Source organism: Chryseobacterium sp. DZ-32, from assembly GCF_059587025.1.
Window position 1 is genome coordinate 230685 of sequence record NZ_JCAIOM010000007.1, and the last position, 40912, is coordinate 271596.

Below are 40912 nucleotides of genomic sequence, written 5' to 3' on the forward strand. Positions count from 1 at the left end.
CCAAAGTTGTATTCTGAGTAATTTCTATCACTCTTTTGGCAATTTCATGAAATTTCGGAGCAGTCTTGACCATTTTTGGGGTAATACTGGTCAGCTTCTGTACAAAAGGAGTAATATCACCTTCGGGGTTTACAAGGGATATAAACTGATCTGTAATTTTCTGACCGTCATATCTGTAGATGGCGATATCTATAATGCATTCATTTCTATAACTTGCACCATTACTTTCTATATCTATAATTGAATACATGAATGTGTGTTAACTGCTGTTTTTCTAGTTTACTATTTAGACCTGCTTTTATTCCCCAATAAAATAAGGCTCTGTTTTTTACTGTTATGTAAAGATAACCTGCTAAAATAACAAAAAATATATCAAAACACAGCAGGTTAGCTTTCAAAATTATCTTCTTCTGCCTCCCAGCCCGAACATTCCGAGAATAGCTTTTGCTCCTTCCCTCATTAAAGTAGAGGTAAAGGTACGGCCAGCCTTACTCTGTAAAACCTGTTCGAACATTCCGGGTTCTTCTTTTACGGGTTTTGCCTTCTGTGCAGGTGCGGGGTTTTGTGCTGCCTGTTCCATTCTGGTGGTCAGCATTTCGTAGGCAGACTCTCTGTCTAATGCCTGCTCATATTTTGCTACCATTGCTGATCTGGAAGTAAGATCGGAGACTTCCGCCTCACTCAGAACATCCATTCTCGATTCGGGAGAAATCAGGTAAGTATGCACTAATGGTGTCGGTATTCCTTTTTCATCAAGTGCTGTAACAAATGCTTCTCCGATTCCCAAATTCTGGATCAGGCTGGAAGCATTGTAATATTCTGTGGTAGGATAGTTTTCAACGGCCTTGGTAATTTCTTTTTTATCTTTTGCGGTAAATCCTCTTAAGGCATGCTGTATTTTTAATCCTAATTGGGAAAGAACATTTTCTGGAACATCCCCGGGAATCTGGGTAATAAAATAAATTCCTACTCCTTTGGAACGGATTAATTTCACCATTGTTTCGATCTGTGAAAGAAGAGCTTTGGAAGCTTCATCAAAAATCAGATGGGCTTCATCAATGAATAGTACCAGCTTTGGTTTCCCACTGTCTCCTTCTTCCGGAAACGTCATATAAATTTCAGCAAAAAGCGAAAGCATAAACGTTGAGAAAAGCTGCGGTTTATTCTGAATATCTGCGACTCTTAAAATATTAACCACTCCTTTTCCATCCCTTGTTTCCAGTAAATCATGAACGTCAAAGCTTAATTCACCGAAAAATCCTGCTGCGCCCTGCTGCTCCAAAGCTACAATAGATCTTAAAATAGCTCCCAAAGATGCTGATGCAATGGATCCATAATTGGCTGCAAGCTCAGCTTTTCCCTGTGCATTATCGGTCACATACTGCAATACTTTCTTCAAGTCATTAAGATCAATCAAAGGAAGACCTTTATCATCACAATATTTGAAGACAATAGACATGATACTTTGCTGGGTATCATTCAATTCAAGGATTTTGCTTAATAAAACAGGCCCAAATTCTGTAACAGTAGCCCTCAGTTTCACTCCTTTTCCTCCTGAAATGCTCATCAATTCTACCGGAAAGCCTTGGGGATTATATGGAAGCTGTGTCTTCGCATATCTTTCCTCAATGATGGGATTCATTTGTCCTGCTTCTGCAATCCCGGAAAAGTCTCCTTTAATATCCAGAACCAAAGACGGAATTCCTGCGTGAGAAAGCTGTTCTGCAAACACCTGTAACGTTTTTGTCTTACCGGTTCCGGTAGCTCCTGCAATAAGACCGTGGCGATTAATCGTTTTCAGAGGAATGGTTACGTTTACTTCCGTAACAACTTCTCCATCCAACATCCCTTTTCCTAATATTATATGCTCTCCTTTTGGAGTGTATCTCGTGTTTAATTCTTCAATAAATTGTGTTTTGTCTGCCATTTGATCGCTTTTTTAACTTATAAATATAGAATTTTTTAGAAAAATTTGAGTAAATAAAATAATATAATGATTAAATTATATTCTAAGTTCCCTAAATTTATTTTTTAATTTAGCCTTGAGAACAACATATATACCACACATGATGTCATTAAAAAAAATTCTACTCGTTATTTTTGCTTTTTCCTCCACCTTGTTTCTTGCTCAGAAAAGAAATGGCCCTGTTAATTTACAGATTAAAGGCGATTACACCCACTTGCCGACATCAGCCGTTTTCCCAGTTTTATGGTCTGGCTTTCAAAGAGAAGAAATAGTATCTTATGATCTACAGAATAAGCACATTGTGGTAAGCTATGTACAACAACACCGTAAAAAAAGTAAAACGGTCCTGACCTTATATATTTATCCTAAAAAATTAGTTGACAACCAGCTTTTGAGAGATGAATTTTCCATATATGAAACGGTTCTGAATCAGAATTCCAATAAAAGTGTAGACTTAAAACCTATGTTTGGAAATATATCCAATGATAAGGTAAAAGTAAACTATATCTATTCAATTTTTGATCATTCAATGGGTGAACGTGATTTTTTCAAAGGTGTAAAATATACTGATAAGAAGTCACTCCTTTCTATTTATGAATGTGGAGGATGGGGCTTTAAAATCCGAGGATCAAGCGATGAAATGACCCGTGATCAACTGTCTGAACTCAAAAACAAAGCTGAGACCTATTTTGGTGTATTGGATATCGCTGCTAAAAAAACTCTTCCTATTAGCCATACTCCGGATATCATCTTATCTCCTGTTATCAAAAGAGATTCCATGATGACTAATGCTGTGCTTGCTTCGGTGTATGCAAAAACAAAATGGCTGGGAGAAAATGCAGATAAAAAAGAACTTCTGACAGGCTTCAATGATATGAATATCGAGTCTGAAGTATATGCCATAGACAAAATGATAGAATTCTATAAAACTCATGAAACAAAGTGGCCGATGCACGAAGACACTAAAAAATATTTTGGTGAGATAATTAGATTAGCAGACAACGGAAAAATTAAAGATTACCTCTATGACAAGTACAAAAGACTGATCCGTTATGATGAAGGAGAAGCTAATAAAGAGGAATATCTCCAATTCAAAACAGAGAAGAACATTACAGAAAACACCAATGAAATTCTGTACAAAATATATTATCAGATAGAGTAAAATGAATGCTTTAAAGACATTGTTCCAGAAGCAGGACATGATATAAAACAGCATTTGCCAATTGACATTATGTAAGGCATCCTTTTTGCTAAAAAAACGACACATACTAAACATATGTTTAACAAAGTATTGAAAGAAACTATCAATGGAATTTAACATTTCATTTAGAATTGATCTAATACTTCGTATCTTTAACTCATTAAAAAAAAGACCCAATGAAAATTGAACAAATATATACGGGCTGTCTGGCTCAGGGTGCCTATTATATTGTATCAGAGAATGAAGCTGTCATTATTGATCCTTTAAGAGAAGTAAAACCCTATCTGGATCGCCTGGAAAAAGATAATGTCACTTTAAAATATATTTTTGAAACTCATTTCCATGCTGATTTCGTATCCGGACATTTGGATTTAAGCAAGAAAACAGGTGCTCCGATTGTATACGGACCTACTGCTGTTCCGGAATTTGACGCTATTATTGCTGAAGATAATCAGATTTTTGAGATAGGAAAAGTGAAAATAAAGGTACTGCACACACCGGGACACACCATGGAAAGTAGTACTTACCTTTTAATAGACGAAAATGGTGTTGAAACGGCAATTTTCACAGGTGATACATTGTTTCTGGGAGATGTAGGAAGACCGGATCTTGCCCAAAAGGCGACTAATCTTACCCAGGAGGATCTTGCGGGAATTCTATATGACAGTCTTCAGAGCAAAATCATGCCATTGGATGACAGCATCACTGTTTATCCGGCTCACGGCGCTGGTTCTGCCTGTGGAAAGAATATGCAGAAGGAAACTGTTGATATTCTGGGGAACCAGAAAAAAACCAATTATGCTCTTAACCAACCGGACAAAGAGTCTTTCATCAGAGAAGTTCTGGATGGTTTAACAGCTCCACCGAAATACTTCGGAATGAATGTCGCTTTAAATAAAGGTGGCTATGAAAGTCTTGATGTTGTAATGAACAAAGGACTACAGCCTGTTGAAGCGGAGGACTTTGAAGCTTTGGCGGAAGAAACAGGAGCATTAATTTTAGATACAAGAGGAGCTGCGGACTTCCATAAAGGATTTGTCCCCAACTCTATCAATATAGGACTGAAAGGAGATTTCGCCCCATGGGTAGGAACTCTTATTGTAGATGTAAAACACCCTTTATTATTAATTACGGATGAAGGGACTGAAGAGGAAGTGATCACCAGACTAAGCAGAGTAGGCTTTGATAATGTGATCGGATACCTTAACGGAAGTTTTGAAGCATGGAAAAATGCAGGCAAGGAAACGGATGAAATCAAAAGAATTACTCCGTCTGAATTTGCAGAGCAGTTTACAGAAGATGCTACCATAATTGATGTAAGAAAACTGACTGAGTATTCTGCAGAGCATATTGCCAATGCATACAACAAACCGTTGGATACCATCAGCGACTGGGCACGTACTATTGATGATTCTGAACATTTCTTTCTTCACTGTGCCGGCGGATACAGAAGCATGATTGCAGCAAGTATACTTAACTCACACGGAATCAGGAATTTTACCGAAATAGAAGGCGGTTTTAACGGAATTAAAAAAACGGAAAGACTGCCAACTACCGATTTCGTATGCCAATCTAAGACCCTGTAAGATCATGAAAATTCAGTTTTCCGGATTAATTTTAGTGTTAGCTTTTATGCTAAGTAGCTGTAAGACATCACCTACAACAGCAATTCCTACTGCAAGCATTAAAGAAGTAGTCAACAGTCCTGAGGTAACACTGGTAGATGTTAGGATTCCGGAGCAGTATGCTGCAGGAACAGCAAAAAATGCAATCAATATTCCGTTGGCAGAGATTCAAAACAACATAGAAACTTTAAAAGGAAAAAAAGTTGTTGTATTTTGCAATAAAGGAATTCAGGCAGATCAGGCAATGGAAATTCTGAAGAAAAATGGTGTGGAGGCTTATAATGGTACAACCTGGAAAAATGTAAAAGCAATTCAGGACGAAACAAACAAAAAAGCAAACTAATACAACCCAATATGTCACAAAAATTTCAGGAAATTATAGATTCCGAAAGACCTGTTCTGATAGATTTTTTCGCAACATGGTGCCAGCCTTGTAAAGTACAGTCTTCGGTATTAAATACGGTAAAGGAAAACATTGGCGAAGGGGCCAGAATTATAAAAGTAGATGTAGATCAATATCCCGCATTGGCTGCTCAATACGGAGTGCGCGGGGTTCCTACACTGGCCATTTTCAAAAAAGGAGAAATGCTATGGAAGGAAAGTGGTGTTCATGATGTGAATACCCTCACCCAACTTTTACAACAATACGCTTAAAACTGTGATTTTTCACAGTTTTTTGCTTTTTATAATTTCCGCAGATCGCACAGATCTCCACAGATAATTACGCTTGTTTTTCTTTATATAGAAATTAAAAATCTGTGAAGATCTGCGAGACCTGTGGGGAAAATCTAAAACTCAATAGAAAAAGAATCACGGTCATTCAAAAACTGGAAATGTTTTCTAAAGTCCTTCAATTCCTCCAGGTATAGTTCTGCAGATACGAAATTTCCCTGTTTCTGAGAAATTTCTTTTCCATCACCAAAGAAGCAGTGAGAACTTTCCTGATATAACAGATCATTTCCATCAGTTCCTATTCTGTTGAGACCAAATACAAAAGATAAATTTTCAATAGCTCTGGCTTTCAACAGATGCTCCCAGGCTCCTACTCTCTTCTCGGGCCAGTTGGCAACATATAAAATGGCATCATAATCATCATTATTTCGGGCAAAAACAGGAAATCGAAGATCATAACATACCTGAAGCAGGAAACGTATTCCTTTGTATTCAACGATTACTCTTTCTTTTCCCGGTGTGTAGACCTTATCTTCTCCGGAAAAAGAGAACAAATGCCTCTTATCATAAAAAGAGATTTCGCCATCCGGCTTCACAAAATACATCCTGTTGTAGAAGTTTCCATTTTGTTCTACCGGAGCACTTCCGCAGAATGCTGCATTTTTCTCTTTTGAGATCTTTTTCAAAAATTCCAGCGATTCATTATTCCTGTCTGATACTTCGGAAGCATCCATACAGAAACCTGTTGAAAACATTTCAGGAAGAAGAAACAGATCTGCCTCCACATTCAGCAGTTCACTTTCTATCCGTGCAAAATTATCAGTTTTATTTTTCCAGATGATATCTAAATTTAGCCCTGCAACTTTCATCTTTTATTCTTTTAAATTATTTCAAATATGAAGTATAAAAATACAGCTTTTATCTTTACAAAAGGAGAATTAAATGGTTGAAAAAGTAGTTTTCCACACAAAAATCGGGCACTATTTCTTAATAATGTATTAAAGTCAACCATTTTTATACTATTGCCGTTCTTTCGGTTTCATTTTTGATAGAAATATTTTTTATTATTATCCTTAAAATTAAAAATTTATGAAGAAATTGTTTTTTATGGTGGCGATCTTCTTTTTTGGTACTATGGCTAATGCTCAGGCCTGGACAGGAAAGGGAGATCAGAAAATACAACTGGGGCTGAGCGCCTGGGGATATGGAACCGGAATTACGGGAACTTACGACTATGGACTCAACAAACTTATTTCAGTGGGTGCCGGGATCAATGGGTATTTTGACAATTACAAAGACAACGATAAGGATAATCGTGTTTTTGTTTTCGGAAGACTGAACTTTCATTTGCAGGAAGCCCTGAATCTTCCTTCAAAATGGGACATTTATCCTGGTGTAGACCTTGGAGTGCTTGGAAGAGACTTTGGAGTAGGCGCTCACATCGGAGCCCGTTATTTCTTCACAGAGAAAATTGGGGTTTTTGCAGAAGTAGGCAACAATGGCAGTCTTGGCGTTTCTTTCAATTTATAATCAAATCGTCTTTAAATATGACAAAGCTTCTCGTTTCGGGGAGCTTTTTTATTTGGCATAGTTTTGATAATTGTTACCTTTGCAAATTAAAATCTAAAATTTATTAATGGAAATAGCAATCAAACTTTTTCAGTTCATTCTGAGCATCTCTATACTTGTGCTTCTTCATGAGCTTGGGCATTTTTTACCGGCAATATGGTTCAAGACCAGAGCAGAGAAGTTTTTCCTGTTTTTTGATCCTTACTTCTCCATATTCTCCATGAAGAAAATCAACGGAAAATGGCAGTATAAATTTTTATCAAAAAACTTACCGGATTCTGAAGTAATAGAAGTGAACGGAAAGAAGGAAGAAGTTCCTATCGATATATCAAAACTTCCGGACAACGACTGGAGAAAACATCCTGAACAAACAAAATACGGAATCGGCTGGCTTCCTTTTGGAGGATACGTGAAGATTGCAGGAATGGTGGACGAAAGTATGGATACTGCCCAGATGAAAAAACCGGCAGAACCTTGGGAGTTCAGATCAAAACCGGCCTGGCAGAGACTTATCATTATGCTGGGAGGAGTTACCGTTAACTTTTTTCTTGCGTGGTTAATCTACAGCTGTTTATCATTCTTCAACGGAGAAACTTATACAGATATTACAAAATTTAAAAATGGGATTGAAGCTACTTCTGCAGGAAAGAAAATGGGTTTCCAGAATGGTGACAAAATCATTAGTGTAGACGGAAAACCGGCAGAAAGACTTGAAAATACTTCCATCAATATTCTTTTGGGAGATAATGTTACTGTAAACAGAAACGGACAGGAAGTTACTTTCCCTGTCAATGCAGACGGTGTTGCAGATGTTCTTAAGCAGAAAGAAGCAAAACTATACATCTCTCCAAGGGTATCTATGGTTATTGATTCATTGGCAACTCCTTCTTCCCAGTCATCCGGACTGGCAAAAGGTGATAAAATTGTAGGAATCAACGGAAAGAAAGCGGCATTCTTTGATGAAGTAAGCACTCTTTTAAGTGAAAATAAAGGAAAAACAGTTTCTGTTGATGTTGAAAGAAATGGAGCTGTACAGACAATACCGGCAGTTTCTGTGGACAAAAACGGAAAACTGGGTATCGCCATTGATACCAAAAGCATAGCAAAAGATATTGTAACAAATAAAAAGTATTCTTTCGGAGAAGCTATTCCAAGAGGATTTACAAGAACTATCGAAGCATTGACTACTCAGGTAAAGCAGTTCAAAATCATGTTCAATTCTAAAGTTCAGGGGTATAAAAACGTTGGAGGGCCTATTGCTATTGTAAAGAATATGCCTGTAGATAAGGATGCGGATGGAAGCGTTAAAATCAACTGGGTTGCTTTCTGGAGCTTTACAGCGATGTTCTCTGTATGGTTGGCATTCCTGAACCTTATTCCTATTCCGGGACTTGATGGTGGGCACGTTTTATTTACTTTATATGAAATTATTGTAGGAAAACCGGTTCCTCAGAAAGTTTTGGAAAACGCACAGATGATCGGAGTTATCTTCCTGTTAGGATTGATGTTACTGATCTTTGGAAGCGACATCTTCAAAGTATTTATGGGTAAATTATAATTTTTTTAAAATTTTTCTTAAAAATATTTGTAGGGTATAAATATTCGTCCTATATTTGCACCACTTAAAACAAAGGACATTCCTCCTTAGCTCAGTTGGTTAGAGCATCTGACTGTTAATCAGAGGGTCGCTGGTTCGAGCCCAGCAGGAGGAGCAAAAAGACTTACAGAAATGTGAGTCTTTTTTTGTGCCTTAATCTGACGAATTGTACAACTGCACTATACAATAACCATGTGCAACTTACTTTCTGTTTCAACGAATATTATTCAGTTTTCCAGGTGTTTCATGTAACTATTTCCGTAATAATTCGACTATTATTGGAAGAGTTATTCAAACTGAGAAAATTTTCTTCAGATGAATATTTCTCTGCAAAAACAAAGAATAATAAAATCAATATATCGTATTGCATAAATACCCCATTCTACCATGAAGAAAACTATTATTTCGTTATTAACAGCATTTTCTATTGCAGGGATTTCGGCACAGGAAAAGTCTTATTTTTTATCAGGTCCCTCATTAAGTCCGGATGGAAAAACAGCTTACTTTGCATATGACGGCGATATCTGGAAAGCAGATTCCAATGGAGGAAATGCTTCAAGAATTACCGCTCTGGATGGAGAAGAGATCAATCCCCGCCTTTCTCCGGATGGAAAATGGCTTGCATTCAGTTCTAATCAATATGGAAATTATGATGTGTATGTAATGCCCGCAGGCGGAGGAACTATCAAGCAGTTAACCTTCCATACCGGAAGGGATGAAATGGAAAGCTGGGCGTGGGACAGCAAAACGATTTATTTTACTTCCAACAGAAATAATAATTTCGGCAGCTTTAAAACTACAATTGAGGGAAAAACCCCACAAAAGCTTTTCAACAATTATTTTAACAACACCAATGGTCTTGTCGAAACTCCTTCAGGAGAATATCTTTTCACAAGTTCTTCAGAAAGTGCCCATCAGGTACAGCGTAAGCGTTATAAAGGAGAAAATAATCCTGATATTCTTGGATACAACCCCAAAAACAATTCTTTCAAACAGTACACCAACTATGAAGGGAAAGATTTTAACCCAAGTGTAGATAAAAATGGTATTATCTATTTTATTTCTGATGAGAATAATGGAGAATACAATCTTTATAAAATCGAAAATGGTAAAAAGACTGCCTTAACAAAATTTGAAACTTCCATTAAAAAACCGTTTGTTTCAGCAGATGGCTCCAAAGTTATTTTTGAAAAGGATTACCAGCTTTATACTTATGATGTAGCCTCAAAAAACACAACTCCTCTCAACATCAGCCTGAATACCAACAAAACCCTGGAAAAGGCTCAGAATTTCAATGTGGAAAATAATATTTCCTATTATGACGTATCTCCGGACGGTAAAAAAATGGCATTCATAAGCCGTGGAATCATATTCGTTTCTGATATTGAAGGAAAATTTGCCCAGCAGGTCTCTGATGGAAAAGAACGCGCCATGGAAGTGAAATGGCTGAAAGATAACCGTACTCTTCTTTACAACCAGACTTACAACGGATACCAGAACTGGTTCACTATTCCGGCAGACGGAAAAGGCCAGCCAAAGCAATTAACAGAAGATTCAAGGAATAACCGCAGCATTACGCTGAATAGCGACCTTTCAAAAGCAGTGTATTTAAGCGGAAGAGATGAAGTACGATTATTGGATTTAAAAAGTTTTACATCTACAACTATTGTAAAAGATGAGATCTGGGCATTCCAAAACTCAAGACCTTCTTTCTCCCCTAATAACGAATATGTGTTATTCTCGGCAAAAAGAAACTTCGAGCTCGATATTTTCATCTATAACATCAAAAAAGGGCAGACTTTAAACCTTACCAATACTGGCGTTTCTGAAGAAGATCCCGTGTGGTCTCCGAACGGAAAATATATTTATTTCGCCAGCGACAGGACCAATCCGTCTTATCCTTTAGGCATGCAGAAATCCAACATTTACCGTATGGCTTTAGATTGGTTTGACGAGCCTTTTAAGTCTGAAAAATTCGACAATCTCTTCACTGAAGAAAAGAAGGAAGAAAAATCTTCAGATAAAGAAAAAGACAAGAAGGATAAGAAAGACCAAGACAAGGATAAAAAGGAAGAAAAAGAGCCGGTAATCAAAGAACTAAAGGTTAATCCTGATGATACCCTGGACAGAATTGAACTGGTTACCGACCGATATGGATACCAGGATGATCCAGCTGTTTTCGCTGATGATAAAAAAGAAATTCTTCTTTTCAATTCTAATCAGGACAATGGAAAAAGACAGCTGTTCAAAAAGGTATTCACAGATTTTGAGCCTGCCAAATCTGAAAAAGTTTTCGATAAAGCAGCTTATTATGTAACCAAAAATGATAAAAACCTGTTTGCTCTGATAGAAGGTAATATTTACAAAACAACTGTAGCGGCATTAAAGCCTGAAAAGATAAACATCCAATACAGTTTTGATAAAGATCTGGCATCAGAATTTACCCAGATGTACGCTGAAGCATGGACAGGTGTGGAGGAAAACTTCTACGATGAAAAGTTCCATGGTATCGACTGGAAAGCTAAAAAGGAACAATATGCCAAGTATCTTCCGTACGTACATAACAGGAATGACCTCAGAATATTATTGAATGATCTTTTAGGAGAGCTTAATTCTTCACACACCGGATTTTCTTCTACAGGAAAGGAAGAAACCATGTTCCTGAACTATTTTACGAACGAAACAGGAATTATCTTTAAAAAAGACCAGCCCTACACGGTAGAGAGCATTCTGAGAAAATCTCCGGCCTACCGTTCCGGTGTTGACATCAAACCTGGAGATCAACTGACTTCTGTAAACGGGAAAAAGATTGATCTTAACGAAAATATCGAAACGTATTTCACTAGCCCTAAAAAACAGGATGAGCTGGTTCTTACCTTTAATCGTGATGGTAAAACGGTAACTACCAAAGTACATCCGATTTCTAATGGAGAATTAAAAGGATTGCTTTACGACGATTGGATCTACAATAATCATCAGCGTGTAGATAAGCTTAGCAACAACCGTATTGCCTACTCCTGCATGAAAAACATGTCTACTGATGAGCTGGATCATTTTCTTCTGGACATGGTAGAACAGGAAAACAGAAAAGATGCTGTCATTCTTGACTTACGTTACAATACCGGTGGAAATGTGCATGATAAAGTATTGAATTTCCTTTCTCAAAGACCTTATTTACAATGGAAATACCGTGAAGGAAAAATAACAACCCAACCCAACTTTGCTCCTTCCGGAAAACCTATCGTCCTTTTGATTAATGAAGCTTCATTGAGTGATGCCGAAATGACTGCAGCCGGGTTCAAAGCACTGAAACTGGGGAAAATCATCGGTCAGGATACTTACAGATGGATTATTTTCACTTCAGCCAAAGGATTGGTAGACGGATCTTCTTACAGACTTCCTGCATGGGGAACCTACACATTGGACGGACAAAATCTTGAGAAAACAGGTGTAAAACCAGACATTTATGTTAAAAACACCTTTATGGATCGTCTTCAGAACAATGATCCTCAGCTGGAAAGAGCTGTTCAGGAAATACTAAAAGATTTAAAGAAGTAAAAATTTCAGAACAATAAAAAATAAAAAAGACTTACATTGCTGTAGGTCTTTTTTATTTCTTTTAAAAAAAACAGGTCTAAAAATTCCATTGCTTACAGCTTAGAATTTATACCATTCCGAATAACGTCTGCCCATCGCAAAAAATATTTAAAATTTAATTTATTGAAAAATAAATCAATAGCTTCTTTCGATGAATATTCAAGAATAAAAACTTGCTTGGTATGGATATTCATACTATATTTGCACCACTTAAAACAAAGGAAATTCCTCCTTAGCTCAGTTGGTTAGAGCATCTGACTGTTAATCAGAGGGTCGCTGGTTCGAGCCCAGCAGGAGGAGCAAAAAAGACTTACATTTCTGTAAGTCTTTTTTCATTTTATAAGTTCCACAAAAAAACACCGAAATGATCTTAAAAATTTTCACTTTCACGTTGTTTTAACGCTCTGATTATTATATTTTAAGCATAAAAAATTCCCGGTTAATTTTTAATCAATACATATATTATTTTCGCTACTTTTGTCGTTTTATAGGATAGAATAAAAATTTTTTATTTTTTTACCTGTTTTTTAATTAAACTGCATGCTTTTTGTTTATGCTAAATGCCTGAAGAAACAAATGATGTTAAACAATAACTCCCAAAAACACTATTTTTTATTTTTTTTCCTGATTCTCGCCGGTTCCGTATGTGCTCAAAACAAGGTCAGCGGTAAGGTGGTTGACGAAAAGAACAATAAAGAACTGAATAACGTTGATATTTTTATCAACAATGATAAAACACCTGCCTTAACGACAACTTCGGGCAATTTCATTGTTAAGTCAGACAGCATCATCCATCAGTTAAGATTTTCCAGAAAAAATTATACCACAGAAACCCTTGATATCACTCCTGAAAATGCTGACAATATTTTCGTACAGCTATCACAGGCTAAAGTAAGCGATATCCAGGAGATTGTTCTTCAAAGCGGTAAAACAAAATACAAAAACAAGAAAGAAAATCCGGCTTATGCAATTATGCAGAAAGTGTGGGCACAAAAAAGAAATAACGGACTGGAAAAATTCGATACTTATTCATATAAAGAATACGAAAAAACACAGTTTGACCTGAATAATCTTGACAGTGCGTTCATGAAGAAAAAGATTTTCAATAAACTTGATTTCATTTTCAGTTATGCAGATTCTACTGCGAGTGGAAGACTTGGTCTTCCTATCTTCCTGAATGAAGCCGTTTATGAAAATTATGGCAAAAACAGGCCGGACAAAGACAGTAAAAGAACACTGGTTGCTCAAAAGACCTCAGGTTTCCAAGACAATCAGGTCATAACGGTTTCTGCTAAAAACTTATACCGTGATATCAATATCTACGACAATACCCTGAATTATTTCGATATCGGATTCCAGAGTCCTGTTGGAAGTGACGGTTTCAGCACCTATGATTATAGTCTTATGGACACCATTACGATTCGTGGGGAAAAAGCCTTCCAGATAAGATACCAGCCAAAGAGAAAAGATGTCCTTGCATTTCAGGGAAACCTTTATATTGATACCGATACTTATGCCGTTTTAGGAGCAACATTAAAGTCAACACAGAAGATTAACGTCAACTTTGTCAACAGTGTGTATACTCAGGTAGAATATGACAATCCTGATGATGCTACGTTTCTTCCCAAAAAACTGGTGACAGAATTTGAAATGAGCCCTTTCTCAAAGAAGAAAGGCGCCAAAAGTATCATCGCCAAAAGATCGGTAGATTACTCCGATTATCAGTTCAACAAACCTCTTGATCCTAAGGTATTCAAACGTACCGAAGAAGAGTACGAAGATAAATTTACCAATAAAGATGATGCTTACTGGACAAAAGTCAGACCTGACACCTTATCCAAAGCAGAACAGGGCGTTTACAACATGCTTGACCAGCTTCAGCAGACCCCGAAATTCAACCGGATGGTAAAACTGTTTGAAACTCTTGGCTCACGTTATTATAATGCCTTTAAAGGAATAGATATTGGTCCTATTTTCTCAATTTATGGAAGAAATGAAGTAGAAGGGGACAGAATAAGATTAGGAGCAAGAACTTATTTCGGATTGAATGATACCTGGAGAGCACAATTTTATACAGCTTATGGCTTCAAGGATCAGCAGTTTAAATATGGAGTAGAGGCAAGATATATGTTCAATAAGCTTAACCGTTTTATGATTGGTGCAGGAACCAGCAGAGACATTGTTCAGCTTGGGGGACAGCTTACATCTGGTGATGGAGTTACGCCGCAATCTTCATCTACCAGTACCTTTTTTGCAAGAGGAGAAAACATTTCCTTAAGTTCTGTAAATAAGACAAGTATTTTTGCAGCTATTGAGCCATGGAAAAACTTTCAGATAAGAATAGATGGAGTGATGCAGAGTATTAAATCTGCTATCCCTGAGAAATTCAATCTGATGTATTATAAAGACGGCCAGCTAAGGAAAACTGTTAATGATTCCCATGTTACTATCAGTTTAATTGCCAAACCTGGTGCAAAATTCTCACAAACCGGTATTGACCGTTATCAGGCGAGAAACCTGGCACCAACCATCGTTTTAAGATACACGCGAGGTATTGAAGGTTTGTTTAATGCTGACTTCAATTATGACAAGCTTCAATTCATGCTATACAAGCCGTTTTTGATTGGAAGTATGGGAAAACTAGTGGTTAATTTCGAAGCTGGAAAGAACTTCAGTACAGTTCCATTGGCATTACAGAATATTATTCCTGCCAACCTTTCCTATGGTCTGGTACCAAATACTTTCTCCCAGCTTAATTATTATGAGTTTGTGACGGATGCCTATACTACACTTCAGCTTGAGCATCATTTTAACGGTAAAATACTTTCTTATATTCCATTGATTAAAAAGCTGAAATTGAGAGAAGTTGCATTTATCAGAGGAGCCTACGGAACATTAAGCAATGCTTCCAAAGCAATCAATGTAGAAGGTTTTAAATATTCTGCACCAAGCGAACATATCTATTATGAATATGGATTCGGAATAGAAAATATAGGAATCGGAAACCTGAGAATCTTCAGAGTAGATTTTAACTGGAGAGGAAATTATCTTGACAAACCGGATATCTCAAAGTTTGGCGTTAAAGCAGGATTCCAGGTAGGATTCTAAAGTAAATATACCATATAACAGATTCGGCGGCTTCAATGAAGCCGCCGAATTTTTTTTAAAGCTTATATAATAAGGACTGCCTTGATGATTAAAAGCACTCGCAACCTTCTACATCAAGCAGGCAACGCATTTGCTGCTCCTTTGTCAATCCGCACCATACACTACATGATGTAATTGGTTTTGCCGGACACCACACTTCTCCGCCGTTAATATTTCTCAGACTGGCTTTGGTTAGTTTTCTTAAATTTTTCATGATTGTTTAGTTTTATTTACTGCCTACTCTATTTGCTTTTCGGCTTCCGCAACTATTTTAAAGCATGTCAGTTATCAAATATAAACATATTTCACCAAAAAAAGAATTTTATAAAAACAGTACATAAAAAAACCTCAGTTTTTACTGAGGTTTTAATTTTTATAAAACGCTTAAATTATGCGTTTGGTTCTACAGATACGAAAGATCTGTTGTTTGCTTTCTTTCTGAAAACTACTTTACCATCTACTAATGCAAACAAAGTGTGATCTTTACCGATTCCCACGTTATCACCTGGGTGGTGCTGAGTACCTCTTTGTCTAACAATAATATTTCCGGCAATAGCTTCTTGTCCTCCGAAAATCTTCACACCTAATCTTTTAGAGTGAGACTCTCTACCGTTCTTGGAACTACCGACTCCTTTCTTGTGTGCCATTTTATTACTGGATTATTTATTAAGTGCTTTAAATTGATCGATGTTCTTAATGATAGCAGCATCAACTTCTTCATGAGTAAGAACATTCTTTTCTAATTCAACTTTAACTGCTTTACCTAAAGTAATTAAAGTTTCTCTGTTCTCTTTAGACTGAGACAAGTTGTTTTTCTTTAAGTGATAGTTCAACTCGTGATCTTCACCAAAGTTAACAGTTGCGTTGTCAGAAAGAACTTCACCTTTCACAGTTTCTTTTTTAGCAGCAGCTTTTTTAGCACCACCTTCAAAACCTGTAATACCAGTGATTACGATTTGAGTTAAAGATTGTCTGTGACCGTTTTTCACTTTGTAACCTTTTCTTCTTTTCTTTTTGAAAACGATTACTTTATCAGCTTTAACGTGGTCAAGGATCTCTGCTTCTACAGTGATTCCGTTTACAGCTGGGGCGCCTACAGTGATTGCACCGTTTACAGTAAGAAGAACTTTATCGAAAGAAACTTTTCCTCCTTTATCTCCTTTTAAACGGTTTACAAACAACTTCTGGTCTTGCTCAACTTTGTATTGAAGCCCTGCTATTTCTACAATTGCAAACATTGTTTATAAATTTTTAGTTATTTCGAGGTGCAAATATACATATAAATTTCTAAATAGCTTACAATCAAAGCAATGTTTTTTTAAATAAAATCTTATTCACTTTATTTTGATTAATTTTTTTTATTAATGTACTCACAATTAAGAGATAATTTCATAAATTCGTTTTACCAAATTGATATTATATATGAAAAGAAACTTTAATCTCTGCTTACTAGCAGGTGCCATTGCTGTAACTTCATTGACAGCATGTAGTGATGACCAAATGGACAACAATGTTCAACCTCAACAAGAAGCACTGAGTGCAAAAGTTGATCAGCCGGGAACTACTGAAAAAGGATGCTCCTATGTAGACAACAACTGGAGCACCAATTCAGTCTTACTGACCGGGCTTCAAAACTCCACAGACACCAATTTTATGAACGGCCAGATGACCAGAATTGCAAGCATGTGGGGAAGAAGCACCCCTACTCTGCGTTTTGTAAATGATCCGTCCAATTTCAATTCAACCTACAATGCTATTTCCTACTCAACAGGAAAGATCTATTATGGGTACGCTATTTATTATGATGCAAAATCAAAAGGCGGCGATATTGTAAACGCAATGATTCTTGCTCATGAATATGGACATCAGCTGCAGTATATCTTCAATCTTCCTTCTGTATCGGAGTCAACGTACAGACCGAACGAGCTTGAGGCAGATGGTTTTGCAGGATATTATCTGAGAAGACCTAACGGGTACAATAAAACCAGCTTCCCGGAAATTGCGGCAGCCTATGAGTTTGCTCAAAGTATCGGTGACTATCAGACAACAAATGTAAACCACCATGGAACACCAGCACAGAGAAGATCAGCAGTTCGTTTAGGATTCCTTCTGGGCCAGTACGATCTTAATGCCTCCAATTTCGATTACAACTTCTTTTATTATTATCAGGGAGTTTTAAATGGTACTTATAAGATGGCTAAAAACACAGTAAATCCTGAAATTGATGCCTACATGAGTCAATATATAGATGAGCTGAGAAAAATTCAGACAGGAGAAATTTCTGCTGAAGAATTTAAACATCTTCAATAAACGAGAACATTCATTTTTAGCATATTTAAGAAAGGAGGCGGGCAGTATGTTCCGCCCCTTTTTTGTTTAAAAAATCTTTTATGTCTTAAACAATCAATTTGTTTGTATTTTTGAAAAAATTACAAAGAACTTCCAACCCATCTATAATGAACAGAGATCTCTATATTGATTTCGCCAAAGGACTGGCAACACTTTCCATCATATTTATCCATACCGCTTTCTGGTCCGGACAATTTTATATTCCCGCTGAAGTAAGAGTTTTCTCGCTTGTTTTTGACGTAGCTCTTTTTTATGCTTTAAGCGGAATCACTTCGGGAGCGAATATTGAAAAAACATTATATCGTCTTCTGAAACTCCAGATCACCTATATGATTTTTGTGACTTTCCTGTTCTTTTTAGATTACTTCTTTAAAGTGTTTGGCCTGAGTTTCTTTTCCATGGAATGGCTGCAGAACTTTTATTCAACATTTGGATCCAAATACTCCGCAACCAGTGTTTCAGCATACCCTCAATGGGAAAATCTCGGAAACTGGTATCTTAATCAGTACACCAATGCCGACACGTTTCCGGTAGTAATGGGAAGCTTCTGGTATTTAAAAGTCTATTATGTACTTACCGTTTTCGGTGTACTTATTTTAAGGTTCTTCCCGAAACATATCAATTGGTTCATCGGACTTTGTATTGCTCTAACCTTGCTATTCAATATCTTCCCGGAATATTACCCAACAGGACAAGTGGGATATGTTGCTTTCTACCTTGCTGTTTTTTTAACAGGACACAAAATGCGTGGAAAAAAGATCTCCACCAAAGCAATTCCTGTACTATATGCACTTACAGGAATGGCTCTTATATGGATGTTCTGGTACTATGGAGGAGATATTTTCTACAAAATCAATAAAAATAAATTCCCGCCGAAAATCCCTTATATCATCTGGGCATTATTCTCTCTGGTAACCTTATTTGTTCTTTACAACCGGCTGAAGATCACAAAAGAAAACTTTATTACCTATATCGGGAAGAATGCTATTTTCTTCTATTTTGCACAGGGAATAAGCTCTTCGCTCGTTTATTTCCTGGTAGTTCCACTAAAAGAAAATATGCCATGGTGGCTTTTAATACTCATTATTTATGGGATTAATATTATTTTAGCCTTCATTATTTCAGCAGGATTGAAAAAAGTAGATGAAACAGGCTGGAGACTTTTAGAATACTTCAGGAAAAACACAGCCATTAATAAATCATAATAATTATATCTTTTAAAGGTCAAAATTTTTAATGAAAGTTTTGGAGAGATCAATTTTTAGTCCAAGAGTAAAAACACTTTTTTCTCTTTCTCCCAATGATGTTTTACCCATAGAAATTCTTTGTTCTGAATAAATCTGGACAAAATTAAAGGGGTGATAAGAAACACCAACAATACAATCATTCCTTTTAAAACCCGGATCCAGATGATACTGCCCGGAAATTATTTCTGTATTTTTTATATCCGGGACATATAAATTATATCCCGCAAGAATAGAAAACTTATCAAGTTTATATTTTCCAAAAAACTCCAATCCTTTAGCATTGAATACCATAATTGATTGAGCTACCTCCATTCCAGGGTTCTGATAAAAACTCTGTGAAAAATCTCCGTTTTTATGCAGAACAAAAAGAACACTCCAATCCAAAATTTTCCCGGTGTACTTTGCTCCTAAAGAAAAATAAGTGGGTTGGCCGGTAATACCTATTGCCCCGCCATTCTGTATTAGACGGTCACTCAGAAAAGCCCTGATATAAGCTGCTCCGGCAAAAAAACCATCTGTAATTTTATATTGAACAGAGCCACCAAATCCATCAATAAAATGATCATTATTTCCCCCTCTGGCCTGGATCTGCCCTCCGATATACAGATTTCCAAAGCGGTTACGGTAAATAAGGGCCTGATCCGCACGTCCTGTTCCGGTTTCTCCACCATCAGTACCTCCGACAAATGTAGCAGATGCTCTTGCCCCAAAAACATTAAACCGGTCAGTGTAAGAAGTGATGTCCCGATAAACACCCCATTGCTTCCCAATGGTAAGGATTCCATATTTCCCCAGGTCAATTCCCAAATAACCAAGCCTATTACCGAAAACCTGTCTAGATTGTGAGGATTCTATCGAAACAAATCCACTGGAAAGGCTTCCATCCACATTAAATGAGGTACTTCCACGAAACATATTTAACTGCACTTCTCCGCCTGCAATAAAACCCAATGTTCCTTTTTTGATATTCAGCTCCATTCCGATTCTTGATGCATTTTCCTGAAGTTCCATTTTATGGTCATACACTGCCATATGACCGCGAAGACTCGCATAGGGTCTTAGAGATATTTCAACTGAATCTTTTACATTTTGACCATAGACAGGTAGTCCTTTCACCGTAAAAAGTAATGAAAATAGCATGGGCAAATAGTATTGTCTAATCATTGTGATTGAGTCATTAGTTTTTTTATTACCGTAAAATAACAGGATATCATTAATTCATATTTGCAATGCTACAAAAAAGACAGTTCTGATTGTACAAAATTCAATAGAAAATAAAATCTGTCACATCAGAAGCATTAAATATGTCCAATTTGTTTAAATTTACAAAAAATTTACAACATGTTTAAGTTGAAACTACCTACCGACCCAAGGTGGGCAAATATTGCAGAAGGAAACATTGGAGAAATTTTAACGGATCATGCCTGGTGTGAGCAAAAAGCAGCAACCAATGCAATAGGCCTGATCACGATGCTTCCGGAATATCCTGAGATTGTAACAGAACTTCTTGCCATTGCACAAGAAGAACTGGATCATTTCAATCAGGTACATGAAATCATCAAAAAAAGAGGCTTTACTTTTGGAAGAGCAAGAAAAGATGATTACGTGAATGAGCTGGCAAAATTTATCATTCAGGGAAGCAGAGAAGACCTCATCGTAGACAAAATGCTGTTTGCCGCAATGATTGAAGCCAGAAGCTGCGAGAGATTCAAAGTTCTTACCGAAAATATCAAAGACGAAGAGCTTAAAGTTTTTTACAAAGAACTGATGATTTCCGAAGCCAATCATTACACTACTTTTATCGGCTTTGCAAGACAACTGGGAAATCCTGAAAAAGTAAACAAACGTTGGGAAGAATGGCTGGAATATGAGGCCAGCATTATTAAATCCTACGGAAATAAAGAAACGATTCACGGTTAAAATAAAATAGTAAAGAATACACCTTGAAGAAGCCAAGCTTTGAAAATATTGCCAATCTGTTCCTGAAGAATTTTTTTCAGGGGTTGGTTATCATTGGGCCTATCGGGCTTACTATTTTTGTGATCTGGTATATTGTAAGTGCGATTGACAACCTTGTGCCTTCTCTTGCGAAGCAGATTCCGGGGCTTGTATTTGTATCTATCATCCTGTTTACGGCTATTCTGGGGTATTTAGGAAATAAATTCGTAGTCGGAAGATTCTTTTTCGACACGATGGACAGCTTGCTGGAGAAAACTCCGGGAGTAAAACACATCTATACTCCTACGAAAGACGTCATGTCTTCATTTGTAGGCGACAAGAAAAAATTCAACGATCCCGTATGGGTAAAAACCAATGAAAATCCGGAAATCTGGAGAATTGGCTTTTTAACTCAAAAAGAAATGTCGGACGTTGATAAGCATAATTACGTTGCGGTATATCTTCCCCACTCGTATGCCATCTCGGGCTGGGTAATTGTTACTGAAGAAAAAAACATCAAACCTGTAGTAGGAATGACAGCAGCTTCTGCCATGAAATTTGCTGTGAGCGGCGGTGTAGCCGGATTCCATTCTGATGAAAATATATTTAAGGCTCCGGAATAATCCCTTTTCCGACTTATCTATACATTGATGAATTTTGAAAAATTATTTTCAAGCACATTTTCTTTACAAACAATTTAAAACATAATTTAACTCATGAATTTACCGTACGCGGAACCTTTCCGCATTAAAATGGTGGAAGAAATCTATCAATCCACCAGAGAAGAAAGAGAGCAATGGCTTAAAGAAGCTAATTATAACCTTTTCAACCTAAGATCTTCACATGTTTATATTGACCTGCTTACCGATTCAGGAACGGGGGCTATGTCTGATAAACAATGGGCTGCTTTAATGACCGGAGATGAAAGCTATGCCGGATCACGTTCTTTTGAACAATTACAAAAAACTGTTGAAAGAATAACAGGATTCAAATATTTATTACCAACCCACCAGGGAAGAGCTGCTGAAAACGTCCTTTTCTCAGTATTGGTAAAAGAAGGTGATGTAGTTCCTGGGAACTCGCATTTTGATACGACAAAAGGTCATATCGAATTCAGAAAGGCACATGCAATTGACTGTACGATAGACGAAGCTTTTGATATTAATGATCTTCATCCTTTCAAAGGAAATATTAACCTTGAAAAACTGGAAGAAGTTTATAAAAGCCATCCTAAAGAAAACATCCCTTTCTGTTTAATTACCATTACCTGTAATTCTTCAGGAGGACAGCCTGTTTCTTTGGAAAACATGAAGGCAGTAAAAGCCCTTTCCGACCAATATGGAATTCCTGTATTTTTTGATTCAGCGAGATTTGCTGAAAATGCTTACTTCATCAAACAAAGAGAAGCAGGACAGGAAAACAGAAGCATTAAAGATATCTGTAAGGAAATTTTCTCTTACGGAGACGGAATGACTATGAGTTCTAAAAAAGATGGTTTAGTAAACATCGGAGGATTTATAGCTTTGAGTAACGAAGAAGTTTTCAGAAAAGCATCCAATTTCACCATCATTTACGAAGGTTTTATTACTTATGGAGGAATGGCGGGAAGAGATATGGCAGCATTAGCTGTAGGTCTGGATGAAGCTACTGAGTTTGCTTATCTTGAAAGCAGAATCTCTCAGGTTGAATATCTGGGTAATAAATTAATTGAATACGGAATTCCTGTTCAAAAGCCTATCGGAGGACATGCTGTATTCATCGATTCTTTAAACTTTCTTCCAAATGTATCCCGTGAAGAATATCCGGCTCAGACATTAGGGCTGGAAATTTATAAGGAGGCAGGGATCAGAACTGTAGAAATCGGAACATTATTGGCAGACAGAGATCCTGCTACTAGAGAAAACCGTTATCCGAAGTTAGAGCTGGTACGACTGGCTATTCCAAGAAGAACCTACACCAACAACCACATGGATTATATTGCTGCTGCTATCAGAAACGTATATGAAAGACGTGATGAAATAGCAAAAGGATACAAGATTACGTGGGAACCGGAAATCTTAAGACACTTTACTGTTCAGCTTGAAAAAGCTTAATCATAAAACCGGAATTTCTTCCGGTTTTTTTATGCACCAAAACTAAGCGTTTTTAAGCAAAAAACAATCTTAATTTCACATTACCACTTAAATAAATTAAGGCTATTTAAATATTGAAAAAAAAATCTTTTTTATAAATAAATATAAACCAAACATATACTTTTATTATCCGGCTTATCTTACTCTTTTTATCTTATTTTTCAGGAAATCAAAATTAAATTAAGCCGTTTTTTAAAATAGTGAATGTTTTTAATTTAATTTTGTATTGATCTAAAGGATTAAAAAAATACTTAAAAAACCAACCTGAAAAATACTTTATTCCGAAAAATGAAGAAAATTGCTGTCGTGGGCGCCGGTATTTCCGGCTTAAGCATGGCGAATTACTTAGAAAAATACAATATTGATTATCATATTTACGAAAGGAGAAAAAAGAAAGATCTGGCAGGTCACGGCTTTCTCATTCCGAAAGAAGGAATGGATTATCTTTATCAGATCATTGATCCTGATCTTCTTCTCCAACATGGAAATTTTCTGAAAAAATACATCCAATATTCACACACCGGAAAAATTCTCGCAGAAAAAGAACTGAACAATGTTTTCGCCATTTCAAGGCATGCATTAATCAGTTTACTGACACAAAACCTTACTCCAGGCAAGATAACTTATGAAGAAACTATTATTCCTGATGAGCTGCAGAATGGAAAACTGAAACTTTCTGACGGAACTGAGATTGACGCTGATATTGCAGTGATCTCTGATGGCTCCAGAAGCCGGATCAGAAGAAATCTTTTTCAAGATGAAATCATGAGAATAGTAAGAGAAAGTGAAGTCGTCAATATCATTCAGAATAAAGAAATTGCGGATGTTATTGATAATGACTTTATGAAGTTTCACCACGAGGAAGGTGGACTGACTTTCGGTATTCTCAAGCTTTCTGAAGATACCATCCTTTGGTATTCACAGTTTGATAATCAAAAATATATGATCAGTGAATGTTCCGCAGAAAACTTAAAGAAATATATGCTTGACATTTTCGAAAACTGGCATCCTTTAGTCCCGGAAATTATACAGAAATCACATTATAAAAATGTACATTTATGGAATGTATATGAACTGGAAGAGTTAAACCCTTTTTACAAAGATAATTTCGTATTCATCGGGGATGCAGCGCACCCACTTATTCCATTTACCAGCCAGGGAGTTACCTCAGCTCTGAAAGATGCCTTTGTATTAACGAAATACTTAGTTGAAGAAGAAAACATGCAGAAAGTCTTCCATAAATATGAGGCAGGCAGAAAGCCCGAAATAGAGATTCACATTCATAATGGAAGAACATTGCTTAAGCAGTTTTTACTCCCGCTCCATCAACAGACTGAAAATATTTTACCTATATCCTATAAATAAATATGTTTACCAATAACGATATCAACTTTGAAGCCCTGAAAAGAAAAGCCTACAACGGAAGATGGGCTACCCTGGAAGACGGGATCATTCCTCTTACGGCAGCCGATCCCGATTTCAGAACAGCTCCTGAAATAGAACAGGGAATTATTGAATACCTGAAAGACGGATATCTAAGCTATGGGCCATTTTCCGGACTTCCTGAGTTTAAGAAAAGCGTTGCAGATCATTTTAATACAGAAAAGCATGGTAATTTCTCCCCAGAAAATGTTTTGGCAGTGAATAGTGCTGCTCAGGGAATGTTTCTCATCGCATCCTATGTTCTTAACCCCGGAGACGAAGCCATTATTCTGGATCCTGTTGATTTCCTTTTCAAAAAATCAGTGGAAACAGCAGGCGGAAAAGTAATGCTTTGCCCAGTAGATACAACAACAGGAGAAATTGATTTTGAAAGCCTGGTTTCTTTAATTAATTCCAAAACCAAACTTATCAGCCTATGCAATCCGCACAATCCGCTTGGAAAAGTGTATTCTAAAGAAGTTTTAATACAAGTGGCGGAAATTGCATCGGCTCATGATCTTTGGGTAATGAGTGATGAAATCTGGAGTGATATTATTTATGATGATAAAGACTTCCATACCTATTCTTCCGTTTCAGAGAAGGCAAAGAGAAAGAGCTTTACCGTTTACGGATTTTCAAAATCATTCGGAATAGCAGGATTAAGAATAGGTGCTATCTTATGTAATGACCAAGATATTCTTGAAGACTTCACAGAAAAATCCAATTTCAATTCCACAATAGAAGGTGTTTCTACTTTATCGCAGATTGCAGCAAGCGTAGCTCTGGAGAAAGCGAAACCCTGGTATAAAGAGTTTCTGACGCACTTGCAAAGCAACAGAGATCTTGCGTTCAGACTATTAAGCCGTTCAAAAATTGTAACCCCTAATCTGCCCGAGGCTACGTTTGTATTGTTTCCAAAGATTGAAAACGGAATGTCAAGTGATGAGTTCGCCCAGCATGTTCTGCAGCAGGGAAAAGTAGCCATTGTTCCGGGATCAGAAAGGTGGTTCGGCAAAGGAGCCGAAGGACATATAAGAATTTGCTTTTCTACATCCACGGAAATTTTGGAAGAAGGAATTAACAGAATCATTACCAGCTTTTAACGTTAAAATTTTTAATTAAATTTTGATAATTAATTATTATTTTTCCGAATTTATCACAAATCAATGTTAAATTAAGATATCCATACTAAATATTTAATTTCAGTATGGATTTAAAAATAAATATTAATAATTTTGATCGGATCATCACTCAAAATTATTATTATGAAGATAAAATACATCAGTATCATTTTACTTGGAGTGTCTACCCTCTCTTATGCCCAGCAGATAAAAGACACGTTGAAAGAATCCAAGATCGACGAAGTAGCCATTACAGGAAGCCGTAACAAAAAGAGAACGGTGGTTAATACTCCTGTTCCTATTGACATCATCGACATTAAGCAGGTAAGCCAGTCTACAGGACAGATAGAAGTCAATCAGCTTTTGCAGTTTTCTGCGCCCTCTTTCAACTCCAACAAGCAATCAGGATCTGATGGTGCTGATGCTGTAGATCCGGCGACTTTAAGAGGTCTTGGTCCCGATCAGACCTTACTTTTATTGAATGGAAAAAGATATCACCAGTCTTCACTGATCAACCTTTTCGGAACCAAAGGAAGAGGAAATACCGGATATGATATGAATACTATCCCGATTGGTGCTATAAAAAGAGTGGAAGTTCTTCGTGACGGAGCTTCCGCCCAATACGGCTCTGATGCTATTGCAGGAGTTATCAACGTTATTTTGAATGACAGAGACAAAGGTTTTGAAGGAAATGCTTTTTATGGAATGAACCTTTTTAAAAGCCCCGGAAACAATGATGTTGTTTCTGATCACAAAGTAGACGGAACGACCTTTGATTTCAGTGGAAATTTAGGGACCAAAATAGGCTCAAAAGGCGGTTTTGGAAACTTTACAGTAGAGTTTGTTAATAAAGATTACGCCATACGAAACGCAAATCCGGATATTTACACAGCTCCAAGACAGCGTTTCGGAGATGCCAAGGCTCAAAATATTTACTTTTTCGGAAATATTGAACTTCCTTTGTCTGATGGTCTGAAATTCTATTCCCGCCAAGGTTTTTCACATAGAAATACTAAGGCTTATGCATGGACCAGAACCCCTGATGCAGACGGTAATATCCCTGAAGTTTACCCTACAGGATTTAATCCGATTGAAAACACCAGCATTACGGATTTCACATTTGACAATGGAATAAGGTTCAAAGTTGCTGACTGGGATGTAGATTTTTATAATGCTTTTGGCAACAACAGATTCACTTATCAGATCGATAATACAATTAATGCCACTTTAGGAGTCAAATCTCCAACAAGCTTTAATGCAGGAGGACATTCTCTGCTGCAAAATACAACCGGGTTTAATGCCGTGAAACAATTTAAGGTACTGGAAGGACTGAATATTGCTTTCGGATCTGAATTCAGATATGAAAAATTTGATATCATCAAAGGAGAAGAGGCCTCCTATACCATGTATGATAAAAACGGAAATCCTGTTACACCAGACACCCCTGAGAGTTTACTGGTTACCAACCCTTTAAATGATAATAGCGTAAGACCAGGCGGTTCGCAGGGATTCCCGGGGTATTCTACAGATATCGGTAAAAGCAGAAATAACTTTGCTGCCTACATAGATACTGAACTGGATGTGACTAAAAACTGGATGATAAGCGTTGCCGGGAGGTTTGAAAATTATAATGATTTCGGAAGTACACTGAATGGTAAGTTTGCTACACGATATGCATTTACTCCTCAGTTTGCTTTCCGCGGATCTGTTTCTACGGGGTTCAGGGCTCCTTCTTTGGCTCAAAAATACTACAGCCAGCAGTTTACTAACTTTCAGGAAGGTGAATTGGTGACTATTCAGCTGGCGTCTAATGACAGCAAACTGGCAAGCAGTCTCGGAATTCCTCAATTGAAACAGGAAACATCGGTGAACGGGAGTGCAGGATTCACTTTTAACACAGGAAAATTCACGGCGACAGTGGATGGATATTATATTGAGGTAAAAAACAGAATTGTTCTTACCGGATATTTTACACAGGCAGACCTGCCGGCAGAGGTTCAGGCAGAAAATCCGTTTATTGATCAGGTACAGTTCTTTTCTAACGCAATTGATACGCGCACGAAAGGAGTTGATCTTATCTTAAGCTATAATGAAAATATAGGATCCGGAAAGCTGACGGCTACTTTAGCAGGGAACTATAATGACATGGAAATCACCAAAGTAAACACTTCGGAAAAGCTGGCAGGAAAAGAAGACATTTACCTGAGCGAAAGAGAAAAGGCTTTTATTCTTGCTTCTGCTCCGAAAACAAAAGTGAATTTAAACCTCAATTATAAGATCAGTAAATTCAATGCAAACCTTCAGCTGGTAAGATTTGATAAGGTCACGCTCATTGGTTATGACGGTACAGAACAGGTTTATAATCCAAAAGTAACAACAGACCTTTCTTTTGGTTATGAATTTAGTAAGAATCTCAATGTAACCCTGGGCAGTAAAAATCTGTTCAACAGATATCCTACCCTGCAAACCACTCAGGTAAGTGATGGAAACACAGAAGGTGGAGGTATTTTTGATCCTGTTCAGATGGGATTTTCCGGAAGACAGGTTTTTGCCAGACTAAATTTTAAGTTTTAAGAGAATAAAAAGAAACTGTATCAAAATGTCATTCTGAACACAGACTGAAGGTCTGCGAACGTAGTTCAACAATGTAGTGAAGAATCTTATGTTATTGATTTATAAATGAGATTCTTCCTTCGTCAGAATGACAAAGGTGAAATTATTAACCTTTGATACAGTTTTTTTCCTATTTTTTTGAAATTTTATAAAGTTTACCGCTATCTGTTACGGCATACAGATTTCCATCCATTCCATTTAATACATCCCGGAAACGCTCTTTCTGATCTGCAAGAAGACGTTCTTCTCCTACTACTTTATTGTCTTTCATGACAATTCTGTCAATATGCTCACCGCTTAAACATCCGATAAACAGATTTCCTTTCCATTCGTCTATATTTCCTGTATAAAAAGTTATTCCACTTGGTGAGATCACAGGATCCCAATAATAGACCGGCTGTTCTGTTCCTTCTTTTTGAGTGATACCCTGTCCTACTTTATCTCCGGAATATTCAATTCCATAGGTTACATCTCCCCAACCGTAATTTTTTCCGGGTTGGATCAGATTGATTTCATCACCACCTCTTGGCCCCATTTCAACATCCCAGAGATTGCCATTGGGATCGATAGCCATTCCTTGCGGGTTTCGGACTCCATAAGCATAGATTTCCGGTTTATATCCTGATTTTCCGATAAAAGGATTTCCCGGAGCCGGTTGCCCATCCTTTGTAATTTTTAAAATTTTCCCAAGATAATTATCTGTTTTCTGGGCATATACACGGGTAACTTTATCTGATCTTTCTCCTGTGCTGACAAATAAATTTCCATCTTTATCAAAAGCAAGACGGCTTCCATAATGTTTATCTCCATCATAAGAAGGTTCTGCACGGAAAATAACTTTTACCTCTGAAATACTTTTAAGATCTGCCGAAAGCTTGCCTTTCGCAACAGATGTTAAGTTTCCTTTTCCAAATGGTTCCGAGAAGCTGAAAAAAATAATACTATTGGTTTTAAAATCAGGATCAAGAGCGACATCCAGCATTCCGCCCTGCCCTTTTGAATCTACTTTTGGAAAGCCTTCTATTTTGGAGACCTGCTTTCCATCTGGTGAAACAATATTCATGTACCCATTCTTATCGGTGACTAAGAATTTTCCGTCAGGTAAATTGATAATGCCCCAGGGCCTTCCCAAATCTTTATTTAGTATTTCAATATTATAGGCTGTTGTCGACTTTACAGCCTTAATTCTTGTCTGTCCTTTAAATGCCGGCCTGTAATCAGAATTAGGGTTTTCTGTTTCTACACTTCCGTCATTTCCTGTCTTTTGAGCATTCGCATGATTCTCTTTGCACGAAGATAAAAAAAGAAAAAGGCTTACTACAGGAATGTAAAATGAATTGATTTTCATATTATTATGATTAGGTGTAATACAACGAATGGAAAAATAATGCCAATAACCATTTAGGAGAAAATGAAATTCTGAACCGGGAACTTTTAAAAACAGTCACTGAAATCAGTAATGAAACAGTATGGATACCTGCAGTGAAAGATGGAAAAGCCATTGCTTCAGTATTGAAAGTTTCCGCAACGATGACTTTTAACCGACCCTAACAATAAAGCGCAACTTTTAGCGCTTTTAATTTTTTAATTTTTCAATTTTTCTTAATCAGACAATTTCAAAAAATCAAAAATTAAGGTTTGATAAGTTAAAATTTTATTATCAAAATATTCACCTTCAAAACATTATACAGCCTAATAATTTCTTTCGTATTTTTGTTGTATACATTCTTTTCTATGGATTTTAAGCTTCACTCAGAATATAAACCTACCGGAGACCAGCCTCAGGCAATTGAAAAACTTACTGAAGGAATAGAGATCGGTGAAAAATATCAAACGCTTCTGGGGGTAACAGGTTCCGGAAAAACCTTTACTGTTGCGAATGTTATACAAAAAGTACAACGTCCAACTCTGGTACTGGCACACAATAAAACGCTTGCTGCACAGCTCTTCATGGAGTTTAAAGAATTTTTTCCCGAAAACGCAGTGGAATACTTTGTCAGCTACTATGATTACTACCAGCCCGAGGCCTATATTGCTACCACAGGAACTTATATTGAAAAAGACCTGAGCATCAATGAAGAGGTAGAAAAACTACGTCTTTCTGCAACTGCCAGCCTTCTTTCGGGAAGGAGAGACGTTTTGATTGTAGCTTCTGTTTCATGTATTTATGGTATCGGAAACCCTACGGAATTTCATAAATCTTTGATTTCTATCGCCATTGGTGAGAAAGTGACAAGAACTGCACTTCTCCATTCGCTAGTTAATGCACTGTATGCCAGAACACTGAATGAATTCCAGAGAGGAACATTTCGTGTAAAAGGAGACGTAATCGATGTTTTCCCTGCCTACACTGATAATGCAATCAGAATTCAGTTTTTTGGAGATGAAATTGAAAAGATTCAAAGTTTCGATCCTGTAACAGGAAATGTAGAAGATAATTTTGATCAGATACAGATTTATCCTGCCAATCTTTTCGTAACATCGAAGGAAACCTTAAATGGCGCCATTAAAGAGATTCAGGATGACATGGTAAAACAGGTTGATTTCTTTAGCTCTGTCGGGAAGCCTTTAGAAGCAAAACGCCTTCAGGAAAGAACAGAACTGGATCTTGAAATGATTAAAGAACTGGGCTATTGCTCAGGAATTGAGAACTATTCAAGGTATCTTGACGGCCGTCTTCCGGGAACGAGACCCTTCTGCCTGATTGATTATTTTCCTAAAGATTTTTTAATGGTTATTGATGAAAGCCATGTTACTGTTCCACAGGTTCATGCCATGTACGGAGGAGACCGAAGCAGAAAAGAAGCATTGGTGGAATACGGTTTCAGACTTCCCGCTGCAATGGACAACAGACCTTTAAAGTTTGAAGAATTTGAAGCCATTCAGAATCAGGTTATTTATGTTTCTGCTACACCTGCAGATTATGAACTGGAAAAAACGGGAGGCACTTATATAGAACAGATTATCCGTCCTACAGGGCTTTTAGATCCGATTATCGAAGTAAGACCTTCACTGAACCAGATTGATGATCTGATGGAAGAAATCCAGAAAAGAGCCGATGCGGATGAAAGAGTACTGGTGACTACTTTAACCAAGAAAATGGCGGAAGAACTTACCAAGTACTTCACCAAATTCGGAATCAGAACGAGATATATTCACTCAGATGTAGAGACCCTGGAGCGTATTCAGATTATGCAGGATCTTCGTTTAGGGCTTTTTGATGTATTGATTGGGGTTAACTTATTAAGAGAAGGTCTGGATTTACCTGAAGTTTCTCTGGTTGCCATTCTGGATGCTGATAAAGAAGGAATGCTGAGAAGCAGAAGATCAATGATCCAGACCGTAGGGCGTGCCGCAAGAAACGTGAACGGAAAAGCAATCATGTATGCAGACAAAATCACAAAATCTATGCAGGCTACCCTGGATGAAACCGAATACCGCCGTGCCAAGCAAATGCAGTACAATGAAGAGCACGGTCTGAAGCCAAAAGCATTAAATAAAAAGATATCCGAAAATCTCGTAGGAAGAAGCAAAGACTTCCCTGATGAAAAATATACACAAAAAGAAATCCTTCAGAAAGTTGCCGAAACAAAGGCAACCTACGCTACCGAAGATATCGAGAAAATGATTGCCCAGAAACAAAAAGAAATGGAAGCGGCAGCAAAAAATCTCGACTTTATTAAAGCTGCCAAGCTGAGAGATGAAATTTCAGCATTGAAAGCGTAAAAGGATTAATGATAAAATAATTTCGGCGGCATCTTCGATGCCGCCGAAACTATATAAAAATGGTCTATTTAATTTTTACAACCCATTTCTTACTGCTGCTCTGATAGGAGTCAAAAGATCCATCAGCCCGTTTAACTTGATCTCGTAGACCGTTGAAAGCTGCATTCCCAATTTTCCCTTTGGCATTCCGTTTCTGTTGAACCATTCCAGGTAGCTTACCGGAAGATCAACCAGCACTGTTCCTTCGTATTTCCCGAAGGGCATTTTCATGACACAGATTTCTTTTAGTATTTCGGGATTGATTCCTTCCACGTTTTTATATAATTAAATTAATTTTTCTTTAATATCATCCTGACCGGGCAGTTCAAGATCCGGAGGAGTATCTTCATCCGAAAATTCGTTCCTGTATACCTGCACCAGAAGAAGTGTCAATGAGATCAGGATAGGTCCGAAAATCAGTCCCATAAACCCAAACAGATTCATTCCCATGATGATTCCGAATACGGTATTCAATGGGTGAATATTTTCCAGTTTCTTTAAAAGGGTAAAACGTAGAAGATTATCAGTAAGCCCCACCACCACAAGGCAGTAGATCGCCAAACCAATTCCTTGTCCGGTATTACCTTCCGCAATCATAAAAATACATACCGGAACGTAGATAATAGCCGTTCCTACTACAGGAATTACTGAAGCGGCAGCCGTCAAGGCAAAAAGAAGTATAGCTCCCGGTGCTCCGAAAATCAGGTATCCGATAAGCGCAACAATCCCTTGTCCTACAGCTACGACAGGAATACCTATCGCATTGGCCATGATTAATTTTCTCATTTTATCGCCGATCAAAGAGATATTTGCTCTCTTCAGCGGAGCGGAAGAAGTCAGAATCTTTTCAAAGAGTCTTGGTCTTTCCAACATAAAATAGAGAATAAAATACATGGACATCACAACTGTAAGCGTATTGAATGTCCCACTGACTGCAGAAGTAGAAAATTTTCCTACATTATCTTTCAGTTTTGCCATATTTTCTTTGCTTAGAATATCAAACCCTGTTTTTGAGAAAATATAAGCATGTATTTTATCCAGGAAAACATTGAACTTGGCCATATAAGCCTGTGCATTTCCCAGTTTATCAATAATCAGATCGGCAATAAAATAGATCGGAAGAATAAGAACAATAAGACTTGCAAACATCAATGCAAAAGCAGCCAGTGACGGTTTCCATTTCTTTTCTTCCTGCAGATAAAAATTATACTTTCTGCAGACTACATAAATGGTAATCGCTCCCAGAACCGAGGGAATAAACAATGCCAGATTAAAGCAGATTAATCCGGTCAATACCAGAATGATGGCCAGTAACGACATCTGCTTTATCGCAACACTGCTTATTTGTTTGTCCTTATTCATCATGTATTTTATATTTTATTTACTGTATATAATCTGTCTTGGTTTTCCTAAGAAAGCGCAATAGGTAGAGTACATTACAATCATAATAAACGGAGCTGTCAGGATAATCCCTATTCCACAAAGAATAATTCCTGCAACAGAAATCAGACCTCCTAAAAACCCGGTTAATAAGAAAGTTCCATAATTTTCTTTAGCAATATTGAACGACTTTGATAAAGCCTCTGTAGCTGAAGCATTTTCAAATAACAGAATCGGATATCCTATTAAAAGGAAAGGATATACAAAAATGATAGGCAGAACGCATAATGCCAAAGCAATGGAAGAAATTATCCACGCAAGAAGACTATAAATCAGGATGTTTACAAAATTCTGGCGGTATCCGATAAAAAGATCAGAAAATTCAATCGGACTTTTGGTATTGTATTTATTGACCATATAGATCAATCCTACATACAAGGGAGATAATAAAAGTCCAAAAAGGCTGGACGCTCCCATATATAAAGGAAGCCCCGGAGCACTCCAGTAATTAAAATCTCCTCCTGATTTCATTTCTTCCACCATAGAAGCAGAGTCAAACCCTGTAAGCATTTGAATAACAGAACCTCCGATAAGGTAGATGATCATAGCTACAATTCCGTAACCGAAAACGCCTTTGTACATTTCAAAAGCATGAGAAATAATTGATCCCGTTTCTCTGTTGGGTACAGAGCCCTGCTGATCAAATTCGTTAAATTCAGACATAGTTTAAATATTTAATGATTTTACCAAATTTACTTTTTTTTAGTAAAAAATCCCATTAAACACGAATGAATTTTAACTTTTCTCTGAAAAAACGGTTTTATACAATGAGTAAATCATTGCATTCCAAAAAGGAAAAGTAAATAATCCTCCAATAAAAAATAGGGCAAAGCCTAAGTACTTAAATAGAAAGGCAACGATTACACATACCGTTATTTCCAGAAAATACATTCTGAGCGCTTTAAAATTCAGGGAAATGGATTCAAAGATTCTTTTATTGGTAAAAAACATCAATGGAGCAACAAATACAGTTGCTATCACCCAAACGATTCCAAGAATAATAGTCTGGGCAGCATTGATATAAATGAAAAACCAGAAAATATAATATCCTATGTACTTAAAAAAGTTAAGTCCATTATATCCCACCAGTAAATCTCCCAGTTCCAGCTTTTCTTTAAGATCAATTTTTCTGTAAATCTGATAAAACCCGATATTGAGAGGATAAAGAAAGATCATAGTCCCCACAATCATCAGAGAAAAATTCTGAAATTCCGGAGTAGAAACCATTTTAGTATATTGTGCGGCATATGCCTGCATACCATCCTTCAGATACTTGCTAGTTTCCATGTACTGGCTCAAAATATTATATTTGAGATCTGCGGCGAAAAATACCGTGAGGAAAATTCCAAAGTAAAAAATGGAAAACATCAACTGAAAAACGAGTGTTTTATTCCAATAAAAAAATGCCTGCTTCAATATAAAATCTATTCCCGGTTTCTGAGGATATTTGTTCTGCATCGTAAAAAATTTATGCAAAAGTAAACATCAATAAGTACTTTTGCAGAATGTTTTCAGTGAATCATCAAAAATTTATGGAAATGGACGAGCTTTCTCTTCAGAAGGTTCCCTATTTTTTCATCATCGACTTTCTCTCGGAGAATGTTGAAATCTATCAGGAAAATAAAATTGAAAAAGAGGGTTTAATTGTTGATTTTCAAGAATTTTCAACCTCAAAAGCAACCCATACGCTGGATAAAAAAGTAGTTTGGAAATCCTTTCCTGAAGAATTGGAGAGCTTTCAGGCCGGTTTTGATAAAGTTCAGAAAAATATTCGTTTGGGAAACTCTTACTTAGTAAATTACACTAGAAAAACACGTATTGAGACTAATTTAACCCTGGAAGAAATTTTTTATCATTCAAATGCGAAATACAAAGTTTTTTATAAAGATTTTTTTGTATTTTTTTCTCCGGAAACTTTTGTAAAGATCATTGATGGAAAAATTTTCACCTATCCCATGAAAGGAACCATTGATGCATCTATTGAAAATGCAGCAGAAATTCTTAAGAATGATAAAAAGGAGAAGGCAGAACATTACACGGTTGTAGATCTCCTTCGGAACGATCTAAGCATGGTAGCTGACGATGTACAGGTAGATCAGTTCCAACAGATTGATTTTATCAAAACCCGGCAGAAGGATCTGTATGCAATGAGTTCCGAAATTTCAGGGATGATAAAACCTGAATATGAGGGAAAAATAGGAAGTATTATGAAGAAACTGCTTCCTGCAGGCTCTATTTTAGGAGCTCCCAAACCTAAAACACTGGAAATTATTCTGGATGCGGAAGGGTATGACAGAGGATATTACACGGGAATCTGTGGCTGGTTTGACGGCCAAAATGTAGACAGCTGTGTAATGATACGCTTTATTGAAAAAGAAGGAGATCAATTGTATTTCAAAAGCGGAGGCGGTATAACGCACATGAGCAAATTAGAAGACGAATATCAGGAAATGAAAAATAAAATCTATGTCCCAATTCATTGAAAGCATTAAAGTAGAAGATCAGGAGGTGTTTCTATTGGATCTACATCAGAAACGTGTCAATCAAACATTTTCCCATTTCGGGAAGGAAGACTCAATTGATCTGGCCAAGATCTATAAAAATCTGCAGCATGATGAAGATGGACTTTTCAAGCTGAGAATTGCTTATGACCTTGATAAAAAGATCAGAACACAGATGATTCCTTATGCGATTCCTGAAATACATGACTTTCAACTGGTAGAAAACAACAGCTTTGATTATTCATTCAAATTTGAAGACCGCAAAGAGCTCGATAAAATGAAGATGAAAGCAAAAGCAGAAGAAATTATCATCATCAAAAATAATCATATCACGGATACTTCCTTTTCCAACCTTTTATTTCTAAAGGGAAAAGACTGGTTCACTCCTTCTACTTACCTGTTGAACGGTGTGCAGAGACAACATCTTTTAAAGCATAAAAAGATCAAAGAAACGGAGATCACTTTACAGAATATAAAGCAATTCACCCATTTCCAGATCATTAATGCGTTGAATGATTTTGATGATATGTTTATCTATCCTATCGACAGAATTATCAATCTGCCGGGGAATGAAGAATATCTTGATCTTTAAATTTATTTCATAAACTCAAAATACGATTTCAGTACATCTGCGCTATTCTTCCCGTGAGTATTTACTTCCAGGATTTTTGGCTGCGCATCAGGTTTGAAGAAATTCTCAAGAACCCTATCCAGCGTAAGTTCATCCTCTACTCTGATATAGGAGAATCCAAAATGTTTCGCCAGAGATTCTGCATTTTTACGGTGTTTTGTAGCAATAAATTCGTCCAGAGTATTCGGATTGGCATTTCCAGGTCCGGGAATGATTTTAAAGATATTGCCTTCACCATTATTGAAGATCATAATTCTTACAAACGGTGGAATATATTGGTTCCAAAGACCATTGATATCATAGAAAAAACTCAGGTCTCCTGTAATCAATAAAGTTGGGTTTTCATTTTTAATGGCAAATCCCATTGCCGTAGAAGTGGATCCGTCAATACCACTTGTTCCTCTGTTACAGTACATTTTTCTCTTCCCAAAATCAAACAGCTGCGCATATCTGATCCCCGAGGAGTTACTGAAATGAATATTATAATTCTCAGGAATTGTTTGTGACGCTTTATTGAAGAAATAAAAATCTGAGAAATCAATTGTATTTAAAAACTGTTCGTGTTTAGCATCTTTTTTATCCCTTAAGACGTCCCAAAGGTTATAATAAGGCCTTGGTTCCAGATTGATAAATTTCAGCAGTTTTGAGAAGAAAACCTCAGGTTTTACCTCGATCTTTTCTGTGAGTGAGAAATAAGTATCAGGCTGCCACACTTCATCCAGATGCCAATGTTGTTTAGGACGGGCACTTCTGAGGAATTGTTTTACTTTTTTGGAAACCACATTCTGCCCAACTGTAATCAACAGGTCAGGAGCATATGTTTTGTAATCCTCTTCTGTAAAATTGAAAATATAACGGTCTATATGTTTGAAGAATTTTTCATGATGCAGGTTTGAATTGGCTTCACTCAGTACCACAACAGAATGGTTTTTCACCAACTGAGTCAGCTGGTTTTCCAGTTCCGGACTGTAGTCTCTTGTTCCCACCAACAGCATAATTCTTTGTGAAGTATGCCATTCTGCAATCAGATTGGACGGAATTTCATACTCTTTATGCTTAATTGTCTTTTCTACCGTAGGAAAAGTAGGAAGCTCTGAAACCAGCTCATACAAAGGTTCTTCCAGAGGAATATTAATATGTACCGGACCTTGCTTCTCAAAGCAAAGTTCGATAGCTTTTTTAATGATATCGAAATTAATATCTTCTGCATTCTCCTTACTGTCTTCCAAAAGCTGGAAATCACCATAGGAATGCTGATGAAAAACATCCTTCTGCCTGATCGTTTGCCCATCGAATATATCAACAAAATCTGTCGGCCTGTCTGCAGTAAGTACCAAAAGGGGCACATTCTGATAAAATGCTTCCGTAACCGCAGGATAATAATTAACTACCGCAGATCCGCTGGTACACGTAACAGCTACTGGTTTTTTCTCACTTTTCGCCATTCCCATTGCAACAAAAGCAGCACTTCTTTCGTCTACAATGCTGTAACAGTTGAAACTATCTACCTCTGAAAAATGGATGGCCAAAGGAGCATTTCTCGACCCCGGAGAAATTACGATATCTGCAATTCCGTACTGCTGAAGAAGATGTGCAAGTATTTGGATACTTCTCTTAGAAGAATATTTTTTCATACAGCAAATTTAACTTATAAATAATGATTTTAAAATCATTTAATTTAAAAAAAATGTAATTTTGCTGTTCGTAAATTTCTAAAAATGGATAAAATACCTAGTGTAGACCTGCGTGATTTCCTTTCGGGCAACCCGGAACGCAAACAGAAATTTGTAAATGAAATCGGAAAAGCTTATGAAGAAATTGGTTTTGTAGCCTTAAAAGGCCACTTTCTTGATGACAACCTAGTGGATGATTTGTATGGAGAGGTAAAAAACTTTTTTGAACAGCCAGTGGAAACGAAACAAAAGTATGAGATTCCAGGAATTGGTGGCCAGAGAGGTTATGTAGGATTCGGTAAAGAAACTGCAAAAGGTTTCAAAAAAGGAGACTTAAAAGAATTTTGGCACTTTGGACAGTATCTGTCTGATGATTCAAAATACAGAACTGAGTATCCGGACAACGTAATCGTTGAAGAACTTCCAAGATTCAACGAAGTTGGTAAAGAAGCATTCCAGATGCTTGAGAAAACAGGACAGTATGTGTTAAGAGCTTTAGCATTACACCTTGGTTTAGATGAATTTTATTTTGATGACAAGATCGCAGAAGGAAATTCTATTTTAAGACCGATTCACTATCCGCCAATCACTGAAGAACCGGATGATGCGGTAAGAGCGGCTGCTCACGGAGACATCAACCTTATCACTCTTTTAATGGGAGCACAAGGAAAAGGTCTTCAGGTTCAAAATCACAACGGAGAATGGATTGATGCCATTGCCGAACCAGATGAACTGATGATCAATGTTGGTGACATGCTTTCAAGACATACCAACAACAAATTGAAATCTACCATCCACAGAGTGGTAAACCCACCAAGAGAAATGTGGAGCACTTCAAGATATTCAATTCCTTTCTTTATGCATCCAATCAGTGCCATGTCTTTAAATGCACTTGAGAACTGTGTAGATGAAAACAATCCTAAATTATACGAAGATACTACCGCCGGAGAATTCCTGCATGAAAGATTGATCGAACTGGGATTGATTAAAAAATAAAAGAAACGGCTGTCTCTATAGAGGCAGCCGTTATTATTTACATATTCATTTTACTTATTTTTATCCCGTTATACAATAAAATTCGGGGCAAGGAGTGGGTTGTGTAAAAGTTCCCCATGGACAGATACAGGTATAAGTATCGCCGCCACCTCCAGGATTTTGTCCTCCTCCGGGACCCTCAACATAAGGGACACATTTTCCATTTGAACAGATTTCTCCGGCAGAACATCCTCCTTCTCCCGGTCCGCCTCCTTCAAAACAATATGCCGGGAAATTTTCTCCCGCAACAATACATTTTCTGTCTTCTCTTGAAAGTTTTTTAAAATTTTTCATAGTTATTGGTTTTTGGTATTCCTACTCTATAAGCTTTTCGGGTAACGCTAGCTTAAAATTACTATTTATTATATTAATAATTAGTCAATTAAAAACTAAAAAAGTCTTAAACCGTAAAAGAATATAGAAAGCTATATTAAATTTAATTTTTAAATATACCACACATTGTATAATTAAAAATATTTTAATTATTTTTACTTTAACAACAAATTTTTAATTAAAACTATATGAAAAACCTAAAAAAACTACAAAAGAACCAATTAAAGAACATTTCAGGTGGAGCTAATCTTCCGGAAACAGATTTCTGTATGTATTACTGCAACGGAACCATTGTTTGTGCAACCTGCAGCGATGACTTCAAATGCCCGGACACGAACAGTGATATGTAAGATAAAAAATCAAAATGTCATCAATAAGAACCGTTTCTGCAGAGAAGCGGTTTTTTATTTCTTTTGGATTAAAATAAAGCAGATTTCAGCCACGCAGACCTATTTATAATGATAAGCCCAGATTTTGTTTGCGATAAGCAATTTATGAGCTTAAAAAGAGGAAAATGATTTCTATCCTACAAATAGCAGACTAAACAGATAAAACTTTTCTTGTAAATAGCGTCTTTCTATTTCATTTGTGCTGCTTCTTTCCACTGTGCCATTTCGTAGGAATCCAGACTCTTTTTATAGAGTTTAAAGCTTCAAAAGGTAGAGAGTTCCAACGGCGTCTTTCTCCTTCATTTGTGTCACTTCTTTCTACTGTGTCATTCCGCAGGAATCCAAGCTCTTTTATTAGAGTTTAAAACATTAAAAAGTAAAGAAGGAAGTAATACTTAAGTTATAAGCTAATGCTTTGATGAGACTCCTACGGAGTGTCAAATAGTTAGAATAAACGATAGTAAGTGAAAGCAAAGAATGAACAGCCGTAACAATGAATAATTTTAGGCTGAACCGGGGGAATGATCTTTCAATAGTGTCATAAACATCCCTTCTCAATTGTGCTATGGTTCAACTGGCGTCTTTCTTTTTATTTGGCCTGCTTCTTTCCTACTGTGTCATTCCGCAGGAATCCAGCCTCCTTTATTAGAGTCTTAAAAGGATTTAAAAGGTAAAACTAATACTTGAGTTATGTGCTAATACTTTGATGAGACTCCTACGGAGTGACAATTGGAGTGTATGCTGTCAGCATAAGTAATAAATGATAGGTGATAGTTGATCAATCATAGTTGATTGATGTATCGTTTATCAATTATTACTTATTGCTTATAAGCTTAACTTGGGTATAAAACAAAAAAATCCTTTATCACAATGATAAAGGATTTTTTAAAAATAAAATAAAAACTGGCGGCGGCCTACTCTCCCGCGTTAGCAGTACCATCGGCGCTGG

35 protein-coding genes and 2 tRNA genes (1 of these 37 running past the window's edge) are annotated in these 40912 nt (G+C 36.9%); 23 read left to right on the forward strand and 14 right to left on the reverse strand.

The annotated features are described in order from the left end of the window. On the reverse strand, window positions 1-250 hold the 5' portion of the coding sequence (locus AC59HC_RS10190) for a 3'-5' exonuclease (protein WP_496558532.1). The gene continues 974 nt to the left of window position 1, outside the view; the window shows 250 of its 1224 coding nt (coding positions 1-250); it begins with the start codon at window positions 248-250; the stop codon falls past the left edge of the window. Window positions 251-400: 150 nt separating this feature from the next. Next, window positions 401-1927 (reverse strand): helicase HerA-like domain-containing protein, encoded by a 1527-nt coding sequence (locus AC59HC_RS10195; RefSeq protein ID WP_496558533.1) that lies wholly within the window; start codon window positions 1925-1927, stop codon window positions 401-403. Between the two features lie 139 nt (window positions 1928-2066). Between AC59HC_RS10195 and AC59HC_RS10200 the strand changes: the two genes are divergently transcribed. The 4 genes from AC59HC_RS10200 (at window position 2067) to AC59HC_RS10215 (ending at window position 5446) form a co-directional block, all read left to right on the forward strand. Further along, window positions 2067-3128: a hypothetical protein gene (locus AC59HC_RS10200; protein WP_202840110.1), complete on the forward strand. Its 1062-nt coding sequence runs from the start codon at window positions 2067-2069 to the stop codon at window positions 3126-3128. Between the two features lie 215 nt (window positions 3129-3343). Continuing rightward, window positions 3344-4753 (forward strand): MBL fold metallo-hydrolase, encoded by a 1410-nt coding sequence (locus AC59HC_RS10205; protein WP_411414545.1) that lies wholly within the window; start codon window positions 3344-3346, stop codon window positions 4751-4753. 4 nt (window positions 4754-4757) lie between these two features. After that, window positions 4758-5135 (forward strand): rhodanese-like domain-containing protein, encoded by a 378-nt coding sequence (locus AC59HC_RS10210; protein WP_411414544.1) that lies wholly within the window; start codon window positions 4758-4760, stop codon window positions 5133-5135. Between the two features lie 11 nt (window positions 5136-5146). Then, window positions 5147-5446: a thioredoxin family protein gene (locus tag AC59HC_RS10215; RefSeq protein ID WP_076595323.1), complete on the forward strand. Its 300-nt coding sequence runs from the start codon at window positions 5147-5149 to the stop codon at window positions 5444-5446. Window positions 5447-5580: 134 nt separating this feature from the next. On the opposite strand, the gene AC59HC_RS10220 is transcribed toward AC59HC_RS10215, so the two are convergent. Further along, window positions 5581-6333, reverse strand: a complete 753-nt coding sequence (locus AC59HC_RS10220) for a nitrilase-related carbon-nitrogen hydrolase (RefSeq protein WP_496558534.1) — start codon at window positions 6331-6333, stop codon at window positions 5581-5583. A 220-nt stretch (window positions 6334-6553) separates the two neighbouring features. Here AC59HC_RS10220 and AC59HC_RS10225 point away from each other — a divergent pair, with 220 nt between their 5' ends. The 6 genes from AC59HC_RS10225 (at window position 6554) to AC59HC_RS10250 (ending at window position 15335) form a co-directional block, all read left to right on the forward strand. Further along, window positions 6554-6994, forward strand: coding sequence for a DUF6646 family protein (locus tag AC59HC_RS10225; RefSeq protein WP_496558535.1), 441 nt, complete (start codon window positions 6554-6556; stop codon window positions 6992-6994). 106 nt (window positions 6995-7100) lie between these two features. Beyond that, window positions 7101-8591 (forward strand): RIP metalloprotease RseP, encoded by a 1491-nt coding sequence (rseP, locus tag AC59HC_RS10230; RefSeq protein ID WP_227944022.1) that lies wholly within the window; start codon window positions 7101-7103, stop codon window positions 8589-8591. Between the two features lie 80 nt (window positions 8592-8671). Next, window positions 8672-8745: transfer RNA gene (locus AC59HC_RS10235), tRNA-Asn, on the forward strand. Between the two features lie 272 nt (window positions 8746-9017). Then, entirely contained in the window at window positions 9018-12188 is a 3171-nt protein-coding gene (locus AC59HC_RS10240) for a S41 family peptidase (RefSeq protein ID WP_496558536.1), read from the forward strand. A gap of 265 nt (window positions 12189-12453) precedes the next feature. Continuing rightward, window positions 12454-12527, forward strand: a tRNA-Asn gene (locus tag AC59HC_RS10245). 276 nt (window positions 12528-12803) lie between these two features. Continuing rightward, a complete protein-coding gene (locus AC59HC_RS10250; protein WP_496558537.1) occupies window positions 12804-15335 on the forward strand; it encodes a DUF5686 family protein in 2532 nt (843 codons plus the stop codon). Window positions 15336-15423: 88 nt separating this feature from the next. Here the strand turns inward: AC59HC_RS10250 and AC59HC_RS10255 are convergent, their stop codons facing one another. The 3 genes from AC59HC_RS10255 to rplU form a co-directional block, all read right to left on the reverse strand. After that, a complete protein-coding gene (locus tag AC59HC_RS10255) occupies window positions 15424-15588 on the reverse strand; it encodes a bacteriocin-like protein (protein ID WP_171006347.1) in 165 nt (54 codons plus the stop codon). Window positions 15589-15763: 175 nt separating this feature from the next. Continuing rightward, window positions 15764-16021 carry a 50S ribosomal protein L27 gene (gene rpmA / locus AC59HC_RS10260; protein WP_002984034.1) on the reverse strand — a complete coding sequence of 86 codons (258 nt, stop codon included), beginning with the start codon at window positions 16019-16021 and terminating at the stop codon, window positions 15764-15766. Window positions 16022-16033: 12 nt separating this feature from the next. Beyond that, window positions 16034-16612, reverse strand: a complete 579-nt coding sequence (rplU, locus tag AC59HC_RS10265; RefSeq protein WP_110011737.1) for a 50S ribosomal protein L21 — start codon at window positions 16610-16612, stop codon at window positions 16034-16036. 184 nt (window positions 16613-16796) lie between these two features. Here rplU and AC59HC_RS10270 point away from each other — a divergent pair, with 184 nt between their 5' ends. Then, the gene (locus tag AC59HC_RS10270; protein ID WP_137905702.1) at window positions 16797-17684 is read left to right on the forward strand and encodes a neutral zinc metallopeptidase; all 888 of its coding nucleotides are present in this window, start codon (window positions 16797-16799) and stop codon (window positions 17682-17684) included. A gap of 146 nt (window positions 17685-17830) precedes the next feature. Next, entirely contained in the window at window positions 17831-18928 is a 1098-nt protein-coding gene (locus AC59HC_RS10275; RefSeq protein WP_496558546.1) for an acyltransferase family protein, read from the forward strand. Between the two features lie 12 nt (window positions 18929-18940). On the opposite strand, the gene AC59HC_RS10280 is transcribed toward AC59HC_RS10275, so the two are convergent. Further along, window positions 18941-20110, reverse strand: a complete 1170-nt coding sequence (locus AC59HC_RS10280; RefSeq protein WP_496558538.1) for a porin — start codon at window positions 20108-20110, stop codon at window positions 18941-18943. Window positions 20111-20311: 201 nt separating this feature from the next. On the opposite strand from AC59HC_RS10280, the gene AC59HC_RS10285 reads away from it, so the two are divergent. The 6 genes from AC59HC_RS10285 to AC59HC_RS10310 all read left to right on the forward strand — a co-directional run bounded on the left by AC59HC_RS10285 (window position 20312) and on the right by AC59HC_RS10310 (window position 28157). Then, window positions 20312-20890 (forward strand): MiaE family protein, encoded by a 579-nt coding sequence (locus tag AC59HC_RS10285; protein WP_110011741.1) that lies wholly within the window; start codon window positions 20312-20314, stop codon window positions 20888-20890. A 23-nt stretch (window positions 20891-20913) separates the two neighbouring features. Further along, complete coding sequence (locus AC59HC_RS10290) at window positions 20914-21531, forward strand: DUF502 domain-containing protein (protein WP_047377240.1); 618 nt, start codon at window positions 20914-20916, stop codon at window positions 21529-21531. A 93-nt stretch (window positions 21532-21624) separates the two neighbouring features. After that, window positions 21625-23001: a tryptophanase TnaA gene (gene tnaA / locus AC59HC_RS10295; protein WP_202840941.1), complete on the forward strand. Its 1377-nt coding sequence runs from the start codon at window positions 21625-21627 to the stop codon at window positions 22999-23001. A gap of 327 nt (window positions 23002-23328) precedes the next feature. Continuing rightward, on the forward strand, window positions 23329-24405 hold the full coding sequence (locus AC59HC_RS10300) for an FAD-dependent monooxygenase (protein WP_202840943.1): 1077 nt from the start codon (window positions 23329-23331) through the stop codon (window positions 24403-24405). 2 nt (window positions 24406-24407) lie between these two features. Then, window positions 24408-25565 (forward strand): pyridoxal phosphate-dependent aminotransferase, encoded by a 1158-nt coding sequence (locus tag AC59HC_RS10305; protein WP_496558539.1) that lies wholly within the window; start codon window positions 24408-24410, stop codon window positions 25563-25565. A gap of 162 nt (window positions 25566-25727) precedes the next feature. Then, entirely contained in the window at window positions 25728-28157 is a 2430-nt protein-coding gene (locus AC59HC_RS10310; protein ID WP_496558540.1) for a TonB-dependent receptor plug domain-containing protein, read from the forward strand. A gap of 169 nt (window positions 28158-28326) precedes the next feature. Here AC59HC_RS10310 and AC59HC_RS10315 read toward each other — a convergent pair whose 3' ends face one another. Next, window positions 28327-29544, reverse strand: a complete 1218-nt coding sequence (locus AC59HC_RS10315) for a PQQ-dependent sugar dehydrogenase (RefSeq protein ID WP_429812019.1) — start codon at window positions 29542-29544, stop codon at window positions 28327-28329. A 386-nt stretch (window positions 29545-29930) separates the two neighbouring features. Between AC59HC_RS10315 and uvrB the strand changes: the two genes are divergently transcribed. Further along, complete coding sequence (gene uvrB, locus AC59HC_RS10320; RefSeq protein ID WP_202840951.1) at window positions 29931-31922, forward strand: excinuclease ABC subunit UvrB; 1992 nt, start codon at window positions 29931-29933, stop codon at window positions 31920-31922. 75 nt (window positions 31923-31997) lie between these two features. Here uvrB and AC59HC_RS10325 read toward each other — a convergent pair whose 3' ends face one another. The 4 genes from AC59HC_RS10325 to AC59HC_RS10340 all read right to left on the reverse strand — a co-directional run bounded on the left by AC59HC_RS10325 (window position 31998) and on the right by AC59HC_RS10340 (window position 34859). Further along, entirely contained in the window at window positions 31998-32225 is a 228-nt protein-coding gene (locus AC59HC_RS10325; protein WP_077419572.1) for a DUF3820 family protein, read from the reverse strand. 21 nt (window positions 32226-32246) lie between these two features. Continuing rightward, window positions 32247-33326, reverse strand: coding sequence for an AI-2E family transporter (locus tag AC59HC_RS10330; RefSeq protein WP_496558541.1), 1080 nt, complete (start codon window positions 33324-33326; stop codon window positions 32247-32249). A gap of 12 nt (window positions 33327-33338) precedes the next feature. Next, window positions 33339-34064 (reverse strand): beta-carotene 15,15'-monooxygenase, encoded by a 726-nt coding sequence (locus AC59HC_RS10335; protein WP_496169775.1) that lies wholly within the window; start codon window positions 34062-34064, stop codon window positions 33339-33341. Window positions 34065-34136: 72 nt separating this feature from the next. Continuing rightward, complete coding sequence (locus tag AC59HC_RS10340; protein ID WP_202844402.1) at window positions 34137-34859, reverse strand: hypothetical protein; 723 nt, start codon at window positions 34857-34859, stop codon at window positions 34137-34139. Window positions 34860-34906: 47 nt separating this feature from the next. On the opposite strand from AC59HC_RS10340, the gene AC59HC_RS10345 reads away from it, so the two are divergent. Beyond that, window positions 34907-35884: an aminodeoxychorismate synthase component I gene (locus tag AC59HC_RS10345; RefSeq protein WP_496558542.1), complete on the forward strand. Its 978-nt coding sequence runs from the start codon at window positions 34907-34909 to the stop codon at window positions 35882-35884. After that, on the forward strand, window positions 35868-36494 hold the full coding sequence (locus tag AC59HC_RS10350; protein WP_496558543.1) for an aminotransferase class IV: 627 nt from the start codon (window positions 35868-35870) through the stop codon (window positions 36492-36494). Before AC59HC_RS10345 ends, AC59HC_RS10350 begins: the two co-directional genes overlap by 17 nt. Before the next feature lie 2 nt (window positions 36495-36496). Here the strand turns inward: AC59HC_RS10350 and menD are convergent, their stop codons facing one another. Continuing rightward, a complete protein-coding gene (gene menD, locus AC59HC_RS10355; RefSeq protein WP_202840959.1) occupies window positions 36497-38167 on the reverse strand; it encodes a 2-succinyl-5-enolpyruvyl-6-hydroxy-3-cyclohexene-1-carboxylic-acid synthase in 1671 nt (556 codons plus the stop codon). 84 nt (window positions 38168-38251) lie between these two features. Here menD and AC59HC_RS10360 point away from each other — a divergent pair, with 84 nt between their 5' ends. Further along, entirely contained in the window at window positions 38252-39202 is a 951-nt protein-coding gene (locus AC59HC_RS10360) for an isopenicillin N synthase family dioxygenase (protein WP_202840961.1), read from the forward strand. A 60-nt stretch (window positions 39203-39262) separates the two neighbouring features. On the opposite strand, the gene AC59HC_RS10365 is transcribed toward AC59HC_RS10360, so the two are convergent. After that, the gene (locus AC59HC_RS10365) at window positions 39263-39535 is read right to left on the reverse strand and encodes a hypothetical protein (RefSeq protein ID WP_496558544.1); all 273 of its coding nucleotides are present in this window, start codon (window positions 39533-39535) and stop codon (window positions 39263-39265) included. 227 nt (window positions 39536-39762) lie between these two features. Here AC59HC_RS10365 and AC59HC_RS10370 point away from each other — a divergent pair, with 227 nt between their 5' ends. Beyond that, window positions 39763-39924, forward strand: coding sequence for a bacteriocin-like protein (locus AC59HC_RS10370; protein WP_202840965.1), 162 nt, complete (start codon window positions 39763-39765; stop codon window positions 39922-39924). Window positions 39925-40912 lie beyond the last annotated feature (988 nt).

Bases quoted from the DNA above. Each gene is read 5' to 3' on its own strand.
- AC59HC_RS10350 (WP_496558543.1), top strand. From the start codon at position 35,868: ATGTCCCAATTCATTGAAAGCATTAAAGTAGAAGATCAGGAGGTGTTT.
- AC59HC_RS10210 (WP_411414544.1), top strand. From the start codon at position 4,758: ATGAAAATTCAGTTTTCCGGATTAATTTTAGTGTTAGCTTTTATGCTA.
- AC59HC_RS10365 (WP_496558544.1), bottom strand. From the start codon at position 39,535: ATGAAAAATTTTAAAAAACTTTCAAGAGAAGACAGAAAATGTATTGTT.
- AC59HC_RS10280 (WP_496558538.1), bottom strand. From the start codon at position 20,110: ATGCTATTTTCATTACTTTTTACGGTGAAAGGACTACCTGTCTATGGT.
- AC59HC_RS10300 (WP_202840943.1), top strand. From the start codon at position 23,329: ATGAAGAAAATTGCTGTCGTGGGCGCCGGTATTTCCGGCTTAAGCATG.
- AC59HC_RS10305 (WP_496558539.1), top strand. From the start codon at position 24,408: ATGTTTACCAATAACGATATCAACTTTGAAGCCCTGAAAAGAAAAGCC.
- AC59HC_RS10345 (WP_496558542.1), top strand. From the start codon at position 34,907: ATGTTTTCAGTGAATCATCAAAAATTTATGGAAATGGACGAGCTTTCT.
- AC59HC_RS10220 (WP_496558534.1), bottom strand. From the start codon at position 6,333: ATGAAAGTTGCAGGGCTAAATTTAGATATCATCTGGAAAAATAAAACT.
- rseP (WP_227944022.1), top strand. From the start codon at position 7,101: ATGGAAATAGCAATCAAACTTTTTCAGTTCATTCTGAGCATCTCTATA.
- AC59HC_RS10205 (WP_411414545.1), top strand. From the start codon at position 3,344: ATGAAAATTGAACAAATATATACGGGCTGTCTGGCTCAGGGTGCCTAT.
- AC59HC_RS10340 (WP_202844402.1), bottom strand. From the start codon at position 34,859: ATGCAGAACAAATATCCTCAGAAACCGGGAATAGATTTTATATTGAAG.
- AC59HC_RS10240 (WP_496558536.1), top strand. From the start codon at position 9,018: ATGAAGAAAACTATTATTTCGTTATTAACAGCATTTTCTATTGCAGGG.
- rplU (WP_110011737.1), bottom strand. From the start codon at position 16,612: ATGTTTGCAATTGTAGAAATAGCAGGGCTTCAATACAAAGTTGAGCAA.
- uvrB (WP_202840951.1), top strand. From the start codon at position 29,931: ATGGATTTTAAGCTTCACTCAGAATATAAACCTACCGGAGACCAGCCT.
- AC59HC_RS10250 (WP_496558537.1), top strand. From the start codon at position 12,804: ATGATGTTAAACAATAACTCCCAAAAACACTATTTTTTATTTTTTTTC.
- AC59HC_RS10330 (WP_496558541.1), bottom strand. From the start codon at position 33,326: ATGATGAATAAGGACAAACAAATAAGCAGTGTTGCGATAAAGCAGATG.
- AC59HC_RS10315 (WP_429812019.1), bottom strand. From the start codon at position 29,544: ATGAAAATCAATTCATTTTACATTCCTGTAGTAAGCCTTTTTCTTTTT.
- AC59HC_RS10200 (WP_202840110.1), top strand. From the start codon at position 2,067: ATGATGTCATTAAAAAAAATTCTACTCGTTATTTTTGCTTTTTCCTCC.
- AC59HC_RS10225 (WP_496558535.1), top strand. From the start codon at position 6,554: ATGAAGAAATTGTTTTTTATGGTGGCGATCTTCTTTTTTGGTACTATG.
- AC59HC_RS10270 (WP_137905702.1), top strand. From the start codon at position 16,797: ATGAAAAGAAACTTTAATCTCTGCTTACTAGCAGGTGCCATTGCTGTA.
- AC59HC_RS10215 (WP_076595323.1), top strand. From the start codon at position 5,147: ATGTCACAAAAATTTCAGGAAATTATAGATTCCGAAAGACCTGTTCTG.
- AC59HC_RS10255 (WP_171006347.1), bottom strand. From the start codon at position 15,588: ATGAAAAATTTAAGAAAACTAACCAAAGCCAGTCTGAGAAATATTAAC.
- AC59HC_RS10310 (WP_496558540.1), top strand. From the start codon at position 25,728: ATGAAGATAAAATACATCAGTATCATTTTACTTGGAGTGTCTACCCTC.
- tnaA (WP_202840941.1), top strand. From the start codon at position 21,625: ATGAATTTACCGTACGCGGAACCTTTCCGCATTAAAATGGTGGAAGAA.
- AC59HC_RS10335 (WP_496169775.1), bottom strand. From the start codon at position 34,064: ATGTCTGAATTTAACGAATTTGATCAGCAGGGCTCTGTACCCAACAGA.
- menD (WP_202840959.1), bottom strand. From the start codon at position 38,167: ATGAAAAAATATTCTTCTAAGAGAAGTATCCAAATACTTGCACATCTT.
- AC59HC_RS10285 (WP_110011741.1), top strand. From the start codon at position 20,312: ATGTTTAAGTTGAAACTACCTACCGACCCAAGGTGGGCAAATATTGCA.
- rpmA (WP_002984034.1), bottom strand. From the start codon at position 16,021: ATGGCACACAAGAAAGGAGTCGGTAGTTCCAAGAACGGTAGAGAGTCT.
- AC59HC_RS10275 (WP_496558546.1), top strand. From the start codon at position 17,831: ATGAACAGAGATCTCTATATTGATTTCGCCAAAGGACTGGCAACACTT.
- AC59HC_RS10370 (WP_202840965.1), top strand. From the start codon at position 39,763: ATGAAAAACCTAAAAAAACTACAAAAGAACCAATTAAAGAACATTTCA.
- AC59HC_RS10195 (WP_496558533.1), bottom strand. From the start codon at position 1,927: ATGGCAGACAAAACACAATTTATTGAAGAATTAAACACGAGATACACT.
- AC59HC_RS10360 (WP_202840961.1), top strand. From the start codon at position 38,252: ATGGATAAAATACCTAGTGTAGACCTGCGTGATTTCCTTTCGGGCAAC.